At 63.3% G+C, this 41658-nt stretch carries 58 protein-coding genes and 1 tRNA gene; 42 read left to right on the forward strand and 17 right to left on the reverse strand.

What is annotated here, in order from left to right; translation table 11 throughout:
• Positions 1-62 precede the first annotated feature (62 nt).
• From rpsJ to Q1W68_RS11525, 12 genes are all read left to right on the forward strand, one after another.
• Complete coding sequence (gene rpsJ / locus Q1W68_RS11470; RefSeq protein WP_056266806.1) at positions 63-377, forward strand: 30S ribosomal protein S10; 315 nt, start codon at positions 63-65, stop codon at positions 375-377.
• A 225-nt stretch (positions 378-602) separates the two neighbouring features.
• Positions 603-1274, forward strand: coding sequence for a 50S ribosomal protein L3 (rplC, locus tag Q1W68_RS11475; protein WP_056266802.1), 672 nt, complete (start codon positions 603-605; stop codon positions 1272-1274).
• Positions 1274-1894 carry a 50S ribosomal protein L4 gene (gene rplD, locus Q1W68_RS11480; RefSeq protein WP_056266799.1) on the forward strand — a complete coding sequence of 207 codons (621 nt, stop codon included), beginning with the start codon at positions 1274-1276 and terminating at the stop codon, positions 1892-1894. Before rplC ends, rplD begins: the two co-directional genes overlap by 1 nt.
• The gene (gene rplW, locus Q1W68_RS11485) at positions 1891-2205 is read left to right on the forward strand and encodes a 50S ribosomal protein L23 (protein ID WP_291212651.1); all 315 of its coding nucleotides are present in this window, start codon (positions 1891-1893) and stop codon (positions 2203-2205) included. Before rplD ends, rplW begins: the two co-directional genes overlap by 4 nt.
• A gap of 2 nt (positions 2206-2207) precedes the next feature.
• Positions 2208-3032, forward strand: coding sequence for a 50S ribosomal protein L2 (rplB, locus tag Q1W68_RS11490; RefSeq protein WP_069048584.1), 825 nt, complete (start codon positions 2208-2210; stop codon positions 3030-3032).
• A gap of 12 nt (positions 3033-3044) precedes the next feature.
• Positions 3045-3320 (forward strand): 30S ribosomal protein S19, encoded by a 276-nt coding sequence (gene rpsS, locus Q1W68_RS11495; protein WP_056266785.1) that lies wholly within the window; start codon positions 3045-3047, stop codon positions 3318-3320.
• A 9-nt stretch (positions 3321-3329) separates the two neighbouring features.
• Complete coding sequence (gene rplV / locus Q1W68_RS11500; protein WP_056266781.1) at positions 3330-3659, forward strand: 50S ribosomal protein L22; 330 nt, start codon at positions 3330-3332, stop codon at positions 3657-3659.
• 15 nt (positions 3660-3674) lie between these two features.
• On the forward strand, positions 3675-4553 hold the full coding sequence (gene rpsC / locus Q1W68_RS11505) for a 30S ribosomal protein S3 (RefSeq protein WP_300659202.1): 879 nt from the start codon (positions 3675-3677) through the stop codon (positions 4551-4553).
• A gap of 2 nt (positions 4554-4555) precedes the next feature.
• Positions 4556-4972 (forward strand): 50S ribosomal protein L16, encoded by a 417-nt coding sequence (gene rplP / locus Q1W68_RS11510; RefSeq protein ID WP_069048586.1) that lies wholly within the window; start codon positions 4556-4558, stop codon positions 4970-4972.
• 16 nt (positions 4973-4988) lie between these two features.
• Entirely contained in the window at positions 4989-5195 is a 207-nt protein-coding gene (rpmC, locus tag Q1W68_RS11515; protein ID WP_159608378.1) for a 50S ribosomal protein L29, read from the forward strand.
• 9 nt (positions 5196-5204) lie between these two features.
• Positions 5205-5474 carry a 30S ribosomal protein S17 gene (gene rpsQ / locus Q1W68_RS11520; protein WP_300716769.1) on the forward strand — a complete coding sequence of 90 codons (270 nt, stop codon included), beginning with the start codon at positions 5205-5207 and terminating at the stop codon, positions 5472-5474.
• 132 nt (positions 5475-5606) lie between these two features.
• Positions 5607-6119, forward strand: coding sequence for a peroxiredoxin (locus Q1W68_RS11525; protein ID WP_300716771.1), 513 nt, complete (start codon positions 5607-5609; stop codon positions 6117-6119).
• A 131-nt stretch (positions 6120-6250) separates the two neighbouring features.
• On the opposite strand, the gene Q1W68_RS11530 is transcribed toward Q1W68_RS11525, so the two are convergent.
• Positions 6251-6748 (reverse strand): GNAT family N-acetyltransferase, encoded by a 498-nt coding sequence (locus tag Q1W68_RS11530; RefSeq protein WP_300650732.1) that lies wholly within the window; start codon positions 6746-6748, stop codon positions 6251-6253.
• Positions 6749-6814: 66 nt separating this feature from the next.
• Positions 6815-7489: a cytochrome b/b6 domain-containing protein gene (locus Q1W68_RS11535; RefSeq protein ID WP_300716772.1), complete on the reverse strand. Its 675-nt coding sequence runs from the start codon at positions 7487-7489 to the stop codon at positions 6815-6817.
• A gap of 139 nt (positions 7490-7628) precedes the next feature.
• On the opposite strand from Q1W68_RS11535, the gene Q1W68_RS11540 reads away from it, so the two are divergent.
• Positions 7629-8081, forward strand: a complete 453-nt coding sequence (locus Q1W68_RS11540) for a cytochrome c (RefSeq protein WP_300650737.1) — start codon at positions 7629-7631, stop codon at positions 8079-8081.
• Between the two features lie 79 nt (positions 8082-8160).
• On the opposite strand, the gene Q1W68_RS11545 is transcribed toward Q1W68_RS11540, so the two are convergent.
• Complete coding sequence (locus Q1W68_RS11545) at positions 8161-8685, reverse strand: TlpA disulfide reductase family protein (RefSeq protein ID WP_300650739.1); 525 nt, start codon at positions 8683-8685, stop codon at positions 8161-8163.
• 69 nt (positions 8686-8754) lie between these two features.
• Here Q1W68_RS11545 and Q1W68_RS11550 point away from each other — a divergent pair, with 69 nt between their 5' ends.
• Positions 8755-9456, forward strand: coding sequence for a DUF4197 domain-containing protein (locus tag Q1W68_RS11550; RefSeq protein ID WP_300716774.1), 702 nt, complete (start codon positions 8755-8757; stop codon positions 9454-9456).
• Between the two features lie 15 nt (positions 9457-9471).
• Here the strand turns inward: Q1W68_RS11550 and Q1W68_RS11555 are convergent, their stop codons facing one another.
• Entirely contained in the window at positions 9472-9882 is a 411-nt protein-coding gene (locus Q1W68_RS11555) for a thioredoxin fold domain-containing protein (protein ID WP_300650744.1), read from the reverse strand.
• A gap of 10 nt (positions 9883-9892) precedes the next feature.
• The gene (locus Q1W68_RS11560; protein ID WP_300716776.1) at positions 9893-11158 is read right to left on the reverse strand and encodes a CaiB/BaiF CoA-transferase family protein; all 1266 of its coding nucleotides are present in this window, start codon (positions 11156-11158) and stop codon (positions 9893-9895) included.
• 66 nt (positions 11159-11224) lie between these two features.
• On the opposite strand from Q1W68_RS11560, the gene Q1W68_RS11565 reads away from it, so the two are divergent.
• Genes Q1W68_RS11565 through ptsP form a run of 5 tightly spaced genes read left to right on the forward strand, consistent with a single transcriptional unit; the run spans position 11225 to position 15480 of the window.
• A complete protein-coding gene (locus Q1W68_RS11565; RefSeq protein ID WP_300716777.1) occupies positions 11225-11776 on the forward strand; it encodes a hypothetical protein in 552 nt (183 codons plus the stop codon).
• Positions 11773-13038 (forward strand): MFS transporter, encoded by a 1266-nt coding sequence (locus tag Q1W68_RS11570; RefSeq protein ID WP_300716778.1) that lies wholly within the window; start codon positions 11773-11775, stop codon positions 13036-13038. The genes Q1W68_RS11565 and Q1W68_RS11570 overlap by 4 nt, the downstream gene beginning before the upstream one ends.
• A gap of 9 nt (positions 13039-13047) precedes the next feature.
• The gene (locus Q1W68_RS11575; RefSeq protein ID WP_300650755.1) at positions 13048-13494 is read left to right on the forward strand and encodes a PTS fructose transporter subunit IIA; all 447 of its coding nucleotides are present in this window, start codon (positions 13048-13050) and stop codon (positions 13492-13494) included.
• Positions 13463-13732, forward strand: a complete 270-nt coding sequence (locus tag Q1W68_RS11580) for an HPr family phosphocarrier protein (protein ID WP_300650757.1) — start codon at positions 13463-13465, stop codon at positions 13730-13732. Before Q1W68_RS11575 ends, Q1W68_RS11580 begins: the two co-directional genes overlap by 32 nt.
• Entirely contained in the window at positions 13729-15480 is a 1752-nt protein-coding gene (gene ptsP / locus Q1W68_RS11585) for a phosphoenolpyruvate--protein phosphotransferase (protein ID WP_300716780.1), read from the forward strand. Before Q1W68_RS11580 ends, ptsP begins: the two co-directional genes overlap by 4 nt.
• A gap of 93 nt (positions 15481-15573) precedes the next feature.
• Here the strand turns inward: ptsP and Q1W68_RS11590 are convergent, their stop codons facing one another.
• Positions 15574-16410 carry a DMT family transporter gene (locus Q1W68_RS11590; protein WP_300650762.1) on the reverse strand — a complete coding sequence of 279 codons (837 nt, stop codon included), beginning with the start codon at positions 16408-16410 and terminating at the stop codon, positions 15574-15576.
• A 104-nt stretch (positions 16411-16514) separates the two neighbouring features.
• Here Q1W68_RS11590 and Q1W68_RS11595 point away from each other — a divergent pair, with 104 nt between their 5' ends.
• Both Q1W68_RS11595 and Q1W68_RS11600 read left to right on the forward strand, forming a co-directional pair.
• Entirely contained in the window at positions 16515-17687 is a 1173-nt protein-coding gene (locus Q1W68_RS11595) for a galactosyldiacylglycerol synthase (RefSeq protein WP_300650765.1), read from the forward strand.
• 91 nt (positions 17688-17778) lie between these two features.
• Complete coding sequence (locus tag Q1W68_RS11600; RefSeq protein WP_300650788.1) at positions 17779-18609, forward strand: UDP-2,3-diacylglucosamine diphosphatase; 831 nt, start codon at positions 17779-17781, stop codon at positions 18607-18609.
• A 6-nt stretch (positions 18610-18615) separates the two neighbouring features.
• Here Q1W68_RS11600 and lipA read toward each other — a convergent pair whose 3' ends face one another.
• Genes lipA through Q1W68_RS11620 form a run of 4 tightly spaced genes read right to left on the reverse strand, consistent with a single transcriptional unit; the run spans position 18616 to position 21556 of the window.
• A complete protein-coding gene (lipA, locus tag Q1W68_RS11605; RefSeq protein ID WP_300650768.1) occupies positions 18616-19632 on the reverse strand; it encodes a lipoyl synthase in 1017 nt (338 codons plus the stop codon).
• A gap of 36 nt (positions 19633-19668) precedes the next feature.
• Positions 19669-20310 (reverse strand): lipoyl(octanoyl) transferase LipB, encoded by a 642-nt coding sequence (gene lipB / locus Q1W68_RS11610; RefSeq protein ID WP_300650789.1) that lies wholly within the window; start codon positions 20308-20310, stop codon positions 19669-19671.
• A 47-nt stretch (positions 20311-20357) separates the two neighbouring features.
• The gene (locus Q1W68_RS11615; RefSeq protein WP_300650771.1) at positions 20358-20642 is read right to left on the reverse strand and encodes a DUF493 family protein; all 285 of its coding nucleotides are present in this window, start codon (positions 20640-20642) and stop codon (positions 20358-20360) included.
• A gap of 14 nt (positions 20643-20656) precedes the next feature.
• On the reverse strand, positions 20657-21556 hold the full coding sequence (locus Q1W68_RS11620; protein WP_300650773.1) for an aminotransferase class IV: 900 nt from the start codon (positions 21554-21556) through the stop codon (positions 20657-20659).
• Positions 21557-21688: 132 nt separating this feature from the next.
• Here Q1W68_RS11620 and Q1W68_RS11625 point away from each other — a divergent pair, with 132 nt between their 5' ends.
• From Q1W68_RS11625 to Q1W68_RS11670, 10 genes are all read left to right on the forward strand, one after another.
• Positions 21689-22204, forward strand: a complete 516-nt coding sequence (locus tag Q1W68_RS11625; RefSeq protein WP_300658792.1) for an ATP synthase subunit I — start codon at positions 21689-21691, stop codon at positions 22202-22204.
• Between the two features lie 27 nt (positions 22205-22231).
• A complete protein-coding gene (gene atpB, locus Q1W68_RS11630) occupies positions 22232-23101 on the forward strand; it encodes a F0F1 ATP synthase subunit A (protein WP_300650779.1) in 870 nt (289 codons plus the stop codon).
• Positions 23102-23181: 80 nt separating this feature from the next.
• On the forward strand, positions 23182-23430 hold the full coding sequence (gene atpE, locus Q1W68_RS11635; protein ID WP_069048607.1) for a F0F1 ATP synthase subunit C: 249 nt from the start codon (positions 23182-23184) through the stop codon (positions 23428-23430).
• Between the two features lie 124 nt (positions 23431-23554).
• On the forward strand, positions 23555-24025 hold the full coding sequence (locus Q1W68_RS11640; RefSeq protein ID WP_069048608.1) for a F0F1 ATP synthase subunit B: 471 nt from the start codon (positions 23555-23557) through the stop codon (positions 24023-24025).
• A gap of 28 nt (positions 24026-24053) precedes the next feature.
• On the forward strand, positions 24054-24587 hold the full coding sequence (locus tag Q1W68_RS11645; RefSeq protein WP_300650782.1) for a F0F1 ATP synthase subunit delta: 534 nt from the start codon (positions 24054-24056) through the stop codon (positions 24585-24587).
• 65 nt (positions 24588-24652) lie between these two features.
• A complete protein-coding gene (gene atpA, locus Q1W68_RS11650) occupies positions 24653-26209 on the forward strand; it encodes a F0F1 ATP synthase subunit alpha (RefSeq protein ID WP_056266677.1) in 1557 nt (518 codons plus the stop codon).
• 31 nt (positions 26210-26240) lie between these two features.
• The gene (gene atpG / locus Q1W68_RS11655; protein WP_300716783.1) at positions 26241-27107 is read left to right on the forward strand and encodes a F0F1 ATP synthase subunit gamma; all 867 of its coding nucleotides are present in this window, start codon (positions 26241-26243) and stop codon (positions 27105-27107) included.
• A 43-nt stretch (positions 27108-27150) separates the two neighbouring features.
• Positions 27151-28581: a F0F1 ATP synthase subunit beta gene (gene atpD, locus Q1W68_RS11660; protein ID WP_300716785.1), complete on the forward strand. Its 1431-nt coding sequence runs from the start codon at positions 27151-27153 to the stop codon at positions 28579-28581.
• A 75-nt stretch (positions 28582-28656) separates the two neighbouring features.
• Positions 28657-29073 (forward strand): F0F1 ATP synthase subunit epsilon, encoded by a 417-nt coding sequence (locus Q1W68_RS11665; RefSeq protein ID WP_300653480.1) that lies wholly within the window; start codon positions 28657-28659, stop codon positions 29071-29073.
• Positions 29074-29223: 150 nt separating this feature from the next.
• The gene (locus Q1W68_RS11670; RefSeq protein WP_300716787.1) at positions 29224-29766 is read left to right on the forward strand and encodes a cyclic nucleotide-binding domain-containing protein; all 543 of its coding nucleotides are present in this window, start codon (positions 29224-29226) and stop codon (positions 29764-29766) included.
• A gap of 13 nt (positions 29767-29779) precedes the next feature.
• Here the strand turns inward: Q1W68_RS11670 and Q1W68_RS11675 are convergent, their stop codons facing one another.
• Genes Q1W68_RS11675 through Q1W68_RS11685 form a run of 3 tightly spaced genes read right to left on the reverse strand, consistent with a single transcriptional unit; the run spans position 29780 to position 31829 of the window.
• The gene (locus Q1W68_RS11675; RefSeq protein WP_300653484.1) at positions 29780-30307 is read right to left on the reverse strand and encodes a TPM domain-containing protein; all 528 of its coding nucleotides are present in this window, start codon (positions 30305-30307) and stop codon (positions 29780-29782) included.
• A gap of 2 nt (positions 30308-30309) precedes the next feature.
• The gene (locus Q1W68_RS11680) at positions 30310-31224 is read right to left on the reverse strand and encodes a TPM domain-containing protein (protein WP_300660998.1); all 915 of its coding nucleotides are present in this window, start codon (positions 31222-31224) and stop codon (positions 30310-30312) included.
• Complete coding sequence (locus Q1W68_RS11685; protein WP_300653489.1) at positions 31221-31829, reverse strand: LemA family protein; 609 nt, start codon at positions 31827-31829, stop codon at positions 31221-31223. The genes Q1W68_RS11680 and Q1W68_RS11685 overlap by 4 nt, the downstream gene beginning before the upstream one ends.
• A 138-nt stretch (positions 31830-31967) precedes the next feature.
• Here Q1W68_RS11685 and Q1W68_RS11690 point away from each other — a divergent pair, with 138 nt between their 5' ends.
• The 3 genes from Q1W68_RS11690 to Q1W68_RS11700 are packed head-to-tail and all read left to right on the forward strand — an operon-like array spanning position 31968 to position 33947.
• The gene (locus Q1W68_RS11690; protein ID WP_300716788.1) at positions 31968-32405 is read left to right on the forward strand and encodes a nuclear transport factor 2 family protein; all 438 of its coding nucleotides are present in this window, start codon (positions 31968-31970) and stop codon (positions 32403-32405) included.
• Positions 32402-33400 (forward strand): alpha/beta fold hydrolase, encoded by a 999-nt coding sequence (locus Q1W68_RS11695; protein ID WP_300716790.1) that lies wholly within the window; start codon positions 32402-32404, stop codon positions 33398-33400. Before Q1W68_RS11690 ends, Q1W68_RS11695 begins: the two co-directional genes overlap by 4 nt.
• 10 nt (positions 33401-33410) lie before the next feature.
• The gene (locus Q1W68_RS11700) at positions 33411-33947 is read left to right on the forward strand and encodes a DUF2946 family protein (RefSeq protein WP_300653496.1); all 537 of its coding nucleotides are present in this window, start codon (positions 33411-33413) and stop codon (positions 33945-33947) included.
• A 34-nt stretch (positions 33948-33981) separates the two neighbouring features.
• Here Q1W68_RS11700 and Q1W68_RS11705 read toward each other — a convergent pair whose 3' ends face one another.
• Entirely contained in the window at positions 33982-34845 is an 864-nt protein-coding gene (locus Q1W68_RS11705; RefSeq protein WP_300653498.1) for a c-type cytochrome, read from the reverse strand.
• Positions 34846-35081: 236 nt separating this feature from the next.
• Between Q1W68_RS11705 and Q1W68_RS11710 the strand changes: the two genes are divergently transcribed.
• Positions 35082-35157 (forward strand) — tRNA-Arg (locus tag Q1W68_RS11710).
• A 374-nt stretch (positions 35158-35531) separates the two neighbouring features.
• Here Q1W68_RS11710 and Q1W68_RS11715 read toward each other — a convergent pair.
• Both Q1W68_RS11715 and Q1W68_RS11720 read right to left on the reverse strand, forming a co-directional pair.
• Positions 35532-36053, reverse strand: a complete 522-nt coding sequence (locus Q1W68_RS11715) for an ImmA/IrrE family metallo-endopeptidase (protein ID WP_300653499.1) — start codon at positions 36051-36053, stop codon at positions 35532-35534.
• Complete coding sequence (locus Q1W68_RS11720) at positions 36050-36466, reverse strand: helix-turn-helix transcriptional regulator (protein ID WP_300653501.1); 417 nt, start codon at positions 36464-36466, stop codon at positions 36050-36052. Before Q1W68_RS11720 ends, Q1W68_RS11715 begins: the two co-directional genes overlap by 4 nt.
• Positions 36467-36652: 186 nt before the next feature.
• Between Q1W68_RS11720 and Q1W68_RS11725 the strand changes: the two genes are divergently transcribed.
• The 4 genes from Q1W68_RS11725 to Q1W68_RS11735 all read left to right on the forward strand — a co-directional run bounded on the left by Q1W68_RS11725 (position 36653) and on the right by Q1W68_RS11735 (position 38689).
• A complete protein-coding gene (locus Q1W68_RS11725) occupies positions 36653-36907 on the forward strand; it encodes a multiubiquitin domain-containing protein (RefSeq protein ID WP_300653502.1) in 255 nt (84 codons plus the stop codon).
• Positions 36882-38078 carry a ThiF family adenylyltransferase gene (locus Q1W68_RS11730; RefSeq protein ID WP_300653503.1) on the forward strand — a complete coding sequence of 399 codons (1197 nt, stop codon included), beginning with the start codon at positions 36882-36884 and terminating at the stop codon, positions 38076-38078. The genes Q1W68_RS11725 and Q1W68_RS11730 overlap by 26 nt, the downstream gene beginning before the upstream one ends.
• A gap of 28 nt (positions 38079-38106) precedes the next feature.
• Positions 38107-38493, forward strand: coding sequence for a DUF6527 family protein (locus Q1W68_RS18405; protein WP_366146704.1), 387 nt, complete (start codon positions 38107-38109; stop codon positions 38491-38493).
• 64 nt (positions 38494-38557) lie between these two features.
• Entirely contained in the window at positions 38558-38689 is a 132-nt protein-coding gene (locus Q1W68_RS11735) for a hypothetical protein (RefSeq protein ID WP_300659587.1), read from the forward strand.
• Positions 38690-38966: 277 nt separating this feature from the next.
• Here the strand turns inward: Q1W68_RS11735 and Q1W68_RS11740 are convergent, their stop codons facing one another.
• Positions 38967-39224, reverse strand: coding sequence for a hypothetical protein (locus tag Q1W68_RS11740; protein ID WP_300653505.1), 258 nt, complete (start codon positions 39222-39224; stop codon positions 38967-38969).
• 625 nt (positions 39225-39849) lie between these two features.
• Here Q1W68_RS11740 and Q1W68_RS11745 point away from each other — a divergent pair.
• The 3 genes from Q1W68_RS11745 (at position 39850) to Q1W68_RS11755 (ending at position 41628) form a co-directional block, all read left to right on the forward strand.
• On the forward strand, positions 39850-40323 hold the full coding sequence (locus Q1W68_RS11745; protein WP_300653506.1) for a hypothetical protein: 474 nt from the start codon (positions 39850-39852) through the stop codon (positions 40321-40323).
• Entirely contained in the window at positions 40316-41254 is a 939-nt protein-coding gene (locus Q1W68_RS11750) for a hypothetical protein (protein WP_300653507.1), read from the forward strand. The genes Q1W68_RS11745 and Q1W68_RS11750 overlap by 8 nt, the downstream gene beginning before the upstream one ends.
• A gap of 74 nt (positions 41255-41328) precedes the next feature.
• Positions 41329-41628, forward strand: a complete 300-nt coding sequence (locus Q1W68_RS11755) for a uracil-DNA glycosylase family protein (RefSeq protein WP_300653508.1) — start codon at positions 41329-41331, stop codon at positions 41626-41628.
• The last annotated feature ends 30 nt before the right edge of the window (positions 41629-41658 follow it).

The following is a 41658-nucleotide window of genomic DNA, read 5'->3' on the forward strand; positions in this document are numbered from 1 at the left end:
GCGAAGGTGGCCGCACCGTCGGCGCCGGCGTCGTTGCCAAAATCATCGCGTAAGGAGCGGACATGTCTACCAAGCAGAAAATCCGCATCCGCCTGAAAGCGTTTGACTACAAGCTGATCGACAGCTCGGCCGCCGAGATCGTGGACACCGCCAAGCGCACCGGCGCGATCGTCAAGGGCCCCGTGCCCCTGCCGACCCGCATGAAGCGCTTCGACATCCTGCGTTCGCCGCACGTCAACAAGACCAGCCGCGACCAGCTCGAAATCCGCACGCACCAGCGTCTGATGGACATCGTGGACCCGACCGACAAAACGGTTGACGCCCTGATGAAGCTCGACCTGCCGGCTGGCGTGGACGTCGAAATCAAGCTGCAGTAACTGCGGTTCCCAAGCCATTGGGCGCCTTGCGCGTTCACTGGCTTGCACAAACAAAGCCCGCTGGTTATACTGGCGGGCTTTTCCGGATCTTGGTCCGGTGAGTTCGGCTTTGCCGATGCGGCTTGTCAATGATGCAGGTCGTACCCTTAAAACGTGTCGGCGCCCTTCGGGGAGAGTCGATGCACCATCAGCCCCGGCCAATTGAAGTCGGGAACGGAGAAAACAATGAGTCTTAGCAACTCCCTCGGGTTGTTGGGTCGCAAGGTGGGCATGATGCGTCTGTTCACCGATGACGGGGACGCAGTTCCTGTCACGGTGGTCGATGTGTCGAACAACCGTGTGACACAGGTCAAAACCCTGGCCCATGATGGCTACGATGCGCTGCAGGTCACCTTTGGTGCCCGCCGCGCTTCCCGCGTGACCAAGCCCGAAGCTGGCCATCTGGCCAAGGCCGGTGTCGAAGCAGGCGAAATCATCCAGGAATTCCGCGTCGCTTCTGACGTTGCTGCCCAGTACCAGCCCGGTGCCGTGGTGGCCCCCAACGCGATCTTCGCGGTGGGTCAGAAAGTGGACGTGCAAGGCACTTCGATCGGTAAAGGCTTCGCCGGCACCATCAAGCGCCACAACTTCAAATCCCAGCGCGCGTCGCACGGCAACAGCCGTTCGCACAACGTGCCAGGCTCCATCTCCATGGCCCAGGATCCGGGTCGCGTGTTCCCGGGCAAGAAAATGACCGGCCACATGGGCGATGACACCAAAACCATCCAGAACCTCGACATCGTGCGCGTGGACGAAGCCCGTCAGCTGCTCATGATCCGTGGCGCTGTGCCTGGCTCGAACGGCGGTTTCCTGACCGTGCGTCCCGCCATCAAGGCCAAATCCAAGGGAGCAAACTGATGCAAGTTGAACTCCTGAACGACCAGGGTCAGTCGTCGTCCAACGTGGACGTGCCTGAGACCGTGTTTGGTCGCGATTACAACGAAGCCCTGATCCACCAACTCGTGGTGGCTTACCAGGCGAACGCCCGTCAAGGCACGCGTGCACAAAAAGACCGCCAGATGGTCAAGCACTCGACCAAGAAGCCGTTCAAGCAAAAAGGCACGGGCCGCGCCCGCGCCGGTATGACGTCTTCGCCCCTGTGGCGCGGCGGCGGTCGGATTTTCCCGAACAGCCCCGACGAGAACTTCACCCAGAAGATCAACAAGAAGATGTACCGCGCCGGCATGGCCTCCATCTTCTCGCAGCTGGTGCGTGAAGGCCGTCTGGCCGTGGTCGATTCCATGAAAGTGGACTCGCCCAAGACCAAGCAGCTGGCCGACAAGTTCAAGGCCATGAACCTGCAGTCGGTTCTGGTGATCGCCGAAGAAGTCGACGAAAACCTGTACCTCGCCTCGCGCAACCTGCCCAATGTGCTGGTGGTCGAGCCGCGTTACGCCGATCCGCTGTCGCTGGTGCATTACAAGAAGGTCATCGTCACCAAGGCGGCGATCGACCAGCTCAAGGAGATGTTCGCATGAGCGTCACAAAATACGACGAAGGCCGCCTGATGCAGGTCCTCGTGGCACCCATCGTGTCCGAGAAGGCCACCCAAGTTGCCGAGCAGACCAACGCCATCATGTTCAAGGTGTTGCGCGATGCTTCCAAGCCCGAGATCAAGGCCGCTGTTGAACTGATGTTCAAGGTCCAGGTCAAGGGTGTGTCCGTGCTCAACCAAAAAGGCAAGGCCAAACGCTTCGGCAAAACGGTGGGTCGTCGCGACCACGTTCGCAAGGCGTATGTGACCCTCATGCCGGGTCAAGAGCTGAACTTCGGCGGGGAGGGCGTTTAATCATGGCAGTCATCAAGATGAAACCCACCTCACCAGGCCGTCGCGGCATGGTGAAGGTCACGCGTGACCACCTTCACAAAGGTGAAGGTTTTGCGCCGCTGCTGGAACCCCAGTTCCAGAAAGCCGGCCGCAACAACAACGGTCACATCACCACCCGCCACAAGGGCGGTGGTCACAAGCACCACTACCGCGTTGTCGATTTCCGTCGCAACAAGGATGGCATTCCGGCCAAGGTCGAGCGCATCGAGTACGACCCGAACCGCACGGCGCACATCGCGCTGGTGTGTTACGCCGACGGTGAGCGCCGCTACATCATCGCCCCCCGTGGCGTTGAAGTGGGCGCGACCCTGCTGTCCGGCTCGGAGTCGCCGATCCGCGTGGGCAACACCCTGCCGATCCGCAACATCCCCGTCGGTTCGACCATCCACTGCATCGAGTTGCAAGTCGGCAAGGGCGCGCAAATCGCCCGTTCCGCTGGCGCCTCGGCCGTGCTGCTGGCTCGCGAAGGCATCTACGCCCAGGTCCGCATGCGCTCCGGCGAGGTCCGCAAGGTCCACGTGGACTGCCGCGCCACCATCGGCGAAGTGTCCAACCAGGAACACAGCCTGCGCCAGTTGGGCAAGGCCGGTGTGAAGCGTCACATGGGCATTCGACCGACCGTTCGCGGTACTGCGATGAACCCAATCGACCACCCGCACGGTGGTGGTGAAGGCAAGACCGGCGAAGGCCGCGCTCCGGTGGATCCGTGGGGCAACCTGACCAAGGGTTACCGCACCCGCAACAACCGCCGCACGCAGTCGATGATCGTCTCGCGTCGCAAGAAGTAAAGGGTTGACAACATGACTCGCTCACTCAAAAAAGGCCCTTTCGTTGACCATCACCTGATGGCCAAAGTCGAGAAGGCCGTGTCCACCAAGGACAAAAAGCCCGTCAAGACCTGGTCGCGCCGCTCGATGATCCTGCCCGATTTCATCGGCCTGACCATTGCCGTGCACAACGGCAAGCAGCACGTGCCCGTGTACATCACCGACCAGATGGTTGGACACAAGCTCGGCGAGTTTTCGCTGACGCGGACGTTCAAAGGCCATCCGGCCGACAAAAAAGCGAAGAAGTAAGGAACAACCATGGAAACCCGTTCAATCGTTCGAGGCGTTCGCCTCTCGGTCGACAAAGGCCGACTGGTTGCCGACCTGATTCGCGGCAAAAAGGTCGACCAGGCCCTCAACATCCTGGCGTTCACGCAGAAGAAGGCCGCTGGCATCGTCAAGAAAGCCCTTGAGTCCGCCATCGCCAATGCCGAACACAACGACGGCGCCGATATCGACGAACTGAAGGTCACGACCATCTACGTCGAACAAGGCACGACGCTCAAGCGCTTCTCGGCCCGCGCCAAAGGCCGCGGCAACCGCATCAGCAAACCCACGTGTCACATCTACGTGACGGTTGGCAACTGAAGAGGTCACAGGAATATGGGACAAAAAATCAACCCCACCGGGTTCCGCCTCGCCATTTCGCGCAACTGGGCCAGCCGCTGGTACGCGAGCAACCGTGACTTCGCCGGCATGCTGGCCGAAGACATCAAGGTGCGTGAGTACCTCAAGGGCAAGCTGAAGAACGCCGCCGTTTCGCGCGTCGTGATCGAGCGCCCCGCCAAGAACGCCCGCATCACCATTTACTCGGCACGTCCGGGCGTGGTGATCGGCAAGAAAGGCGAAGACATCGAGAAGCTGAAGAAGGAACTGTCCGCCAAGCTGGGCGTGCCGGTGGCGGTCAACATCGAAGAAGTGCGCAAGCCTGAAATCGATGCCAAGCTGATCGCCGACAGCATCACGCAGCAGCTCGAAAAACGCATCATGTTCCGCCGCGCCATGAAACGCGCGATGCAGAACGCGATGCGCCTGGGCGCACAGGGCATCAAGATCATGTCGTCGGGCCGTCTGAACGGCATCGAGATCGCACGTTGCGAGTGGTACCGCGAAGGTCGCGTGCCACTTCACACCCTGCGCGCCGACATCGACTACGGCACGTCCGAAGCCAAGACCACCTACGGCATCATCGGTGTCAAGGTCTGGGTCTACAAGGGCGACACCCTGGGCCGCAATGATGCGCCCGTGGCCGCCGAGCCCCGTGCCGAAGAAGAGCGCCGCCCCCGTGGTCCGCGCCGTGAGCGTCCAGCAGGTCCTCCTGCCCGCGCTGCGGTTCGTCGCCCCGGTGCCAACGCCGCTCCAGCCGATGGCAGCGACAAGCCTGCCGAAGCCACGACCGGTACCGAAACCAAACCCGCCGTTAAGCGCGTTCGCAAAGACGCCGCGCCCGCATCTGCAGCTGCGGACGGCAAAGGAGAATAAACATGTTGCAACCTGCTCGCCGCAAATTCCGCAAGGAACAAAAAGGCCGCAATACCGGTGTTGCCACCAGCGGCGCCACCGTCGCTTTCGGTGACTTCGGCCTGAAGTCCACCGACCGCGGTCGCCTGACGGCCCGCCAGATCGAAGCCGCGCGTCGCGCGATTTCCCGTCACGTCAAGCGTGGCGGCCGCATCTGGATCCGGGTGTTCCCGGACAAGCCGATCTCCCAGAAACCTGCTGAAGTCCGCATGGGCAACGGCAAGGGTTCCGTGGAGTACTACGTGGCCGAGATCCAGCCCGGCAAGGTGCTGTACGAGATCGTCGGTGTGCCAGAAGAGCTGGCGCGTGAGGCGTTCCAGTTGGCCGCCGCCAAACTTCCCCTGCGCACCACGTTCGTGACGCGCTTGTTGGGTCAGTGATTCAGGAGAACACAAGATGAAAACTGCTGAACTGCGCCAAAAGGATGTGGCCGGCCTCGAAGCCGAAGTGAAATCGCTGCAAAAGGCCCACTTCGGTCTGCGCATGCAAAAAGCCACGCAACAACTCAACAACAACGCCGTGCTGGGTGACACCCGCCGCGCCATCGCTCGCGCCAAGACCATCCTGGCCGAGAAGCAGCGCAACGCGGCTTCGGCCAAATAAGGAGTGACCATGACGGAAGCTAAAACATCCCTCAAGCGCACCTTGATCGGCAAGGTCGTCAGCGACAAGCGCGCCAAGACCGTGACGGTCCTGGTCGAGCGCCGTGTGAAGCACGAGCTCTACGACAAGATCGTGGCGAAGTCGAGCAAGTACCACGCCCACGACGAAAAGGGCGAGTACAAGACCGGCGACACGATCGAGATCACCGAGAGCCGTCCGCTGTCGAAGACGAAAAACTGGGTCGCCACCCGCCTGATCCAGAAGGCCGAGCTGGTTTAAGCGCGATTCGCGCTGCTCGCAGCGCCGAACTGAAAAGCGACCGACAATGCCGGTCGCTTTTTCTTTTTCCGGGATCGTTTTTTTGGTCCCCCACACCCCGGCCCACAGGCCCAAAACCACGAGGAGCTCAGCATGATTCAGGTTGGTGACAAGATTCCGGCGGCGACGTTGATGGAGTACAGCGAAGTGGAAGGCAACGGCTGCAGCATCGGCCCCAACGCCGTGGATGCGCACAAAGCCGCCTCGGGCAAGACCATTGCGGTGTTTGCACTGCCCGGCGCTTTCACCCCGACCTGCTCGGCGAAGCACGTGCCTGGTTTTGTCGAGCACGCTGCCGACTTCAAGGCCGCCGGCGTCGACGAGATCTGGTGCCTGAGCGTGAACGACGCCTTTGTGATGGGTGCCTGGGCACGCGATCAGAAGACGGGCGACAAGGTGCGCATGCTGGCCGACGGCAGCGCCGACTTTGCCAAGGCCACGGGTCTGACGCTGGACCTGACGGGTCGCGGCATGGGTCTGCGCAGCAACCGGTATTCGATGTTGATCAAGGATGGGGTTGTCAAGGCGCTGAACGTCGAGGCCCCAGGCAAGTTTGAAGTGAGCGATGCAGCCACGTTGTTGGCGCAGGCCAAATCAGGCGTCTGAGCACGGGTTCACGCTGGGCAAGAGCCGCTGGTGGTGACATCGGCGGCTTTTTTGTTTTTGCCAGCACCTTTGCGGGCTTGAGAGTGGGTGCAAAGGTGGTCGTGGACGACCAGGATCGCCAGAGGGAAACCTCAGAGATCCACTTTGAGGTAGTGCGCCCCGGGAATCGGGTTGTGATAGTAGGGCGCCACCTCGACAAAGCCCGATTCCTGGTACAGCGCACGCGCGGTCTCCATGTCGCTGAGCGTGTCGAGCAACATGGTGGTGTAGCCGGCCAGCCGCGCGTCCGACATGACCTGTTCCACCAGCAGACGGCCCAGACCAAAGCCGCGGAACGCCCTGCGCACGAACAGGCGCTTCATTTCGCAGGCGTCGAGGTGGTCGGTGTTGGTGAGCGGGCGAAATGCGCAGCAACCCGCGGGTTCTCCGTCCACCAGGGCGACCAGCACCGAGCCCGCTGGCAACGCGTACTCACCGGGAAGGTTGGCCAGTTCCTCCTCGAACCCCTGAAAGCACAGGTCAATGCCCAGGTCGGACTGGTAGTCGAGGAACAGGGATCGGACCGTGCTCAGGTCGTCCGGAAAATGGGCCAGCCGGAGCGTGACGTCGGCTGTCTCGGTGGGTTTCATGCGTGCGGGTGGGAATCTGCCAAACAGGGAGGGGCCACTATACGGCCAGCTTGGCGGTGGCGGTGCTCAGAAGGCATGACCCAGCCGGACCAGCCAGGCCACGGCACCACCACACACCGCCAGCAACGCCAACGCCAGCCACCGGGATGCTGACGAATCGCGCGCTCGCGGCACCACCACACCCGCGTCCACCTGTTTGTCGCCCAGGACCATGGGGCGCACCAGGCCCTCTTTCTTGAACCACTTGTAAAACAGGATGGCCGCCACGTGCAGCACCACCAGCGCGATCACGATGAACTTGCCGATGTTCTTGTGGTAACTGGTCGCGGCCGACACCGTGTCTGCCGACACAAACCGCACCAGCGGGCCGAAGAAGGCGATCTCATCGTCGCTAATGAGGCCGGTGCCGACCTGCGCCATCAACACCAGCAGGAGCGCGAAGACCGACAGTGCGCCCAGCGGCGTGTGCCCCACCCGGTGCTCGGGCTTGGCCGTGCCCCGCACGTATGCGACGAGGGCCGACGGCGGGTACAGGAAATTGCCAAAGCGCGACCAGTGTCCCCCGACGAAGCCCCAGACCACGCGGAACAGCAACAGCGCCAGCACCGCGTAGCCCAGGCGCAGGTGCCAGTTCATCCAGTTGCCGCCGATGTTGGCGGTGATCACGAGGCCCACCACCGCCGTGGCCAGCAGCCAGTGAAACAGGCGGGTGGGCAGGTCCCAGACGCGGATGGTTTGCATGGTTCAGATGAGCGAGTTCAAAGAAGAGTGGAGCCAGGGGGCATGCCGACAGTTCCGGCGGAACTTCCACCGCGCCCCCACACTCACGCGCAGGCAGCAAGCCGCTGCTGTTTGTATTCAACCACGCTCAGGAGCGCCCATGAAGATTTTCGCCCCACTCGCCATGGCCATCGCCATCACCAGTTTGTCCGCACCGGCCATGGCCCAGTTCCAGAAGCCCGAGGACGCTGTGAAGTACCGCAAGGCCGCGTTCACCGTGATGGCCAGCCACTTCGGGCGCGTGGGGGCCATGGCCAACGGACGCGTGCCGTTCGACGCGAAGGTGGCGGCCGACAACGCTGCCCTCGTCGAGACCATGAGCAAGCTGCCGTGGGAAGGATTTGGCCCCGGCACCGACAAGGGCGACACCCGCGCACTGCCGGCCATCTGGACCGAACAGGCCAAATGGAAAGAAGGCGTCGACAAGTTTCAGGCCGAGGCCACCAAGCTGAGCGCCGCGGCCAAGACCGGCAATCTCGACGCGGTGAAGACCGCTTTCGGCGCTGTGGGTCAGACCTGCAAGGCCTGCCACGACGCCTACCGCAAGGAGTGATGGTGCCCCGGGCGCTGGCCTGACAACAAAAAGCCGGGTCCCAGGACCCGGCTTTTTGTTGTGCGAGGGTTGTGCCGCTTCAGGTCTGGGCCAACAGTTTCTCGATGAGTTGGTGCAGCGCCGCAAAGTCGGGCTCGCCCACGTAGCGTTTCACGATGCGCCCTTGCTTGTCGACGAGATAGGTGGTGGGGGTGAGCTTGACGTCGCCCCACTGCCGGGCGACTTCGCCGGTGTTGTCCAGCGCCACCTTGAAGGGCAGCTGGCGGCTCTGCGCAAAGTTCAGCACCCAGTTGGGGGGGTCGTACTCCATGGCCACGGCCACGGTGTCGAAGCCCTGGCCTTGGTACTTGTGCCAGGTGGCCACGATCTGCGGCATTTCCTTGACGCATGAGACGCAGGTGGTGGCCCAGAAATTCACCAGCGTGACCTTGCCCTTGAGGTCGGCTGTGGTCGCCTGGGAACCGTCGATCAAGACAAAGGTGGATTGCGGTGCGGCCTCACCGCCCGCGCAGCCCGCCAGGCCCAGCACGGCGGCCGCGCCCAGTGCGGCAGCGGCTGCGAGGCTGCGTCGGCGCCAGAGGCCGGGTCGATCAAGTTCGGTCATTGTGTTTTCATTTCCCGGGGGCTACATTGCCCCACGCCATTTGTTCACCAGCATCCCAGGAGACACCGCATGCAGCGCCGCCAGTTTACCCAGTCCACCGCCGCCATCGGCCTGCTCATCCTGGCCGTCCACCAGCAGGCTCGGGCCTTGTCGCTGGGCGATCTCACCGAAGGTGATGCCAGCAAGGGCATCAAGGTTGCACTCGAGAAGGGCGCTCTGGCGGCGGTGGCGCTGCTGGGCAAGACCGATGGATTCCTGGGCAATCCAAAAGTTCGGATTCCCTTGCCGGGTTTTCTGGAGGACGCGTCCAAGTTGCTGAAACTCACCGGCCAGGGCAAGCGCGTTGACGAACTCGTCACCAGCATGAACCGCGCCGCCGAGGCGGCCGTGCCCATGGGCAAGGACTTGCTGGTGAACGCGGTCAAATCCATGAGCGTGACGGACGCGAAAAACATCCTCGGGGGCGGCGACAACTCGGTGACGCAGTTCTTCGCCGAAAAAACACGCACGCCGCTGAGCGAGAAATTTCTGCCGGTGGTGACCAAGGCAACCGAAAAAGTGGGGCTGGCCAACCAGTACAACAAGGTCGCGGGCAAGGCCGCGGGCATCGGGCTGGTGAAGGCCGAGGATGCCAATATCCAGAAGTACGTGACCGGCAAGTCGCTCGATGGCCTCTACACCATCATTGGCGAAGAAGAGCGCAAGATCCGCCAGGATCCGGTGGGCACCGGCAGTGCCATCCTTCAGAAGGTGTTCGGCGCCTTGAAGTGACCGCGGGCGGGAGGCTCAGCGCTTCTTGAGCTGGGCGCGCGCTTCAACCAGGCGCGCCTCCAGGTACTCGCCGTAGAAGTCCGGCACGGCCACGCCGACCAAGCGCTCGGCCAGCTCCTGGCCACCGGGTCCGAAGAACATCACCGTGGGCGTGAACCGCGCCTTCCAGGCCCGGGCCTGATCGGCCGGGGTGGTGGTGTCGCCAGCAAACCCCTGCAGGGTCGACTGCCGGTCCTGCACGTCGAGTTGCACCGCCACCACCAAACCTTCGCGTCGCATGGGCGCCAGGTAGTTGTTGCGCACGAGTTCGCAATAGACGCAGCCCTTGAGCGTGGTCATCACCACCAGCGGCTCGCCCCGCGCGGCAGCGGCCAGGGCCGCGCCGCGCAGCGAGGCGGGGGTGGGCAAGGCCGCGGCGGTGACCATCACGCGTCCTTCACACCGCGCCGCTGCGCCGCAGCTCAGCCAGTTGTTCGGGCGTGCTGCACAGCCAGTCGCCCAGCACCTCGGCCGTGTGCTGGCCCAGCAGCGGGGGCGGCAGGTCGTTGCGCACCGGGGTGGCGCTGAGCTTGAGCGGGCTGGCGACGAGATCGACGTCGCCCGAGAGCGGGTGCTCCCAGCGCTGCACCATGCCGCGCGACAACACATGTTCGTCCGCGAACACCTCCGCCAGGCTGTTGATCGGGCCGCAGGGCACCTTGGCCGCTTCCAGTGCGGCGAGCCAGTCGGCCTTGCTGCGGGACTTCAGGATGGTTTCCAACAAGGGCACCAGCACGGCGCGGTGGCGCACCCGGTTCTGGTTCTGCGCAAAACGCGTGTCACTCGCCAGCTCGGGCTGGCCGGCCACCGCGCAGAACTTGGCGAACTGGCCGTCGTTGCCCACGGCCAGGATGATGTGTTGCGCCTGCCCCTGCGCATCGGGTGCGACCTCAAACACCTGGTAAGGCACGATGTTGGCGTGGGCATTGCCGGCGCGCCCGGGCACCTTGCCGTCCTCGCGGCCGCGCACCAGGTAGTTGGCACCGAGGTTGGCGAGCATGGCCACCTGGGTGTCGAGCAGGGCCATGTCGATGTGCTGACCCTCGCCGGTGCGCTCGGCGTGGCGCAGCGCGGCCTGGATCGCGACCGTGGCGTACAGGCCGGTGAACAGATCGGCCACCGCCACGCCCACCTTTTGCGGCCCACCACCGGGCAGGTCGTCGCGCTCGCCGGTCACGCTCATGAGGCCACCCATGGCCTGGATGGCGAAGTCGTAACCGGCGCGCTCCTTGTAGGGGCCGGTCTGGCCGAAACCGGTGATGGAGCAGTACACCAGCCGGGGGTTGAGGGCGCGCAGGCTCTCGAAGTCCAGGCCATAGCGCGCCATGTCGCCGACCTTGTAGTTCTCCACGAACACGTCGGCCTTGGCCGCGAGCGCCCGGATCAGCGCCTGGCCCGCGGGCGTGGCGATGTCGCAGGTGATGGAGCGCTTGTTGCGGTTGGCACCCAGGTAGTAGGCGGCCTCGGCGGTGTCGGCGCCGTCGCGCCCGCGCAGGAAGGGTGGGCCCCAGCCGCGTGTGTCGTCGCCGCCGGGGTGGTTGTCGCCGGGCGGGCGTTCCACCTTGACCACATCGGCGCCGAGATCGGCCAGCGTCTGCGTGCACCAGGGACCCGCGAGCACGCGGGACAAATCGAGTATGCGGATACCATCCAGAGCATTCATGTTGCCATTGTGCGTGAGGCCACCGCGACCGCGGTGTCGCCGCTGCGGCGCACCCGTTCCCATCCCATGTTTTCCATCTTCTTCGATCGTGCGAAGCGGCACCGCTGGTCTTTCGCAGCGCTGGCCTTGCTGGCGCTGAGCGCTTGTTACCCCACCTTCAACTGGCGCGAACTGCGGCCCGAGGGCACGCCGCTGCAGGCGCTGCTGCCGTGCAAGCCCGAAACGGCCGAACGCACCGTGCCGCTGGGCGGAGCGCCCACGGTGCTGCACATGCACAGCTGCAAAGCCAGTGGCCTGACCTTTGCGCTGGCCTGGGCCAACGCGGCCGAACCTTCCGCTGTGCCCAACCTCGTGACCTATTGGCAGCGCGCATCGCTCGCCGCGATCCGCCTCGACCCCGCCTTGCACACCGACCCGACCCACCGCTGGAACGCCGCCGTGGCCGGCGCCTCGATGGCGCAAGGCGTCCTGGCACAAGGCACCGACCCGCAGGGCCAGCCGGTGCAGGCGCGCTGGGCGTATTTCACGCGTGGCACGCAGGTGTTTCAGGCGGCGGTGTACGGCGCCGCCAGCGACGAAGTGAAGACCACGTTTTTTGACGGGCTCAAGCTGCCATGACCGCCGCACCGACACACGCCGGCGGTGATGCGCTGGGCACACGCGCTGCCGTCATTGTTTTCCTGACGTTCGCCATTGCGTACTTTTTCTCCGCCCTGGTGCGCGCGATCACCGCCACGCTCTCGCCCACGCTGAGTCTGGAGCTCTCGCTGAACGCGGGCGACCTGGGCTTGCTCGCCGGCGGCTACTTTCTGGGTTTTGCCATGACGCAGCTGCCCTTGGGCAACTGGCTGGACCGCCATGGGCCGCGCAAGGTGATCCTGGCGTTTCTGGCGGTGGCCGTGGTGGGCTGCATGGCTTTTGCGCTGGCCACCAGTTTTTCGGGCCTGCTGGCCGCGCGTGTGCTCACCGGCATGGGCGTGAGCGCGTGCCTGATGGCGCCGCTCACCGGCTTTCGCCGCTGGCTCGCGCCGGCCACGCAGCTGCGCGCGAACTCCTGGATGCTCATGACCGGCTCGCTCGGCATGGTGGCCGCCACCTTGCCGGTGCAGTGGCTCATGCCCTACACCGGATGGCGCGGCCTGTTCTGGCTGCTCGCGGGGCTGATCGCCCTGTCGATGGTGGCCCTGGCGGTGGTGGTGCCGCGCTGGCGTCCGCCGTTACAGGGGCAGCCCGAGGGGCAGCCACCGGCCACCACCGGTTACAGCCTTATCTGGCGCAACCCCTACTTTCGCCAGATGCTGCCGATCGGCTTCGTCAACTACGGCGGCATGGTGGCGGTGCAGACGCTGTGGGCGGGGCCGTGGATGGTCAAGGTGGCGGGCTACACGCCGCAGGAGGCCGCCGCCGGCTTGTTCGGCATCAACCTCTGCATGCTCTGCACCTTCTGGCTCTGGGGCGTGGTCAACCCGCACCTGGCGCGGCGCGGTCTCAAACCCGAACGCCTGATTGCGTGGGGCCTGCCATCGAGTTTTGTGGTGCTGACCGCCATCGTGTGGCTGGGTGCGGGCGCGGGCTGGGAGCTGTGGGCGCTGTTCTGTGTGACCAGCACCTTTGTGTCGCTGTCGCAGCCAGCGGTGGCGCTCGCGCTGCCACCCGAGGCCGCAGGGCGCGCCTTGTCGGCCTACAACCTGGCCATCTTCGGCGGTGTGTTCGGTGTGCAGTGGGGCATCGGCCTCCTGATCGAGGCGCTCACCGTGTTCGGCTGGAGCGAGCCGGTTCGGTACCGCGGCGCCATCGCGTTCTTCGGCGTGTGTTGCTTGTTCGCCTACCTCGCTTTCTGGCGCGCGTGGCGTGCCCGCCCCGGTGCGCAGGCCAGCTAAACTGCGCCCATGAACGGCATCCTCATCATCGCGCACGCACCACTGGCAACCGCCCTGCGGCAGTGCGTCATGCATGTGTTCCCCGACAGCGCCGAGGCTGTTGCGGCGCTCGATGTCCAACCCAACGTACCGCCCGAAGAATCGCTGGCCCAGGCGCGCGCGCTGATGCGCCAGATGCACCTGCCGCAAACCCTGGTGGTGACCGACGTGTTCGGCGCCACGCCGTGCAACGTGGCGCAGAAACTCATCGACGGCATCAACTCCAAGTTGATCACCGGCGTGAACCTGCCCATGCTGTTGCGCACCGTGTCGTACCGCCACGAATCGCTGGACGCGCTGATCTCGCGCGCCATGATCGGTGCCACACAGGGTGTGATTCAGGTGGCGGTGACCGCTCCGCAGAACCAGGCCAGACGAGCCACCCATGATCAAGACCACCGTGACCATCAGCAATAAGCTGGGGCTGCATGCACGCGCCTCCGCCAAACTCACCAAACTCGCCGGCAGCTTTGCCAGCGATGTGTGGATGTCGCGCGGCGACCGCCGTGTGAACGCCAAAAGCATCATGGGCGTGATGATGCTGGCCGCCGGGTTGGGCAGCACGGTGGAAGTGGAGACCAGCGGCGCCGATGAACAGGTGGCGATGGATGCGCTCTTGGCGCTCATCAACGACAAGTTTGGAGAGGGTGAGTGAGCTTCAGCGTCCACGGTCTCGCCGTCTCCCGGGGCATTGCCATCGGGCGGGCGGTGATCGTGGCGTCGAGCCGGGTCGACGTGGCCCACTACTTCGTGCAGACCGAGCAGGTCGACGGCGAGATCGAGCGCTTGCGCCATGCGCGCAACGAGGTGGCGTCGGAGATCCTGAAGGTGCAGCAAAGCCTGCACGAGCTGGGGCCTTCGGACGCCCACCCCGAACTCACCGCCTTGCTTGATGTGCACCTCATGCTGCTGCAGGACGAGCAGCTCACCGGCGGCGTGAAGCACTGGATCGTCGAGCGCCACTACAACGCCGAATGGGCGCTGACCACCCAGCTGGAGGTGATCGCGCGCCAGTTCGACGAAATGGAAGACCCCTACCTGCGCGAGCGCAAGGCCGATCTGGAACAGGTGGTCGAACGCATCCTGCGGGTGATGCGCGGCGTGGCCTCCCCGGTGGGTGCTGGCCAGCAGCGCCCCGGCCAGGACAACGCGGTCGACGTGCCGTTGGTGCTGATCGCACACGACCTGTCACCCGCCGACATGCTGCAGTTCAAGCAGAGCGTGTTCGCCGGCTTCGTCACCGATGTGGGCGGCAAGACCAGCCACACGGCCATCGTCGCGCGCAGCATGGACATCCCGGCCGTGGTCGGCGCGCGCTCGGCCAGCCAGCTGATCGAGCAGGACGACTGGGTCATCATCGACGGCGATGCCGGCGTGGTGGTGGTCGACCCGTCGCCCATCCTGCTGGCCGAGTACGGTTTCAAGCAACGCCAGGGCGAGGTCGAGCGTGAGCGGCTCTCGCGCCTGAAGAACACGCCCGCCGTCACGCTCGACGGGCAGAAGATCGAGCTGCTGGCCAACATCGAACAGCCCGAGGACGCGGTGGGCGCGCTCAAGGCGGGCGCCGTGGGCGTGGGCCTGTTCCGCAGCGAATTCCTCTTCATGGGGCGCAACGGCAAGCTGCCCGACGAGGAGGAGCAGTACCAGGCCTACAGGCGCGCGGTCGAAGGCATGCAGGGCCTGCCGGTGACCATCCGCACGGTGGACGTGGGCGCCGACAAACCGCTGGACCGTGTGGCCCAGCGCGCGGGCGAAGACCACCTCAATCCGGCGCTCGGCCTGCGCGCCATCCGCTGGAGCCTGGCCGACCCCGCCATGTTTCTGGCGCAGCTGCGCGCCATCCTGCGCGCGGCCGCGCACGGGCCGGTGCACCTGCTCATCCCCATGCTCGCGCACGCGAGCGAGATCCGCCAGACGCTGGCACTGGTGAACCGCGCGCACGACCAGCTGGAAGCCGCGGGTGTGCGACAAGGCGCGGTGAAGCTCGGCGCCATGATCGAGGTGCCGGCCGCGGCGCTCACCATCCCGTTGTTCCTCAAGCATTTCGACTTTCTCTCGATCGGCACCAACGACCTGATCCAGTACACGCTGGCGATCGACCGCGCCGACGAAGCCGTGTCGCACCTCTACGACCCGGTGCACCCGGCCGTGCTGCAGCTGCTGGCCAGCACCATCGCGCAATGCCAGGCGCAGGGCAAAGGGGTGAGCGTGTGCGGCGAAATGGCGGGCGATGTGGCCATGACCCGTTTGCTGCTCGGCCTGGGCTTGCGCAGCTTTTCCATGCACCCGTCGCAGATCCTGGCCGTCAAGCAGCAGATCCTGCGCTGCGACACGACGCGCCTGCAAACCTGGGCGCAGACGGTGTTGGCGGCGGAAGACCCAGCCGCCTTGATGACCGACTGAAAGAAGTCTGGCCCCCACGCTCCACCGCTGCGCGGGTCGCTGCCCCCCGAGGGGGCTGATCCGGCTTGGGGCGGCCCGGCGCCTGATCGCTCGCTATCGGCGCGTAGCGATCACCGCCGCACCCACGATCATCAGAGCTGCCAGTCCGATCGAAGGACTGGGCACCTCACCCCGCACCAGCAGCAAGGTCAGCGTTGACAGCAGCGGTGTGAGAAAACTCAAGACGCCGATCTGCCGCGCGTCGCCGCGTTTGAGCGCGGCGTCCCACAAAAAGAACGCGCCACCGAGCGGACCCAGGCCGAGCACGGCGATCAGCAGCAGGTCCCGGGTCGAGAGCGACACGGCGGGCTCCAGCAGCGCGTGGCACAGCAGCGAGAGCACGCCCGAGAGCAATGCGAAGCTGCCGATGGCGGCCGTGGGGAAGGCGCGCACGCGTTTCGTCAACAGCGAGTAGCTGGCCCAGATGAAGGCCGAGGCCAGCGCCGGGAGGTAGCCCCAGGCCCATCCGGTGTCGCCCGCGCCACCGGCGCCCCCCAGGATGGCCAGCGCCGCGCCGGCGAAGCCCAGCAGGGCCGCGAACACGTGCCTGGCCAGCAACGTGACGCCCGGCAGGAAGAGCGGCGCCATCACCACGATGCCCAGTGGCCAGAGGTAGTTGACCAGGTTGGCCTGCACGGGCGGCGCATGACGCAGCGCAATGAACAGCAGGAAGTGAAAGCCGAACAGGCCATACACCCCGAGCGCCAGCGTGCTCGCCGGCACACGCCACTGGCGCAGGTCAAACCGCGAAAGCGGCAACGCGATCAGGCTGCCCACCAGCAGCGACAGACCGGTGAGCAGGAAGGGCGGTACGTGTGACAGGGCCACACCCAGTGCGGCGAGGGAGGCCCACAGTGCGATGGCACCCAGGGCAAGGAGGTTCGCGTTCATGCGCGGAGGTTACCGCGCCGTGCGCGCGTGGCCGCGCCGGCTGCGTCACGCACACGTCATGGTGCTGTCACGCGCGGGTCTCACGGGCAACACACCATCGCCCCATGCTCAATGTCGATCTGGTCTGGTTCAACGCCGGTGGCGGTCACCGTGCCGCTGCCGAGGCGCTGGCGCTGGCCATCGAGGCGCAGGGGCTTCCATGGCGGGTGCGCAAGGTGAACTTCTCCGAGGTGATCGATCCCGCGGGCCGCTTTCGCCGGATCATGGGTTTTGATCCCGAGGACCTTTACAACAAGCGACTGGCCAGCGGCTTCACGCTGGGGCTCGCGCAAGAGCTCAGGCTGTTGCAGCGCGCGATTCGCTGGAGCCATCCGCTGCTGGTGGAGCGCTTGTCGGCGCACTGGCGCGAGACCCGGCCGGACATGGTCGTGTCGCTGATTCCGAACTTCAACCGGGCCCTGCACGACAGTCTGGCACTGACCCTGCCGCAGACGCCGTTCGTGACGGTGCTGACCGACATGGCCGACCACCCACCCGCGTTCTGGATGGAGCCGGGCACGGGTCAGCACGTCGTCTGCGGCACCGCGCATGCCCGGGCTCAAGCACTGCAAGCCGGTTGCGTGCCCGAGCAGGTGCACCGTGTCAGCGGCATGCTGCTGCGCCCGGCCTTCCATGCGCCAGTGGCGCTGGACCGCGAACAGGAGCGCGCGGCACTCGGTTTCAGTCCCCACCAAGCGGTGGGGCTGGTCATGTTCGGCGGGGCCGGCTCGCGGGTCATGAAGCGCATTGCCGCAGCCTTGCCCGAGGTACCGCTGATCCTGCTGTGCGGACGCAACGAGTCGCTGGCACAGGCGCTGCGCGCCATGCCCTCGGCAGCGCCGCGCGTGGTGGTGGGCTTCACGCCCGATGTGGCGCGCTGGATGCAGCTGGCCGATTTTTTTGTCGGGAAACCGGGGCCCGGTGCCATCAGCGAAGCGGTGCAGATGGGCCTGCCGGTCATCGTCACACGCAACGCCTGGACCATGCCGCAGGAACGCTGGAACACCGCCTGGGTGAAGGAGCAGGGCGTGGGTCTGACCCTGCGCAGCTTCAGCCAGATCGATGCGGCGGTGGCCCGACTGTTGCCGCGGCTCGACGAATTCAAGCGCCGCGCCGCGGCGGTGGAAAACCACGCGGCGCTCGAGGTGCCGCGGCAGCTGGCCGCCATTCTGCAGGCGCGGAGCGCGGCAGCGCCCGTTCGGGTGCGCGGGGCGGAGCCTGCGCTGTCATGCGATTGACGCAGAGTCTTCACAGATGCGTCGCCAGCCTTCTTCAAACTGGACGCCCATGCGACGTGATCCTCTGCCTTTGCTGAACCCTTCGGATTCGATGGACCCCGATGGCGACGTGCTGGACGCGCCCGACGGGCTGCGCGTGCGCACGGTGTGGATCTCCGACCTGCACCTGGGCACACCGGGTTGCCAGGCGAGGCCGCTGCTCGACTTTCTCAAGCGCGTGGAATGCGACACGCTCTACCTGGTGGGCGACATCATCGACGGCTGGCAGCTCAGGCGGCAGTGGTACTGGCCGCAGACCCACAACGACGTGGTGCAAAAGCTGTTGCGCAAGGCACGCAAGGGCACGCGCGTGGTGTTCGTGCCCGGCAATCACGACGAGTTTGCGCGCAAGTACCTCGGCCACAACTTCGGGGGTGTGGAAGTGGTCGACGAAGCCATCCACCAGACCGCCGACGGGCGCCTGTTGTGGGTCACCCACGGCGACTATTTTGACGGCGTGATCCAGTGCGCCAAATGGCTGGCCCACGTGGGCGACTGGGCCTACGAGCTCACCCTGCGAATCAACCGGCACCTCAACTCCACCCGCGCCCGCCTGGGCCTGCCGTACTGGAGCCTGTCGCGCTACCTCAAACTCAAGGTCAAGCGCGCCGTGAGTTATGTGGGCGACTTTGAAACGGCGGTGGCACGCGAGGCGCGTGAGCGCGGCGTGCACGGCGTGGTGTGCGGACACATTCACCACGCCGAGATCCGCACCATCGACGGCATCCTCTACTGCAACGACGGGGACTGGGTGGAGAGCCTCACCGCGCTGGTGGAGCACGCCGATGGACGGCTCGAGATTCTGGACTGGTCGGGACGCACAGGGAAGCACGACAACGAGGCCGTGGTCAACGAGCCCGAGCTGTGCCCTGCAGTGGCCTGATGGCTTTCAAGCGGCCGAGTTCAGCACGTCGTGTGCTTGCTGGTCGGCGTGGTACGAGCTGCGCACCATGGCGCCCACAGCGGCGTGGCTGAACCCCATCTTGTAAGCCTCGGCCTCGAACATCTTGAAGGTGTCGGGGTGCACATAGCGGCGCACCGGCAGGTGGTGACCGCTGGGCGCGAGGTACTGGCCGATGGTGAGCATGTCGATGCCGTGCGCGCGCATGTCGCGCATGACGTCCAGGATCTCTTCGTCCGTTTCGCCCAGACCGACCATCAAGCCGCTCTTGGTCGGCACATGGGGAAACAGCGCCTTGAATTTCTTGAGCAGGTTCAGGCTGAACTGGTAGTCCGATCCCGGGCGCGCTTCCTTGTAGAGACGCGGCACGGTCTCCATGTTGTGGTTCATCACGTCGGGCGGTGCGGCTTTCAGGATCTCCAGCGCGCGGTCGTCGCGGCCCCGGAAATCGGGCACCAGCACCTCGATCTGCGTCTTCGGTGACAAGGCGCGGGTCTTTTCGATGCACGCCACGAAATGGCCGGCACCACCGTCACGCAGGTCGTCGCGGTCCACGCTGGTGATCACGACATACTTCAGCTGGAGCTGCGCGATGGTCTTGGCCAGGTTGTCCGGTTCGTTCACATCGAGCGGGTCGGGGCGGCCATGGCCGACGTCGCAGAACGGGCAGCGCCGGGTGCACTTGTCGCCCATGATCATGAAGGTGGCCGTGCCTTTGCCGAAGCACTCACCGATGTTGGGGCAGCTCGCCTCTTCGCAGACTGTCACCAGTTTGTTGGTGCGCAGAATGTCCTTGATTTCGTAGAAGCGGGTGGTGGGGCTGCCGGCCTTCACGCGGATCCACTCGGGCTTCTTCAGCACCTCGGCCGGCACGATCTTGATGGGGATGCGCGATGTTTTGGCCTGGCTCTTCTGCTTGGCCGAGGCGTCGTAGCTGGCGGCGGGCTGGGCCTCGCGCACGGTGGTGTCGGCAACGGCAGGGACGGGCGTGTCGGTCGGGTTCATGGCGGCGGCGCGGGTGGCGCGTGGGGTCGGGGTTGGTCAGGGTGACAGGGTGGCGCCGAGCTTCTGGCTCAACACCTGTGCGGCCTCTTCCCGGGACACCGCAACGCCGATTGTAGAAAGGTCCACCGTTTGCAGGCCGGTGTAGCCACATGGGTTGATGCGCTGGAAGGGTTGCAGGTCCATGGCCACATTGAGTGCCACGCCGTGGTAGGTGCAATGGCGGCTGACCTTGATGCCGAGCGCGGCGATCTTGCCCAGGCCCGAGAAGTCGGGTTCGGGCGCGGGCTCGCCGGGCACCCGACGCTGGGGTCGCTGGGCCAGCATCGCGTGGCTGAACGGGTCGTCCAGCCGGACGTAAATCCCGGGCGCACCGGCCACGCGGTGACCCGTGACCTCAAACGCGGCCAGCGTGCGGATCACCGCCTCTTCAACCCGGTAGACGAATTCCTTGACGTAGTAGCCCGCGCGCTGCAAGTCGATCAGCGGATAGGCCACCACCTGGCCCGGCCCGTGGTAGGTCACCTGACCACCCCGGTTCGTCTGCACCACAGGGATGTCTCCCGGGGCGAGCAAATGGTCTTCACGCCCCGCCAGGCCTTGCGTGAACACGGGCGGGTGTTCGCAGATCCAGAGCTCGTCGGGTGTGTCCGGTGTGCGCTCCGCCGTGAAGGCCTGCATGGCTTCAAAGGTCGCGCTGAAGGGCACCAGGCCCAAGCCTCGTATGTTCACAGCACGATCTTGACCATCGGGTGGGTGGTCAGGGTGCGGTAGAGCTCATCGAGCTGTTCGCGACTGGTCACGTGCACGCTGAGCGTCAGGCCCATGTAGTTGCCCGCTTTGCTGGGGCGCTGTTCGACGGTTCCGGCGTCGAAGCCGGCGTCGAAGGCCCTGGCCACGTGCACCATGGCATCGATGAAACCTTCCACGTTCGCGCCCATCACCTTGATGGGAAATTGTGTGGGGTACTCGATGAGCGATTGCTCGGGGGGGATGTCGCGGGGTTGGTCCATGGGGCTTCTCCGGTTCAGGCCGCCAACGCGGCCACGGCTTGCTGGTAACCAGCGTACAGACGGTTGTAGATGGGGCCGGGGACGCCTTGCCCGACCGGGTGACCATCGAGGCGGGTGATGGGCAGCACCTCTTTCGAGGCGGACGACAGCAGCAGTTCGTCGGCGGCCAGCACCTCGGCGCGTGTGATGCGGCGCAGTTCAAACGGCAGGCCCTGGGAGCGGCAGATCTCTTCGATCAGCCCGAAGCGGATGCCTTCCAGCACCAGGTTGTCGCTGGGCGGGCCCATGACCACGCCATCCTTGACCACCCAGACGTTGCTCGACGCCGCTTCACTCAAATGCTCGCCGCGGAACATGACGGTCTCCACCGCACCGGCGTCCACGCCGATCTGGCGAGCCAACACCGCCCCCAGCAGGCTCGTGCTTTTGATGTGGGCTTTCTCCCAGCGAAAGTCGTCGGCGCTCACGCAGGCCACGCCGTGCTCGCGCTGTGCCGGTGTGGCCAGTTTCATCTCGCTCACCATCACGAACACGGTGGGCGCGATGTCGGGCGGCATGGCGTGATCCCTCAAGGCCACGCCCCGGGTGACCTGGATGTAGATGAGCTGATGGGTGGCGCCGCGGCCGTCCCGCAACGAGTGCGCCAGGCGCTGCGCGATGGCCAGCCATTCGGCGTGGGACAGGGGGCTGGTGATGCGCAGTTCGTTCAGCGAGCGGTCCAGCCGTGCCATGTGCTGTTCGAAGCGGAACGCCTTGCCTGCGTAGCAAGGCAGCACCTCGTACACGCCGTCTCCAAAAATGAAACCCCGATCCAGCACGCTGATTCTGGCGTTGCGCAGCTCGGTGAACTCACCATTGAGGTAGCAGAGGGTGTCGGGCAGAGCGGGGGTGGGCCCCCAGTTCGCAGCGGTCATGAAGCGATTATCGGCGGCGGTGTTGGCAGAAGACGCACAAGCTGCGCTCAGCCTTGACGACCCCATGGGGTTTCTACGTATAATCAGCGGCTTTGCGAACGTCGCCCAACCGTAACCCGTCTGTAACCCGCCATGTCGACAATGCAACGCGTCGATCCGGAGTCGCAGACCCAGGCAGAAGGTGCAGATGGTGAGCAAGCGATCGAATTCAAGCCACTGACGCGCGAAGAAGCGTTGCAGTGGCGAGCCCGCCAGCCCAGCTTGTCTTTGTGGCGTCTGGTGGGTTTGCAGTTGGTGGTGGGATTGTCCGCAGGCGCCCTGGCCTGGTTGCTCACGCAATCGGCCTCGGTGGCATGGTCGGTTCTGTACGGTGCAGCCGCTGTGGTGTTGCCTTCGGCCCTGATGGCCTACGGTTTGACATCCAGTGCATTGAGCCGCCTGCTGGCGGGTTATGCGCAAGCGGCTTTTGCCGGGTTTTTGTTGTGGGAGGGGGTCAAGATCCTGTTGGTGGTGGCCATGTTGTGGTCGGCCCCGTGGATCGTCCCCGAGCTGAATTGGCTGGGCCTGTTGGCTGGTCTGGTGTTGGTTCTCAAGGTGTACTGGTTTGGATTCTGGATCCAGACCCGGCGCGCAAATCTAAACGGTTGAATTTCCGACAAATCGGTGCAAACGAACATGGCAACTGAAGGCAGCGCTCTGACCCCCGGCGAATACATCCGCCACCACCTGGTTCATTTGACGAACAAAAAGCAAGAGTCGATCGTCGACTTTTCGGTCATCAACATCGATTCGGTGATCGTGAGCTCCCTGCTGGGTGCGCTGGTTTGTTTCGTGTTGTGGCTCGCCGCCCGCAAATCCACCGCGGGTGTGCCCGGCCGTTTCCAGGCGGCTGTGGAAATGCTGGTCGAGATGGTCGACAGCCAGGCCAAGGCCGTCATTCACAACGCCCACAGCCGCAAGCTGGTCGCCCCGCTGGCACTGACCGTGTTCGTGTGGATCTTCATGATGAACTTCATGGACATGCTGCCGGTCGACCTGCTGCCCTCCATCTGGCACGTGGCTGGCCCGGCCATGGGTTACCCCGATTACTTGCGCGTCGTGCCCACCGCCGACCTCTCCACCACGCTCGGCCTGTCCGTGTCCGTGTTGCTGATGTGCCTGTTCTACAACATCAAGATCAAGGGCATCGGCGGTTGGACGCACGAGCTGGTCACCGCACCTTTCGGCACCAGCAAGAACCCCATCTGGGCCGTGCTGCTGGGCCTGATCAACTTCCTGATGCAGATGATCGAGTTCGTGGCCAAGACGGTCTCCCACGGCATGCGGTTGTTCGGAAACATGTTCGCGGGTGAGTTGGTCTTCATGCTGATCGCGTTGCTGGGCGGCTTTGCCTCGCTCTCGCTCGGTGGTGGACTCTTCTTCGTCGGACATGTGATCGCAGGCACGGTTTGGACCTTGTTCCACATCCTGGTCATCACCTTGCAGGCGTTCATTTTCATGATGCTGGCCCTGATTTACCTCGGGCAGGCGCATGACGCTCACTGAGTTGCGCGGCCTGTCCTCGCTCTGAGTTCTCGTTTCTCTCTTTCCTTTTTTCAACTTTCGTTCATCTCATAGGAGTCATCATGGAAAACGTTCTGGGTCTTGTCGCACTGGCTTGCGGTCTTATCGTCGGTCTGGGCGCCATCGGCGCATCCATCGGCATCGCGCTGATGGGCGGCAAATTTCTGGAAGCGTCGGCCCGTCAGCCTGAGCTGATGAACGACCTGCAGACCAAGATGTTCATCTTGGCCGGTCTGATCGACGCGGCCTTCCTGATCGGCGTGGCCATCGCTCTCCTGTTCGCGTTCGCCAACCCCTTCACGCTGGCTTAATGGGATTTGCTGCCTCGTCGGGCCGTGTTCCGCGCAGCCGGGTGTCATGGACGCCTGGCGGGCAACGCACCGACGCAGCAGCAAGTGCATCACCACTTATGTCAACACACAGAAAGGCGTTGCGATGAATATCAATGCAACCCTCTTTGCGCAGGCCATCGTCTTTGCGATCCTGGTGTGGTTCACGATGAAATTCGTGTGGCCCCCGATTGCCAAGGCGCTCGATGAGCGTGCGTTGAAGATTTCCGAAGGTCTGGCGGCTTCCGAAAAAGCCAAGTCCGAGCTGGCCGTGGCCAACAAGCGAGTGGAAGAAGAGTTGGGCAAATCGCGCAACGAAGCTGCCACACGCCTGGCCGACGCCGAGCGTCGTGCGCAGACCGTGATCGAAGAGGCCAAGGCGCGCGCGACCGACGAAGCCAACAAGATCGTGGCCGCCGCTCACCTGGAAGCCGAACAGCAGGTCGTCAAGGCCCGCGAAGCCCTGCGCGAGCAAGTGGCTGCGCTGGCTGTCAAGGGCGCCGAGCAGATCCTCAAGCGCGAAGTCAACGCCGGCGTCCACGCCGAGTTGCTGGGCCGCCTGAAGACCGAGCTCTGATCCACCGACACGGCACCAAAGGACAACCATGGCCGAAATCGCCACCATTGCCCGCCCCTACGCGGAAGCGCTGTTCCAGGCCTCGGGCGCTGGCGCGGCAGACACCGCCGCCTGGCTCGACGAGCTGGCGTCGGTGGCTGCGGATGAACAGCTCCGTCTGTACGCCGACAACCCCCGGACAACGCCCGAACAGGTGTTCAGCCTCGTCACGGGCTTGATCAAGGCAGGTCTGCCCGCGATGGCGCAGAACTTCCTGCGCACCGTGATCGACAACGGCCGCCTGGCCGCACTGCCTGAAATCGCGGAGCAGTTCCGTGCTTTGAAGAACGCGCAACAGGGTGCGTTTGACGCTGTGGTCTACAGCGCCTTTGCGATCGACAGCGCAGCGTTGGCCGATCTCTCCGGGGTGCTGGAGAAGCGCTTTGCCCGCAAGCTCAATCTTCAGGTCGAATTGCAGCCCGAGTTGATCGGCGGCATCCGCGTGGTGGTGGGCGATGAAGTGCTCGACACCTCGATCAAAGCCCGCCTGGAACACATGAAATCCGCCCTGACCGCGGCCTGAACCCAGTTCATACGCTGTCACTCCGCGCCCGCCTGCTCACCATTTAACGAAAGAAGGAAAGAGTCATGCAACTCAATCCCGCTGAAATCTCCGAACTGATCAAGTCCCGCATCGAGGGACTCGGCACATCGACCGATGTGCGCAACCAGGGCACCGTGGTGTCGGTGACCGACGGTATCGTCCGCGTCCACGGCCTGTCCGATGTGATGCAGGGCGAGATGCTGGAATTCCCGGCCAACAAGGATGGCGTGCCTTCCTTCGGCCTGGCACTGAACCTGGAGCGTGACTCCGTGGGCGCCGTGATTCTGGGTGAGTACGAGCACATCTCCGAAGGCGAAACCGTCAAGTGCACGGGCCGCATTCTGGAAGTGCCGGTCGGTCCCGAGCTGATTGGCCGCGTGGTCAACGCCCTGGGTGCTCCGATCGACGGCAAAGGTCCGATCAACGCCAAGATGACCGACGTGATCGAGAAGGTGGCGCCCGGCGTGATCGCCCGCAAATCGGTGGACCAGCCGGTGCAGACCGGCCTGAAGTCGATCGACTCGATGGTGCCCGTGGGCCGTGGCCAGCGCGAGCTGATCATCGGTGACCGCCAGACCGGCAAGACCGCCGTGGCGATCGACGCGATCATCAACCAGAAGGGTCAGAACATGACCTGCGTTTACGTCGCGATCGGCCAGAAGGCCTCGTCGATCAAGAACGTGGTGCGCGCTCTGGAACAGGCTGGCGCGATGGAGTACACCATCGTCGTGGCCGCTTCGGCTTCCGAATCCGCTGCCATGCAGTACCTGTCGGCCTACTCCGGCTGCACCATGGGCGAATACTTCCGCGACCGCGGCCAGGACGCCCTGATCGTGTACGACGATCTGTCCAAGCAGGCCGTGGCCTACCGCCAGGTTTCGTTGTTGTTGCGTCGCCCGCCAGGCCGCGAAGCCTATCCCGGCGACGTGTTCTATCTCCACAGCCGCCTGCTCGAGCGCGCCGCGCGCGTGAACGCCGACTACGTCGAAGCCTTCACCAAGGGTGAAGTCAAGGGCAAGACGGGCTCGCTGACCGCACTGCCGATCATCGAAACGCAGGCCGGCGACGTGTCGGCCTTCGTGCCGACGAACGTGATCTCGATCACCGACGGCCAGATCTTCCTGGAAACCAGCCTGTTCAACGCCGGCATCCGCCCCGCCATCAACGCCGGTATCTCGGTGTCGCGCGTCGGTGGTGCTGCCCAGACCAAGCTGATCAAGAGCCTGTCCGGCGGTATCCGTACCGACCTGGCCCAGTACCGTGAACTGGCTGCGTTCGCGCAGTTCGCTTCCGACCTGGACGAGGCCACCCGCAAGCAGCTCGACCGCGGTGCCCGCGTGACCGAACTGCTCAAGCAGGCCCAGTACAGCCCACAGTCGATCGGTCTGATGGCCTCCACGCTGTTTGCCGTGAACAAGGGTTACCTGGACGACATCGAAGTCAAGAAAGTGCTCTCGTTCGAAAACGGCATGCACGCTTTCCTCAAGGACAAGCACGCAGCCCTGCTGGCCAAGCTGGAAAACGACAAGGCCATGGACAAGGACGCCGAAGCCCAACTGGCAGCCGCCATCGCCGACTTCAAAAAAACCGGCACCTACTGATCCGGCCCATTGACTTCTTAGAGGAAACACAATGGCAGCAGGCAAGGAAATACGCGGCAAGATCAAATCGGTGGAGAACACCAAGAAGATCACCAAAGCCATGGAAATGGTCGCCGCCTCCAAGATGCGCAAGGCGCAGGAACGCATGCGTGCGGCCCGGCCTTACGCGGAGAAAGTGCGTCAGATCACCGGCAACCTGAGCCGCGCCAACCCGGAGTACACGCATCCCTTCATGCAGACCAACGACGCCAAGGTCGCGGGTTTCGTGGTGGTGACGACCGACAAGGGTCTGTGCGGTGGCTTGAACACCAACGTGCTGCGTGCGGTGACGACCCAGCTCAAGGACCTGCAAGCGCAGGGCCAGACCGCTGAGGTCGTGGCCATCGGCAACAAGGGCCTGGCGTTCATGAACCGCATCGGTGCCAAGGTCGTGTCCAGCGTGACCGGTCTTGGTGACACACCGCATCTGGACAAGCTGATCGGGCCGGTGAAGACCTTGCTGGACGCGTACACCGAAGGCCGCGTCAACGCGGTCTACGTCTGCTACACCAAGTTCATCAACACGATGAAGCAGGAGTCGGTGGTCGAGAAGCTGCTGCCGCTCAACGCGGGAGAGTTGCAGGACAACGCCGGCGGCCGTGACTGGGACTACATCTACGAACCGGATGCACCGGCCGTCATCGACGAGCTCCTGCTGCGCTACGTGGAAGCCCAGGTCTACCAGGCGGTGGCCGAAAACATGGCGTCCGAACAGTCCGCGCGCATGGTGGCCATGAAGGCCGCCACCGACAACGCCGGCAGCGTCATCAGCGAACTCAAGCTGGTCTACAACAAGACCCGTCAGGCAGCGATCACGAAAGAGCTTTCGGAAATCGTCGCCGGCGCCGCAGCGGTCTGAAGCAGCTGCTCAACAGAATCCGAGAAACGAAAAGGTACCCATCATGTCTCAAGCTACCGCACAAATGAACACCGGTGTTCAGGGCAAGATCGTTCAGTGCATCGGCGCCGTCGTGGACGTGGAATTCCCACGCAACCAGATGCCCCGCGTGTATGACGCCCTGAAAATGGAAGGCTCTGCCTTGACGCTGGAAGTCCAGCAGCAGCTGGGTGACGGCGTGGTCCGCACCATCGCGCTGGGTTCTTCCGACGGCCTGCGCCGCGGCATGGTGGTGACCAACACCGCCGAACCCATCATGGTGCCCGTGGGCAAGGCCACCCTGGGTCGCATCATGGACGTGCTCGGCGCGCCCATCGACGAGCGCGGTCCGGTGGACCAGGCGTTGACCGCCTCCATCCACCGCAAGGCCCCGGCTTATGACGAGCTGTCGCCTTCGCAAGAGCTGCTGGAAACCGGCATCAAGGTGATCGACCTGATCTGCCCGTTCGCCAAGGGCGGCAAGGTGGGTCTGTTCGGTGGCGCCGGTGTGGGCAAGACCGTGAACATGATGGAACTCATCAACAACATCGCCAAGGCCCACAGCGGTCTGTCGGTGTTCGCCGGTGTGGGTGAGCGCACCCGCGAGGGCAACGACTTCTATCACGAGATGGCCGACTCCGGCGTCGTGAATCTGGAGAACCTGGGCGAGTCCAAAGTGGCCATGGTGTATGGCCAGATGAACGAGCCCCCAGGCAACCGCCTGCGCGTGGCCCTGACCGGCCTGACCATCGCCGAGTCGTTCCGCGACGAAGGCCGTGACGTGCTGTTCTTCGTGGACAACATCTACCGCTACACGCTGGCCGGTACCGAAGTGTCCGCCCTGCTGGGCCGCATGCCTTCCGCCGTGGGCTACCAGCCCACGCTGGCCGAAGAAATGGGCCGCCTGCAAGAGCGCATCACGTCGACCAAGGTCGGCTCGATCACGTCGATCCAGGCCGTGTACGTGCCAGCCGATGACTTGACTGACCCGTCGCCTGCGACCACCTTCGCCCACTTGGACTCCACCGTGGTGTTGTCGCGCGACATCGCGTCGCTCGGCATCTACCCGGCGGTCGACCCGCTCGACTCGACCTCGCGTCAGCTCGACCCGAACGTCGTCGGCGAAGACCACTACAACACCGCCCGTGCGGTGCAGGGCACGCTGCAGCGCTACAAGGAACTGCGCGACATCATCGCCATTCTGGGCATGGACGAACTGGCGCCGGAAGACAAGCTGGCCGTGGCCCGCGCGCGCAAGATCCAGCGTTTCCTGTCGCAGCCGTTCCACGTCGCCGAGGTGTTCACCGGCTCGCCCGGCAAGTACGTGACCTTGGCCGAGACCATCCGTGGTTTCAAGATGATCACCGCCGGCGAGTGCGATCACCTGCCCGAGCAGTCGTTCTACATGGTCGGCACGATCGACGAAGCCTTTGAAAAGGCGAAGAAGATGGCGTAAAGCGGCCGCGGTGGGTGCCGGTTTGTGCCGGCTTCCCGCCCGTTTGCTTTTCAACCATCTTCAACAGGAGACCCTATGAGCACCATCCGCGTCGACGTGGTGAGCGCCGAAGCTTCCATCTTTTCTGGCGATGCCAAGTTCGTGGCTTTGCCGGGCGAAGCGGGCGAGCTGGGCATTCTGCCAGGCCACATGCCGCTCATCACCCGCATCAAGCCCGGTGCTGTGCGCATCGAAAAAGCCGACGGCGGCGAAGAGTTCGTGTTCGTGGCCGGTGGCATTCTGGAAGTTCAACCGCACCACATCACCGTGTTGTCCGACACCGCCATTCGCGGCAAGGACCTGGACGAAGCCAAGGCACTGGACGCCCGCAAGCAAGCCGAAGAGGCTTTGAAGAATGCCAAGAGCGACATCGATCTGGCCAAGGCCACGTCGGAGCTGGCGGTCATGGCGGCTCAGATTGCTGCACTGCGCAAGTTTCGGCAAAAGAAGTGATCACACAGGCATTGCCCTGGTTTCCATGAAAAGATCGGCTTCAAGCCGATCTTTTTTTGCCCGTTGCCGGCTGCAACGTGTAACTGTCCGCATACCATGTGACAGCGAACAAAGGCAGAGACGATGTCATCGATTTTTCAAAGTCCGGAATTGGCACCCGAAGAAGTGGCGGCCCGGTTGTTGGTCACACCCTCAGCGCTGGCCGACCTCACGCTGGGTGACGCGCTCAAGGTGGTGGGCTACATGCGGCCCAAGCTCATCAAAGCCGGCACCGTGATCATCCAGGAGGGTGAGGTGCGGCAAACCGACTACATGCTGTTGGTGCTCGAAGGCGACATCGCGGTCGAGAACGAACTGCCCGGTCTGCACGAGAGCATGGTGGTCAACATCATGGGCCCCGGCCACCTGATTGGCGAAATGGGTGTGCTCGACGGCGCGCCGCGCTCGGCCACTTGCACCGCCAACACCAACATCGCTGCGGCCGTGCTCTCGCGCACCGCGCTGATGCGCATCCTCAAGGAAGATCCCCGCCTGGGTTCTCGCCTGCTGTTGGCCATCTCCAAGCGCATGGCCGACCGCTTGCGTGAGACCACCCGCAAGCTCAAGACCTTTGCCCAGATGAACAAGGCCTTGCAGCAAGAACTGCAGGTCGTGATGAACAGCCGCAACCCCCTGGACAAACGCCGCGGTTGATCGCCGCGCTGCGTCAGCGGCGCACCACCGCGTCGGGCAGTTCGTTGGGGCGCACTGTGCCGGGCTCGGCTGGAAAGTTCAGCACCAGCAGTGCCGACACCTCCTCCAGCGCCTGCGTGAGCCCGTCTTCGAACTCACCCGACCGCAAGCGAACGCCCAGCCGATCCACGATGGCCTGCCAATCGCCTTGGCCCACGCGGCGCGACAGCGCACGGTCGGCCACGAACTCAATGGCGTGTTCGGCCAGCAACACGTAGATCAACACGCCGTTGTTGTGTTCGGTGTCCCAGATGCGCAAGCGGCCAAACCACGTGAGGGCACGTTCGCGCACGACCTGTGCCAAGGGCGCCTCGGAGTCAATGCGCCAGAGGTAGCTCAGCGGCAGCGAGGCTTCCACACACAGGCGCACCTCACCGGTGTGACGGCCTTCGCTGGCGGCCACGCGGCGTGCGATGCGTTCGGCCATGCTGTCCGGCACGGCGCGCAGGGTGTCCGAGCGGTCCATCCACCGGTGCTTGAAGATGCGCAGCAGCTTGTTCATGTTCACCAGCCGCCCGAAGCGCCGCCGCCTCCAAAATTGCCGCCGCCACCCGAGCTGAATCCGCCGCCGCCTCGGCCGCCACCCAAGCCGCCGCCACCGAAACCTCCACCCCAACCCCCGCCCCGCCCGCCCCGGCCCGAACCTCCGCCCAACGAAGCGGCGGGCAGGAACTGCATGAACAGCGCTGCCAGCATGCCCAGCAGTCCGGCGCCAATGGCCACCCAGACCACAGCGGTCAGCACCCAGGCGAGTGCGCCTGCGCCGACCCCGGTGAGCACGGTCCCGAGCTTGTTGCCGAACATGCCGCGCAGCAAACCGGAGAGCATGGGCACCGCGAACACCAGAAAGATCAGCGCGTCCATCCACTCGAAGTCGCTGGCGCCGGACGCAGCCTGCCCTGCCGAGGCGCTGGGCAAGGGCAGTTCTTCACCGCGGATGCGCGCGAGGATCTGGTCGACACCGGCGTTGATGCCACCGGCGTAGTCGCCCCGCCGGAACGCGGGCGTCACAGCGCCATCCAGAATGCGGCGCGCCATCAGATCGGGGATGGCGCCTTCCAGTGCCTTGGCCGTGGCAATGCGCAGGCGCCGATCATCTTTGGCGATGACGAACAGGGCGCCATCGCCCACATCGGCCCGCCCGATCTTCCAGGCGTCGCCCACCCGCTGCGTGAAATCCGCGATGTCCTCGGGTGCGGTGGTGGGCACCATCAGCACCACCACTTGCGAGCCGTTGGATTGTTCGAACGCCGCGAGCTTGGCCTCCAGGCCGGCGAGGCTGGCCGCGTCCAGCGTGGCGGTCAGGTCGATCACGCGCGCGCTGAGCGCAGGCACCGGCACCAGACCCTGGGCCGACGCGAAGGCCAGCCCCCACCACAGCCCCAGCGCCAGCAGGCACCGGGCGCAGAAGCGCGTCATGGCTTCTTGAAGTCCACCGTGGGCGGCGCGGAAATGGCCGCTTCGTTGGCCACCTGGAAATTGGCCTTGGGCTTGTAGCCGAACACCATCGCGGTGAGGTTGCTCGGGAAGCTCCGCGACAGCACGTTGTATTCCTGCACGGTCTGGATGTAGCGGTTGCGCGCGACGGTGATGCGGTTCTCGGTGCCTTCGAGTTGCACGCGCAGGTCGCTGAAACCCTGGTTGGCTTTGAGGTTGGGGTACTGCTCCACCACCACCATCAGCCGGCTCAGCGCGCTGCCCAGCTCGCCTTGTGCCGCCTGGAACTGCTGCATGGCGGCGGGGTCGTTCAGCGTCTCGGGCGTCACCTGGATGCTGGTGGCCTTGGCGCGCGCTTCGATCACACGCGTGAGCGTTTCCTGCTCGAAGTTGGCCTCGCCCTTGACAGTGGCCACGATGTTGGGAATCAGGTCGGCGCGGCGCTGGTACTGGTTGAGCACCTCCGACCAGGCCGACTGCGTCTGTTCGTCCAGTCGCTGGAAATCGTTGTAGCCGCAGCCGGTGAGGCCGACGGACAGCAGCAAAGCCGCCGCCCAGGTGGAGACCGAGCGCAAGAATGTGTGCATGAATCCTCCAGTGGCCCGTGGCCTGTGCCAACCGAGCCTCTGGTTGAGCCTCGGATCTGCGGGACTATAACCCCGGGGCATGGCGCCGGGCGGTGCGCCCGGGCACACAGCCGATGCACTGCCGTCAAAATACGGCGCATGCGAAAACCCAAACTTCCACCCGGCTCCCCGGACGACGCCGAAGCTGCGTTCTACGACGCGCTGCAGCACGCCGACATCGAACGCCTCATGGCTTGTTGGGCCGACGAGGACGACATCGTGTGCGTGCACCCGGGTGGCCCCCGGCTGGTGGGCCACGCGGCCGTGCGATCGGCGTTCGAGGCCATGTTCGCCAACGGCAGCGTGCAGGCCACGCCGGAGAAAGTGCGTCGCCTCGACGCGGGCGCCTGCAGCGTGCACAGCGTGGTCGAGCGCGTGGCCGTGATGAGCGACGACGGCTTGCAACACGCGTGGGTGGTGGCCACGAACGTGTACGCCAAGACCGCGCAGGGCTGGCGCATGGTGGCCCACCACGCCAGCCCGGGCATGCGCAGCGAGCCGCCCGAAATCCTCACCGCCAAGCCTGTGTTGCATTGAGCGCCGAAGGCTTTCAGTACGCCGCGCCCTGGTGGTTGCCCGGCGGCAATGCCCAAACGCTGTGGGCCGCACTGGCCAGCCGCCGGCACTTCGGCCCAGCCCCCGTGTGGACACGCAGCCGCTGGACCACGCTCGACGGCGACTTCATCGATGTGGACCAGGCGCAGCACGCTTCACCCGACACAGCGCCCCTGCTGGTTCTGTTCCACGGCCTCGAAGGCTCGTCTGCCAGCCAGTACGCGGTGGCCTTTGCCGACTTCGCGGCAGCCAACGGTTTGGCCTTTGCCGTGCCGCATTTCCGGGGGTGCTCGGGTGAGCTCAACCACGCGCCGCGGGCCTACCATTCGGGCGACTTTGAAGAGATCGACTGGATCCTCAGGCGCTTTGCAGCCGAGCACCCCGGGCGGCCCTTGATTGCGGCCGGCGTGTCACTCGGCGGCAATGCGCTCATGCGCTGGGCCGCCGAGATGGGCGAGTCGGCGGGCGCCATCGTGCGCGCTGTGGCATCCGTCTGTTCCCCGCTTGACCTGGCTGCAGGCGGCCACGCGATTGGCCGCGGTTTCAACCGCCTGGTCTACACACGCATGTTTCTGAACAGCATGGTGCCCAAGGCGTTGAGAAAGCTGGAGCAGCACCCCGGCCTGTTTGACCGCGACGCGCTGCTGGCCGCGCGCAACCTTTTCGAGTTCGACAACCTGTTCACCGCGCCGCTGCACGGCTTTCGCGACACGCCCGACTACTGGTCGCGCGCGTCGGCCAAACCCGTGCTGCACCAGATCCGCGTACCCGCATTGGCACTCAACGCGCACAACGATCCCTTCATCCCCGCCGCGTCCTTGCCGACCCCGCAGCAGGTGGGTCGGCACGTGACGCTATGGCAGCCTGCGCAGGGCGGCCACGTGGGTTTTCCGGTCTCGCACGGGGTGCTGGGTGTGCCGGGCCATGTTCGCGCGATGCCCGACGCCGTGGGACACTGGCTGCTCGCCCACCTTTGATCGAAGAACCATGGACGACATCGTCAAAGCCGCCATGGCCAAGTGGCCCAACGTGCCCGACTGCTTCGGCTGGCTGGGGCTGGACGCGCGCGGCAACTGGTACATGCGAGACGACCGTGTGCAGGCCGCTGGCGCGTTTCCCGCGAGCAAGGGCTCGCTGCTTCAGCACGACAAACTCATTGACTTCATCCAGCGCAACTACGCGGCCGACGAGCAAGGCCGTTGGTTTTTTCAGAACGGACCGCAACGCGTCTACGTGGAGCTGGAGTCCACTCCGTGGATCTGGCGCCTGCAGCCCGATGGGCGCGTGCTCAGCCACACCGGCTCGCCGGTGCAGGTTCAGCAAAGCCTGCTGGACGAGTCGGGCAAGCTGTACCTTGTCACGGACCTGGGAATCGGACTGGTGCACAGCGCCGACATGGCACTTGCCGCAGACCACGTGGAAGCGGGTGCCTGGACACCTGATGGTGTGTGCAGCGCTGAACTGCAGGGCAGGGGCCACTTCGTGCGCAGTCCCCAGGCCCCGAGCACAAAAAAGCCGGCTTGAAGCCGGCTGTTCTGTTGCTGGAAGGGTCGGGGATTCACTTCACAGCATCAAGCATGTACTGCACGGCGGCCTTGATGTCGGCGTCCGAGGCGGCCGAGCCACCCTTGGGGGGCATGGCGCCTTTGCCTTTGATCACGCTCGCGGTCAGAGCGTCAAGACCCAGACCCACGCGCGGTGCCCATGCGGCCTTGTCGGCGAATTTGGGAGCTCCGGCGACGCCGGCCACGTGGCAAACCGCGCAGGCTTGTTTGTAGAGGGCCTCGCCCGCACCAGCGGCCACGGTGGCCGAGGCGGCGGGTGCCGCGGCAGCCGGGGCGGCCGCCACCACGACGGCAGGTGCCGGAGCGGCCGCTGCGGCGGCAGGTGCGGCGGCTGGCGCAGCCGCCGCAGCAGGCGCTGCAGGTGCAGCTGCCTCGGGCACGGCGAAGTTGCCGCCGGCAGCGTTGACCATGTGGACCACAGCACGCCCGATTTCTTCGTCGCGATAGGCACCACCGCCTTGTGCGCCCATGGCGCCCTTGCCCTTGAGCACCGACGTCAACAAGGCGTCGTAACCGGTGGCGATGCGCGGCGCCCAGGCGGCTGTGTCGCCAAATTTGGGGGCACCAGCCACACCCGCTGCATGGCAGGCCACGCACTGCGCGGCATACACCGCGTCACCGAGCGCCAACGGACGGTTGGCATCGCGCAGTTCAACCGTGCCCACGCGCTGGATGCGCTGTGCGACGGCCAGCTCGGGATCACCGGCGCCCATGGCGGGCTTGTTGCCCGAGGTCACGAAATAGACCAGGCCAATGATGATGAAGATGGGCGCAACAAATGCGAAGAACGACGTCCACAGCAACTGCGAAGGTGTCTTGATCGGGCCGGTGTGGTGTTCGTGCGCGTGGTCGCTCATGGTGTCCTCAAGGGGTGGCAAGGCGGGTCTGAAAACTGGCAGAACGTACCCACCTACATAGATTCTGAACAGCTCCCGATTATAGCCAACGCCCCCTGCAAGGCGCCTTCAAACCCCCTCGCCTGATAGAATGTGGCAGGTTGCGGCTGTAGCTCAGTGGATAGAGTATTGGCCTCCGAAGGCTGTCGTCATCGGCGAAAAACGCAACAGGTAGACTCTTGGTCTCCAAACAGCATGCGGCTGTAGCTCAGTGGATAGAGTATCGGCCTCCGAAGCCGAGGGTCGTGGGTTCGATCCCCGCCAGCCGCACCAAGCCTTGCATACCGAGCAAGTGTCTGCACACACCTCGCGAAACACATCATCTTTCGCTGCAACTCAATCCCACGGATTGAGGCACACCGCACTGATGGACCAATAGTCGGGACATGTGTGTTGAGAAAAGCCTGTGCCCGATGTGTGCCTTGCTTGTGCCGCGCCCACCCCTTCAGTGCAACTCAGGTAGCCGAAAGCGACCCCTGCCCTTGTGCCGTTCCATGGTCGAGTGAGGTACTCCTACCCTCACTGTCGTTGACTCGCTAAATCTGTGGGGCTGATTTGCAGCGACTGCGGTCTTTTGCATCGCCGATTCGAGCAGCACAAAACTGCCGTTCAACGCTCAGCCGACATGTGCCGCAAACAGTCCTCAGCTAGCCCTGAAATAGCCCTAGATTCTTGAGGCGGAACGTCATTGCTGCAGCACTGACATTGAAACGCTTGGCCAAATTGCTAACGTCTTCTTCATCGTCAAGATCGAAGCGTGACGACGCGATCTCTTCTCGAATCAACTTCTCAGGCATCAATAGTGCAGCGGCAAACTGGTTGGCCTGGATCTCTTGAAGGTCATCACCCGCCGATGAGCTTTCGTTCCGCTTGAACATTGTTGACCGGTCAACAAATAGTCGCTGTTGTTGATTGTCCGACGCGTGCATGACGAAGTGACCGATCTCATGAGCAATGGTGAAGCGTTGCCGCACCCTTGAGTGATTGACGTTGTAGCCAATCATTCCACGCCCGTTCTCAACTACGAGAACTCCCGAGGTCTCCGCGAGCGGACGAGCTTGTGCGGTCAACGTTAGGTGGTGAATCACGGTGTCGAGTGGCACAGGAACTCTCAGTGCACCGCATTCTGTGAGCAGGCTCTCTGCCTTGTACTCAATGTCTGATGTCATGAAGTTTTCCTTCGAGTAAAGCGTTGTGTCGGAGCTCTTGAGCCCGACAGTTGTTCTACGGCTTGGGCGATGAAACTCGAAAGGGCGCTCTCCGTGGCCGCATCCCCATTCGTGTACTTCTTGAGCTCTTCGCGCATCTCATCGTCAAGGATGGCGGCAGATGGAGCGACAGCCAACTCAGCCGTTGCCGGGATCAGCGAGAGTAATTCGACGTCGAGTTGCCGCGCGATCTTCCATAGCAAATACAAGGGGGCGTGTTGGCGCCCCGCCTCGATGTTGACGATCGATGCTCGACTGATTTCAAGTTTCTTCGCAAGAGCGGCTTGGCTGAGTCGGGCTGGTTGGCGTTCGCGTGCAGTACGGATTCGTTCTCCGACAGAGCGGTATAGCGCCTCTTCGTCGGCGTTATTCATGCGTTGATAGCTTACACGGTGTGTTCAGCAATGCAAACACGTTTGCGCAGAAACCTTGTGAACCCAGCAAACATGTTTTCAATCTAAACATGTATGTGTAGCCTCACAGTTGACACATGAGATTGCGTTGCAGCACACTGCAGTTGCCGAGTTGCTTTGACTCAGAAAATTTCAAAGGAGGCCGTTATGGCTCACGACCCGAAGACTGTCGCGATCATCGTAGAGGGCGCGCCACATGAATGGCCGAAGAACGAGCAGATCTCGTATGCCCAAGTCGTCACCTTGGAGGTGCCCAACTACTCGCCCAACTCGGGCATCAGTTACGCAGTCAAGTACACCCGCGGTGACGGCAACAAGCCCGAGGGCATCCTGACCCCGGGCGACTCAGTAAAAGTGAAAGAAGGGATGGTGTTCAGTGTTTCAGAAACTGGTCAGTCGTAACGAGGACCTCCGCCGCCTGGTCGAAAAGGGTTATGCGGTCGCGTTCGACGGCGGGCACCTGATCGTGCGCGACATTCCGTATCTCGATGCAGCAGGAACCCTGCAAAGGGCAGCCTTCGTCGCCAAACTTGTCTTTGTCGATGACGAGCGAGTCGTTCAGGACGACCACCAGATTTACTTCAGTGGCGGCGTTCCGCACAACATGGACGGCACCACTGTTCAAAACCTCGCTGGTGGACCTCACACTTTTGCCTTGAGCAAAAACGCCGAAGACGTGATCGTGCAGCGATCCTTCTCGAATAAGCCCAGGACGCAGGACGGGTCAGGCAAGTTCGCGAACTTCTTTGACAAGATTGAGAGCTACGTTGCGCTCATCGCCGGACCAGCCATGTCGCGCTACAACGTGAATCCGTATAGCTTCAAGATCGATGAGGCCGATCAAGAGCCTTCTGTTTTCAAGTTTCAGGACACGCTCACAAGTCGTGCTGAAATTACTGAGCTCAACCGTAAGTTCGGCAGTGATGTCATAGCCATCATTGGGCTGGGGGGAACCGGCAGCTTTTTGCTTGACTACATCGTAAAGACGCCAGTCAAAGAAGTTCGTGCCTTTGATCTTGACCCATTTCATGTTCACAACTCCTTCCGCTCGCCGGGCCGCCTGTTGCCGGGAGAGCTTGGTAGGGCAAAGGCCGAGGTGTACGCGGACCGCTACGACAATTTCCGCCACGGGCTCTCGCTGCATCCGAAGATGCTGGACGGCACGTCGGCTAGTGATCTAGAGGGCGTGACGTTCGCTTTCGTCTGCGTCGACAAGGGCTCGGCGCGTGGCGAGATCTTCAAGCTCCTTGTTGAGAAGGGAGTCCCGTTCATTGACGTCGGTATGGGGCCGTCGCTTTCGAGGGAAGGCTTGATCAAGGGGATGCTGCGAACGACTTACTACCCTCCCGAGAACGCTGCAGCCATCGTGGCATCGGGTTATGCGGAGACGCAGGATGCCCCCGAAGACATTTACCGGACAAACATCCAGATCGCTGAGCTCAACGCATTGAATGCCGCATTCGCGGTCATTCGGTTCAAGCAGTTGCGCGGCTTCTACGCGGACGATGTGCAGGGCAACAGCTTTCTCTTCGACATCCGAGACCTGAAGATCGCATCCGATGCCAAAGATTGAACGCATGCGTCTTGAGCATGTTCACCACATGCCGAAGGTCCTTGAGCCCGGAGTGCTGTATGCCTCGGAGGAATTCGCCGCTGCAGCTCATCTTTGCGCCTGCGGATGCGGCGTAAAGATCCGCACACCACTCGGCCCGACGGAGTGGCAACTTGATGAGACCGGCGCCGGCCTAAGTTTGAGTCCTTCCGTTGGAAACTGGCAGCAGCCATGCCGATCCCATTACTGGATTTGGCAAGGAGAAGTTGAGTGGTGCGGCGACATGACCGAAGCTCAAATTCAGGCAGGCCGCCGTCTTGAACACCTGTGCCGTAGAGCGTACTTTGCGAAGCGCGAAAAAGAACGTTTCGCTGAATCCCGATCACCAAGTCGACGCATATGGAACTTTGTCAAGAACCTGGTAGGCCGTCGCTAGCTAGGGTAACAACGTTTCGAAGATTTCATTGGCAGCATCTTCCGAAAAATCAAGGAGAGCAATCATGGCGATCAAGCCCGGTCCAAAACCAATTGCCAAGTCAACTGGCAAGCCTGACAGACGTCAGCGCGACAACAAGAAAACACCCGGAAATACGCCATCACTCAAGCCTCATAAGCACAAGAGTGGTGAGTAGCGCGGACGGCGCATCCTTCAGCATGGAGCCGCTAAGACTTCATTCAAGCCGGAGCCGCTCCGCAGCTAAGCCCAATCGGTCGTTGAGCGTGCGATTCAGGGTAACCTGCAACCCGCTATCCGTGCCAAGGCAATAGAGAAGAATCTGCGCTAAACCCGTTGGACTCGTTGACCGGCACTGAGGCGCCGCAAAGGGGTCGAGGGTGAGCTTCTGCAATCAGTCATGAAGAGCCGCTCACGCCGCTAGATGTGCCTGAGATCCCGCCTCCTCAGAGGCTTCAATGCAAGTGCTGGTTGGGCGGACGGGCAATGAAGGCTTCGATTCCCTCTGCCTTGATGTCTTCCAGGGCGGTGTCGAGCGCTTCCTTGTCTGTCGAAAATTCTCCGTCCCACACTGTAGAGTTGTTCTGGTCATCCACCACTTCAAGTGTCCAACTGGTATTCGGCATGCGGTAGATATGAATTTCCACCGAGCGACCATTGGCCGTGTACGTCTGATTCAAGGGCGAGTCGATAAGATCATGTTCGTCATTCATAGGCTTACCTGATTTTGAGGTTTTTTGCGTGCCGTGCTGGTGGAGGTCCGCACAGACAAGCGTTGGAAGTGGTTCGACTGCGGCAAGTTACACGGGGCACGCAACTCACTATTTTGAAGGATCGATCGGCGATCGCGTGGTGCCAAGAGGAGGATTCTTCAAGCAGGGATTGCTATGTCTCCGACCATGACAAGTCGGCCTACGAGTGTCTTGGCTTCACGGCGCCTGTATACCAGTCACAGCTAATCGATCGGTGCGTTGGCCATCAGCCACTGCTCCCGACCAGTTTGATCGATAGAACCCGACTTGGATGCGCTTTCCACGCCGGGAGCCAGATGCCCGCGGAAGACTGGGTGCCGCCCTTGAGTTGAGGCGACTAAATGCCTGCTGTGAACAACAGCAGTCGTTGCTTCACTATCGCACCGTTTGCAGCCACCCCGGCTTGGGAGAGCCGCGCAGTTGAAGGCCTACACACGTTGTTACATGGCATGATGACCTTTCGAGCAACTGAAGACCATGATGGAGACTGTGCGTGCTGCCTTCGTTCAATGCATCTGGAGTGCTACCTCCGTTTATCGGCGACGACCCTACTGTTCGCAGCTTGGCCTCACCATACAAAGCAAGCATGGCCGAATTCGTAGCGCGATTTGGGCACACCCCAGAGCGGCGAGACATTCTCCGCAGGCTACTCGCCTACCGCCAAGCGCTCAGAGCTACCGGTATTGTGACGGGCTTCCAGCTGTTCGATGGGAGCTTCGTGGAGGACTGTGAGGCGTTGCGTGGCCGTCCTCCAAAGGACTTAGACGTGGTTACGTTCTCTCACCTTCCGGTTCCCCCCAACGAAATTCAAACCTTCCTCGAGCAAAACATTCATCTTTTCAGCGTTGAGGCGGTCAAAGAAAAGTATCTCTGCGACTCCTACTTCGTGGATTTGACCAAGGACGCTCGGCTCATCGTCGCCGACACTATGTATTGGTATAGCTTGTTTTCGCATCAGCGGGACACGTATATGTGGAAGGGCCTGACCCAGATCCCACTACTTGGGGGCGACGCGGAAGCCGCAGCGCTCTTAGATTCTGCGGAGGCTGCACATGCTTAAGAAGCTAGAAGTGCAATCGCTGCGAGCAGATCTCGGCGCGGTCGAGGGACTTCTTGCAGATCGAACCCCGGAAACAGACCCCATCGGATTTCTGCAGCTGTCGCAGCGACAAACTACCCTGCTGGCGCGCCTCGCCACAGTAGAGTCGGCAGTTGAGTACAAAGCTGCAGTGGGCCTTTTCTTTGCCGGTGGGCCGGTTATCGGCTCGCGTGGGATCGATGCCTCGTTTGCGGCGAAGGCGGTAGGCCTCTTCCAAGACATGGTGTCAAAGCAGTTTGCTATGGAAGAAGTAGGAGACCTCGGCCGCCGGGGGCCTGTTGCCATGCAACCCAACTCAGATCTCATCGTGACCAACGTGATCAGAGGGTCGGTCGGTCTCCTCCTTGAAGAAGCAGGTGTCAGTGAGGCGTTTGCTGATACGCAGCTGAAGGTCGTAGTTGACCATGTGGTGGACACTGTGATGGCGACAGCGGCGCCAGCAGCAGACGAGTTCGAGCAGGCCCTTGAAAGGATGGACCCTCGATTTCTGACCTCGTTAGGCGAGTTTTTCGAAGTCATGGACGAGCGGTCAGCCGTTCTACGACTTGTCGAATCTGAACGAGAGGTTGAGTTAAACGCAGACGCTATTCGCCGTGGCCGGGAGCGCGCAGGTGCTGCGACTATCCTCGACAGTGAAGAAGAAGAGATGATCGGCCGCATCTTCATCCTTCCTGCTGCCAGGCGTTTTGAACTGCGCGTGCTGCAGGAGGGGACGACCCTGGTGGGCGGCATTGCGCGCGCATTCTCTCAACCCGAGTTGGAGCGGGTAGTGTCGGCCGAAAATGTGGTTGGTGAGCTATGGCGAGTGCGCATCAAGACACGTACAGTCACCCGCCCGACACGGCCGCCGAAAGTTACCTACACACTTGTGGGACTTGTAGCCCCTGTTTAAAGGGAAGCGAACTGCATGCAGCCTGGAAGCTGCGCATTTGTTACACGGCTAAGCTGCCAATGCCAGAATGCCGGATGCCACATACCTCTCCGCTGCAACGACTGAAAAATAAGGCCATTGAGCTCGACCGGATCGATGTGGATTGCTACTACCGGCATGGACAGGATCCCAAGACAGCAATCCTTGGCCTCGGGAGAGCCAATGCGCGGTGGTGCTTCTTCGGCAGGGACCCCGGTGAACAGGAGGTGCGTCTTCAAAGACCGTTTGTTGGAGATGCTGGCCAGAAGATCCGCGCCATCATGGCCGAGTTCGGCCTGAGCGACGACGATATCTACTGGATGAACACAGTGCTGTTGACGCCGACCGAAAACTGACCATCTAGAAGTCGAAGTGCCGACTGAAAA

The organism is Hydrogenophaga sp., assembly GCF_030158645.1.
Taxonomy (GTDB): Bacteria; Pseudomonadota; Gammaproteobacteria; order Burkholderiales; family Burkholderiaceae_C; genus Hydrogenophaga.

Excerpts from the sequence above, each read along its gene's own strand:
- Q1W68_RS11690 (WP_300716788.1), top strand. The coding sequence starts at position 31,968 with ATGCGAAAACCCAAACTTCCACCCGGCTCCCCGGACGACGCCGAAGCT.
- Q1W68_RS11725 (WP_300653502.1), top strand. The coding sequence starts at position 36,653 with ATGGCTCACGACCCGAAGACTGTCGCGATCATCGTAGAGGGCGCGCCA.
- Q1W68_RS11645 (WP_300650782.1), top strand. The coding sequence starts at position 24,054 with ATGGCCGAAATCGCCACCATTGCCCGCCCCTACGCGGAAGCGCTGTTC.
- Q1W68_RS11735 (WP_300659587.1), top strand. The coding sequence starts at position 38,558 with ATGGCGATCAAGCCCGGTCCAAAACCAATTGCCAAGTCAACTGGCAAG.
- Q1W68_RS11590 (WP_300650762.1), bottom strand. The coding sequence starts at position 16,410 with ATGAACGCGAACCTCCTTGCCCTGGGTGCCATCGCACTGTGGGCCTCC.
- Q1W68_RS11625 (WP_300658792.1), top strand. The coding sequence starts at position 21,689 with ATGTCGACAATGCAACGCGTCGATCCGGAGTCGCAGACCCAGGCAGAA.
- Q1W68_RS11740 (WP_300653505.1), bottom strand. The coding sequence starts at position 39,224 with ATGAATGACGAACATGATCTTATCGACTCGCCCTTGAATCAGACGTAC.
- Q1W68_RS11545 (WP_300650739.1), bottom strand. The coding sequence starts at position 8,685 with ATGACCGAACTTGATCGACCCGGCCTCTGGCGCCGACGCAGCCTCGCA.
- Q1W68_RS11675 (WP_300653484.1), bottom strand. The coding sequence starts at position 30,307 with ATGAACAAGCTGCTGCGCATCTTCAAGCACCGGTGGATGGACCGCTCG.
- lipA (WP_300650768.1), bottom strand. The coding sequence starts at position 19,632 with ATGAACCCGACCGACACGCCCGTCCCTGCCGTTGCCGACACCACCGTG.
- Q1W68_RS11680 (WP_300660998.1), bottom strand. The coding sequence starts at position 31,224 with ATGACGCGCTTCTGCGCCCGGTGCCTGCTGGCGCTGGGGCTGTGGTGG.
- rplC (WP_056266802.1), top strand. The coding sequence starts at position 603 with ATGAGTCTTAGCAACTCCCTCGGGTTGTTGGGTCGCAAGGTGGGCATG.
- atpB (WP_300650779.1), top strand. The coding sequence starts at position 22,232 with ATGGCAACTGAAGGCAGCGCTCTGACCCCCGGCGAATACATCCGCCAC.
- rpsS (WP_056266785.1), top strand. The coding sequence starts at position 3,045 with ATGACTCGCTCACTCAAAAAAGGCCCTTTCGTTGACCATCACCTGATG.
- Q1W68_RS11620 (WP_300650773.1), bottom strand. The coding sequence starts at position 21,556 with ATGACCGCTGCGAACTGGGGGCCCACCCCCGCTCTGCCCGACACCCTC.
- rpmC (WP_159608378.1), top strand. The coding sequence starts at position 4,989 with ATGAAAACTGCTGAACTGCGCCAAAAGGATGTGGCCGGCCTCGAAGCC.
- rplP (WP_069048586.1), top strand. The coding sequence starts at position 4,556 with ATGTTGCAACCTGCTCGCCGCAAATTCCGCAAGGAACAAAAAGGCCGC.
- rplD (WP_056266799.1), top strand. The coding sequence starts at position 1,274 with ATGCAAGTTGAACTCCTGAACGACCAGGGTCAGTCGTCGTCCAACGTG.
- Q1W68_RS11755 (WP_300653508.1), top strand. The coding sequence starts at position 41,329 with ATGCCACATACCTCTCCGCTGCAACGACTGAAAAATAAGGCCATTGAG.
- Q1W68_RS18405 (WP_366146704.1), top strand. The coding sequence starts at position 38,107 with ATGCCGAAGGTCCTTGAGCCCGGAGTGCTGTATGCCTCGGAGGAATTC.
- Q1W68_RS11555 (WP_300650744.1), bottom strand. The coding sequence starts at position 9,882 with ATGGTCACCGCCGCGGCCTTGCCCACCCCCGCCTCGCTGCGCGGCGCG.
- rplV (WP_056266781.1), top strand. The coding sequence starts at position 3,330 with ATGGAAACCCGTTCAATCGTTCGAGGCGTTCGCCTCTCGGTCGACAAA.
- Q1W68_RS11540 (WP_300650737.1), top strand. The coding sequence starts at position 7,629 with ATGAAGATTTTCGCCCCACTCGCCATGGCCATCGCCATCACCAGTTTG.
- atpA (WP_056266677.1), top strand. The coding sequence starts at position 24,653 with ATGCAACTCAATCCCGCTGAAATCTCCGAACTGATCAAGTCCCGCATC.
- atpG (WP_300716783.1), top strand. The coding sequence starts at position 26,241 with ATGGCAGCAGGCAAGGAAATACGCGGCAAGATCAAATCGGTGGAGAAC.
- Q1W68_RS11700 (WP_300653496.1), top strand. The coding sequence starts at position 33,411 with ATGGACGACATCGTCAAAGCCGCCATGGCCAAGTGGCCCAACGTGCCC.
- rpsJ (WP_056266806.1), top strand. The coding sequence starts at position 63 with ATGTCTACCAAGCAGAAAATCCGCATCCGCCTGAAAGCGTTTGACTAC.
- Q1W68_RS11535 (WP_300716772.1), bottom strand. The coding sequence starts at position 7,489 with ATGCAAACCATCCGCGTCTGGGACCTGCCCACCCGCCTGTTTCACTGG.
- Q1W68_RS11600 (WP_300650788.1), top strand. The coding sequence starts at position 17,779 with ATGGACCCCGATGGCGACGTGCTGGACGCGCCCGACGGGCTGCGCGTG.
- rplW (WP_291212651.1), top strand. The coding sequence starts at position 1,891 with ATGAGCGTCACAAAATACGACGAAGGCCGCCTGATGCAGGTCCTCGTG.
- Q1W68_RS11565 (WP_300716777.1), top strand. The coding sequence starts at position 11,225 with ATGTTTTCCATCTTCTTCGATCGTGCGAAGCGGCACCGCTGGTCTTTC.
- Q1W68_RS11530 (WP_300650732.1), bottom strand. The coding sequence starts at position 6,748 with ATGAAACCCACCGAGACAGCCGACGTCACGCTCCGGCTGGCCCATTTT.
- Q1W68_RS11580 (WP_300650757.1), top strand. The coding sequence starts at position 13,463 with ATGATCAAGACCACCGTGACCATCAGCAATAAGCTGGGGCTGCATGCA.
- Q1W68_RS11570 (WP_300716778.1), top strand. The coding sequence starts at position 11,773 with ATGACCGCCGCACCGACACACGCCGGCGGTGATGCGCTGGGCACACGC.
- Q1W68_RS11665 (WP_300653480.1), top strand. The coding sequence starts at position 28,657 with ATGAGCACCATCCGCGTCGACGTGGTGAGCGCCGAAGCTTCCATCTTT.
- rplB (WP_069048584.1), top strand. The coding sequence starts at position 2,208 with ATGGCAGTCATCAAGATGAAACCCACCTCACCAGGCCGTCGCGGCATG.
- Q1W68_RS11615 (WP_300650771.1), bottom strand. The coding sequence starts at position 20,642 with ATGGACCAACCCCGCGACATCCCCCCCGAGCAATCGCTCATCGAGTAC.
- Q1W68_RS11550 (WP_300716774.1), top strand. The coding sequence starts at position 8,755 with ATGCAGCGCCGCCAGTTTACCCAGTCCACCGCCGCCATCGGCCTGCTC.
- Q1W68_RS11575 (WP_300650755.1), top strand. The coding sequence starts at position 13,048 with ATGAACGGCATCCTCATCATCGCGCACGCACCACTGGCAACCGCCCTG.
- Q1W68_RS11745 (WP_300653506.1), top strand. The coding sequence starts at position 39,850 with ATGGCCGAATTCGTAGCGCGATTTGGGCACACCCCAGAGCGGCGAGAC.
- Q1W68_RS11595 (WP_300650765.1), top strand. The coding sequence starts at position 16,515 with ATGCTCAATGTCGATCTGGTCTGGTTCAACGCCGGTGGCGGTCACCGT.
- Q1W68_RS11640 (WP_069048608.1), top strand. The coding sequence starts at position 23,555 with ATGAATATCAATGCAACCCTCTTTGCGCAGGCCATCGTCTTTGCGATC.
- Q1W68_RS11705 (WP_300653498.1), bottom strand. The coding sequence starts at position 34,845 with ATGAGCGACCACGCGCACGAACACCACACCGGCCCGATCAAGACACCT.
- lipB (WP_300650789.1), bottom strand. The coding sequence starts at position 20,310 with ATGCAGGCCTTCACGGCGGAGCGCACACCGGACACACCCGACGAGCTC.
- rpsC (WP_300659202.1), top strand. The coding sequence starts at position 3,675 with ATGGGACAAAAAATCAACCCCACCGGGTTCCGCCTCGCCATTTCGCGC.
- Q1W68_RS11685 (WP_300653489.1), bottom strand. The coding sequence starts at position 31,829 with ATGCACACATTCTTGCGCTCGGTCTCCACCTGGGCGGCGGCTTTGCTG.
- atpE (WP_069048607.1), top strand. The coding sequence starts at position 23,182 with ATGGAAAACGTTCTGGGTCTTGTCGCACTGGCTTGCGGTCTTATCGTC.
- rpsQ (WP_300716769.1), top strand. The coding sequence starts at position 5,205 with ATGACGGAAGCTAAAACATCCCTCAAGCGCACCTTGATCGGCAAGGTC.
- Q1W68_RS11750 (WP_300653507.1), top strand. The coding sequence starts at position 40,316 with ATGCTTAAGAAGCTAGAAGTGCAATCGCTGCGAGCAGATCTCGGCGCG.
- atpD (WP_300716785.1), top strand. The coding sequence starts at position 27,151 with ATGTCTCAAGCTACCGCACAAATGAACACCGGTGTTCAGGGCAAGATC.
- Q1W68_RS11720 (WP_300653501.1), bottom strand. The coding sequence starts at position 36,466 with ATGAATAACGCCGACGAAGAGGCGCTATACCGCTCTGTCGGAGAACGA.
- Q1W68_RS11525 (WP_300716771.1), top strand. The coding sequence starts at position 5,607 with ATGATTCAGGTTGGTGACAAGATTCCGGCGGCGACGTTGATGGAGTAC.
- Q1W68_RS11560 (WP_300716776.1), bottom strand. The coding sequence starts at position 11,158 with ATGAATGCTCTGGATGGTATCCGCATACTCGATTTGTCCCGCGTGCTC.
- Q1W68_RS11715 (WP_300653499.1), bottom strand. The coding sequence starts at position 36,053 with ATGACATCAGACATTGAGTACAAGGCAGAGAGCCTGCTCACAGAATGC.